Source organism: Paraburkholderia sp. A1RI-2L, assembly GCF_048957375.1.
Classification (GTDB): Bacteria; Pseudomonadota; Gammaproteobacteria; order Burkholderiales; family Burkholderiaceae; genus Paraburkholderia.
This window is the reverse complement of the sequence record NZ_JARBTA010000004.1, coordinates 800,275-856,174: the sequence shown is the minus strand read 5'-3', so window position 1 is coordinate 856,174 and position 55,900 is coordinate 800,275. Positions and strand designations below refer to the sequence as shown.

Sequence of the window (55,900 nt, the reverse complement as noted above, 5' to 3'; positions counted from 1 at the left end):
GCGATCGGCGGTGAAGAGCACCTTGCGGCCGAACTCCACGGCCACCGACGGCGCATAGCCCGCCAGCGAGGCGAGCAGCACGGCCTTCACGCATTGATACGGCTTGGACGCGGCGCGGCCCTTGGCATTGAGCAGATCGGCGAGGGGGCCAACGAAGCCATAGGCGAGCAGGATGCCGAGGAAGGTGCCCACCAGCGCCCCGGCGATCATCTCGCCGAGCACGGCGGGCGGCTTGCCGACCGAGCCCATCGTGTGCACGACGCCCATCACGGCGGCCACGATGCCGAACGCAGGCAGGCCGTCGGCCATTTTCTGGATCGCGTTGGGCGCGACCGAGACTTCGGCGTGATGCGTGTCGAGCTCCTCGTCCATCAGGTCCTGCATCTCGATGGGGTTCACGTTGCCGCTCGACATCATGCGCAGGTAGTCGACGATGAAGTCGAGCAGGTGATGGTCGGCCAGCACGCGGGCATATTTCTGGAAGATCGGGCTGTTTTCCGGTGCTTCGATGTCGGCTTCGAGCGCCATCATGCCGTCCCTGCGCGCCTTTTGCAGCAGCTCATAGAGCAGCGCGATGAGCTCCAGATACTGCGCCTTGGTATAGCCGCCGCCCTTGAAGCAGGTCGGCAGCGCCTTGAGCGTCTTGCCGAGCGTCGCGCGCGGGTTGCTCACCACGAAGGCGCCAATGGCCGCACCGAAAATGCATAGCAGTTCGAAGGGCTGCACGAGCGCGGGTAGATGACCGCCCACGCCCACGAAGCTCCCGATCACCGATCCGAGTACCAGGATCCAGCCGATTGCGACGAACATAATGTTTTCCTTTGCTCCCTGAAAGTCAAATGGCTCTGCGTCGCGCGGCATGAACGCTGGAGTGGCGAAGCGCGAATTTTGCTGCTTGCGAGCGTGATCTCATGATGGTTGCATTCACATGAATGCATGGCCATCTTTACGGCGGCGGCACGCATTGCTGAAGCCGGTCGAGGACATTTTTTTGCGGGGCTGGATCAATTCGCGGCTTCAAATAGATTTGGTATCCGAAACAATGGAAGAAAATTGCCGAAGCGCGCGACGCATGGGTGGGGAAAGCGTCGCCGCACCGCTCGCGCAGGGCGGGCTGAATCCGCACTTACCCGAAGCCCTTAGCCCGAAGCACGGAACTGGGGCCACAATCCGCCACGACCCGGCGGGCGCGCGGCGGTACAATCCGGGCTTCGCGTTCCGCCGGGCGCGCTTCCCGCACGCCGCGCACCGCACGGCAACGCATCGCAATGACCCCATCCACGCCGCCCCAACTCATGCAGACCACGCCAACGCAGACCACCGCCACGCCGCTCGACCGGCTCATGGAGCAAGTCCTCGCGTTCCGCGACGCGCGCGACTGGCAGCAGTTTCATACGCTGCGCAACCTGATCGTCTCGACGAGCATCGAGGCCGGCGAACTGCTGGAAACGATCCAGTGGAAGGACGACGCGCAGATTGCCGCGCTGATAGCCGACCCGCAGGGCCGTGCGCATCTCGAGCAGGAATGCGCCGATGTGTTTATCTACTTGTTGCTGGTCGCGCATACGGCCGGTTTCGATCTGGTGAAAGCGGCGGCCGACAAGGTGAGGCTGAACGAAACCCGCTATCCAGTCGACAAGGCGAAAGGCAATGCGAAAAAGCATAGCGAGCTTTAATGCGTGAATGGCGCACGGAACGAGGGCTCAAGCCTGCGCGCCCGCTTCGGTCTCCTGGCGCGGGCGCAACCCGCTCACCGCGGCAGTCAACCCGTGCCCGTCCGCATTGTTGCGCAGCACGAGCTGCAGGCCGTGACGCTGCGCGATGCGCATCGCAATCGAGAGGCCGAGCCCGCTGCCGGTGCCTTGCACATGGCTCGCGCGATAAAAGCGGTCGAGCACGCGCTCCAGATCCTCCTCCGGGATGCCGGGCCCGTTGTCGATGACCTCGAAGCCCAGCTGCTCGCCGGTGCGCGTGAGCACGAGATCGATCTTGCCGCCGCGCGGCGTATAGCGGATGGCGTTGTCGAGCAGATTGTTCAGCAGCGTGATGAGCCCGTGCGGGTCGGCGGCCACGTTGCAGGCATCGCCTTCGGTCACGGGCGCGCGCATTTCGAGGCCGAGGTCGATGTCCTTATCTTCGGCGAGCAGCGAGAAGTCGCCGATCGCCTGTTGGCCGAGCCGGCGCAGACTCACCACAGCGACGGGCAGCGCCGGCTGCGCGTCCTCGCGCGCGAGCGTGAGCAACTGCTGCACGAGTCGGATCAGGCGGTTCAGGCGGGTTTCGATGCGCCCGGTCGTGTGCGGCTCGCCGGTGAGCGTGCCGTCGCGCAGCGCCGCCTGCAACTGGAGCTTGAGCGCCGCGAGCGGCGAGCGCAGCTCGTGTGCGGCGTCGGCGATAAAGGTGCGCTGTGCCTGCGAAGCCGCGTTCAGGCGCTGCAGCAGGTCGTTGAGAGCCTCCACCAGCGGGCGCAGCTCGATGGGCACCGAGCCGTCCAGTCTGATCGGCTCCAGCACGTTGTACGAGCGCGCGGCCAGCAGGGTGGAGAGGGCGCCGACGGGCGCGAGGCCGCGCGCGACCACGAGCAGCACGAGCACGATGGCCACCGGCACGAACAGCGCGAGCGGCCAGAGCGTATGCAGTGCGAGGTGCAGCGCCAGCGTTTCGCGCACGGAAATCGGCTGGGCCACTTGCACGAAGCGCGCGGTTTGCTGCACGCCGAAGGTGCGCCAGTGTGTTTCCGCCCGCTCGATCGTATGGAATCCTTCCGGATTGCGCGGCAGCGGCGCGTCGTGCGAGGTGTGATAGACCGGCGTGCCGTTGGCGTCCCAGATCTCGATGAGGATGCGGTCGTCGGCGATGCCCTGCAGGTCGGGCGCCGCGTGCGCCGTATGACCTGCGGTGAGGTTCGACGGCAGCGAGAGCGCCACGGCGCGCAGTTCGTAATCGAACAGTTCGTTGGCTTCGTCGTGCGCAGTGTGAAAGATGCCGAAGCCCGCCACCGCCGAGCCGGCCGCGAACCCGCAAATCAGCCAGCCCAGCAGCCGGCGGCGGATCGATCTCATTCGCCCCTCTTGAGCCGATACCCCACGCCTCGCACCGTGACGATCTGGTCCGCGCCGATCTTGCGGCGCAGGCTGTGCACGTGCACTTCGATCGTGTTGCTGCCGACTTCCTCGCCCCAGCCGTAGAGCCGTTCTTCGAGCTCTGCCTTGGTGAACACGCGCGCGGGCTCCTCGATCAGCACGTGCAGCAACGCGAACTCGCGCGGCACGAGCGAGACCGGCTCGCCGCGCTGGGTCACCTCGTGCGCGGCCGGGTCGAGCGCGAGGTCGCCGTGCTCGTAGACCGGCTGCTTGCGGCCCGTGCGCCGCCGCAGCAGCGCACGGGCGCGCGCCGCGAGTTCGTCGAGATCGAAGGGCTTGACGAGGTAGTCGTCGGCGCCCGCGTCGAGTCCGCCCACGCGGTCGGTCACGCTGTCGCGCGCGGTGAGGATCAGGATCGGCGCGTCGCCGCCGCGCCGGCGGTAGGCGGCCAGCACGCTCACGCCGTCCTTCTTCGGCAGGCCCAGGTCGAGCAGCACGAGGTCGTAGACGTCGTTGGCGAGCGAGAGTTCGGCCTCGCGCCCGTCCTTTGCCCAGTCGACGGCATAGCCTTCGCGGCGCAGCGCGTCGAGCACGGGCTCGGCAATCATTTCGTCGTCTTCGACGAGCAAGAGACGCATCGTGTTGCTCCAGGTTGCTGCTTCGATCCGCAATTGTCGCTCAGTTTTAGTTGCACACATGGCACAGCCTCCACGTCTTCTGCTGCTTCAGCCGCTCCGGTGCCGTGTCGTGCGTGCCCGTGCCCAGCAGCACGAGCGACATCTGCCGATCAAGCACGAAAAACGCGTGCTCCCCGGTGCAGAGCAGGCGGCGCATTGTGAAGGGAAAACGCTTACGACATCCTTAAAGGGCGATCGGGCGCGCCATCATGCTGCGTAGGCAAAATGAAAGTCGCGTGCAATGGGCTATGCTTGTTGCTGGCGACCCACTCGCAGCGCGAAGCGGCTTCGGACGCCAGCCAAGACAGGAGAGGAGGCGATGTCCTACACGGAGACGATTGGTCCGCGCACGTATCGCTTCGCGGATCTCAAAACCTTGCTCGCCAAGGCGGGCCCGCTGCGCAGCGGCGACCAGCTCGCGGGCGTGGCGGCCGCAAGCGAGGAGGAGCGCGTGGCCGCGAAGATGGCGCTCGCCAACGTGCCGCTCAAGACCTTCCTGAATGAGGCCCTGGTGCCTTACGAAGAAGACGAAGTGACGCGACTGATCGTCGACACGCACGACGAGGATGCATTTGCGCCGGTCTCGCATCTGAGCGTGGGCGATTTTCGCAACTGGCTGCTCTCGCCCGCAGCGGACGCCGCGACGCTCGAACGCCTGGGGCCGGGTATCACACCGGAGATGGCCGCGGCGGTCTCGAAGCTCATGCGCAACCAGGACCTCATCGCGGTGGCGAAGAAGCGCCCGGTGGTCACGCGCTTTCGCAACACGGTGGGGTTGCCCGGGCGCATGTCGGTGCGCCTGCAACCGAATCATCCGACCGACGACGTGAAGGGCATTGCCGCCTCGATGCTCGATGGCCTCATGTACGGCTGCGGCGACGCGATGATCGGCATCAATCCGGCCAGCGACAGCCTCTCCGCCGTCGTGAAGCTGCTCGCGATGATCGATGAGTTCCGCGAGCGCTTTCGCGTGCCGACGCAGTCGTGCGTGCTCACGCATGTCACCAGCACGATCGCGGCGATCGAGCAGGGTGCGCCCGTCGACCTCGTGTTCCAGTCGATCGCGGGCACCGAGAAGGCCAACGCGAGTTTCGGCATCTCGCTCGGGCTGCTGGGCGAGGCCCGCGAGGCGGCTCTCGCGCTCAAGCGCGGCACCGTGGGCAACAATCTCATGTACTTCGAGACGGGGCAGGGCAGCGCGCTTTCCGCCAATGCGCATCATGGCGTCGATCAGCAGACCTGCGAAGTGCGCGCCTATGCCGTCGCGCGCCGCTTCGAGCCGTTCCTCGTAAACACGGTGGTGGGCTTCATCGGCCCGGAGTACCTCTACGACGGCAAGCAGATCATCCGCGCCGGGCTGGAAGACCACTTCTGCGGCAAGTTGTTAGGGGTGCCGATGGGTTGCGACATCTGCTATACGAACCACGCGCAGGCCGATCAGGACGACATGGACACGCTGATCACGCTGCTGGGTGCGGCAGGCATCAATTTCATCATGGGCGTTCCCGGCGCGGATGACGTGATGCTCAACTACCAGAGCACCTCGTTTCACGACGCGCTTTATGTGCGCGATGTGCTGGGCTTGCGGCGTGCGCCCGAGTTCGAGGAGTGGCTGGAGACGATGGAAATTGCCGACGCACACGGCGCGCTGCTGCCCGTCTCGGCGCGCGTGCCGCTGCTGGCGGGGGCGCAGGAATGGCTGGATAGCGCAATGGCAAACGGGAATGGAGCGAGCCAATGAGCGACGCCGTCGAAAAGAATCCATGGGCTGGCCTGAAGGTGTTCACGAACGCGCGCATCGCGCTGGGACGCGCGGGCAATGGCCTGCCGACCGCGCCGCTGCTCGCATTCGATCTGGCGCACGCGCAGGCGCGCGATGCTGTGCATCAGCCGCTCGATGTCGAGGCATTGCGGCGCGAACTCGAAGCGGCGGGTTTCGCGACGCTCGCCGTGGCAAGCGCCGCACCCGACCGCGAGCATTACCTGCGCCGCCCCGATCTCGGTCGGCGGCTCTCGGACGAGAGCCGCGCCGCGCTGGCCGAGGCGGGCAAGGCGAGCAACGCGGGCCCCGACATCGTGTTCGTGGTCGGCGATGGGCTCTCGGCGTTAGCCGCCGCAAAGCAGGCCTTGCCGCTGCTGCAAGCGGTGCGCGAGCGCTTGAACGCAGACGCTGCTGCGGGCCACGGCTGGCGTATTGGCCCGGTGGTGGTGGCGCGCCAGGCGCGCGTCGCGCTCGGCGACGAGATCGGCGAGTTGCTGGGCGCGAAGCTTGTGGCGATGCTCATCGGCGAGCGGCCGGGCCTGAGTTCGCCCGACAGCCTGGGCGTGTATCTCACCTGGGCGCCCAAGGTGGGCTGCCACGATGCCATGCGCAACTGCATTTCGAACGTGCGGCCCGAGGGCCTGCCCTACGATGGAGCTGCGCACAAGCTGCACTACCTGCTCACGCATGCACGGCGGCTCGGGCTAACTGGCGTGGGCCTCAAGGACGATAGCGACACGCCGCTGCCAGGGGCGCGAGACGCGGCGCGGATCGGGCCAACGTAGCCGGGAATGCTCAAGCCACCCATTCACCTGGCGTGGCTCGCGAGCGAATTCATTCGGATGACTGATGATTGGCCGGGCGCGCCACGAATTTGCCTGGACTCGTGCCCGTGAGCCGGCGAAACATGGCGATGAACGCCGACGAAGTCGCATAGCCGAGATCGAGCGCCACCGATTCCACGCTGCGCCCCGCTTGCAGCAGCGGCAACGCGCTCACGAGACGCAGGCGCGCGCGCCACTCGGTCAGCGACATCCCCAGTTCGCGCTGCGCGTGGCGCATCAGCGTGCGCTCGCTCATATGGAACGCGGCGGCGAGCTCGGCGAGCGGGCGGTTGTCGGCGGGATTGCCGTGGAAGACTTGCAGCACGGCGTTCAAGTCGGGGTTGTCCGCGTGCGGGAGATAGCTGCCGGTGGTGGCGCAAGTGGAGAGCAGGTCCACCAGCACGCGCAGCAAGCGGGCGCGCGCTGGCGACTCGCTGCCGTCGTGTCCGGCCGGCGGCAACGCGCGCAAATGGTCGAGCATGCTGCGCACGAGCGGCGAGACCATCATCGCGCAGGTGTGCGCAGGCATCGCGCTGCACAGCTCGCGGCTGATGTAGACCGAGCAGTGCACGGTCTCCGCATGATTGAAGCCGACGTGCTCGGTGCCTGGCGCAATCCACAGGCCCATGTGCGGCGGCGCGAGAAAGTATTCCTCGCCGGTTGTGACCTCGGTGATGCCGCTGAACGAGTAGACGAACTCGCCCCACGGATGCCGCATCGTCGGATAGCGCGCGTGCGACGGCAGGTGCTCGGTGCGGAAATAGACCGGCACGGGCAGCGTGTCGGCGAACGGCGGCGGGCTCACGTGCTGCGGCACGTTGCGCGCGCTCGTGGCGGCCGGAGGGCGGGATTTCGGCATGGTGGGAACGGAAGCGAGCGGGCGGGGATGGCGCACGAGGCCTGCGCGACTCCGCCGAAGTTTCTCGATGTTTGCGCGCAGTATTCTTTGCTACGCGTTGGGCAGCGTTCTACGCAAGGCCGCGAAAAACAGCTCCGATTGCAATCGCTCGCCCTGCACCTGGCTCGCGACCCGTTGCGCGAGGTCGGCGGCCACGGGCCGCAGCGCGCGCCCGGTCGAGCGTGCGAGCACCTGCGCCATGCATGCGCGCTCGAGGTAGTAGAGATCGTCGAACGCGTAATCGATGCGCTCGCCGCATACCACCACGCCATGGTTGCCGAGGAAGCCGATGTCCTTGCCGCCCAGCGCGTGCGCGATGCGCTCGCCTTCCTCGGGGCCGAGCGCGAGACCGTTGTATTCGCGATCCAGCGCGATGCGGCCGTGGTAGCGCATGGCGTTCTGCGAGAGCGCCGTGTCGAGCCCGCAGTCCTCGGTCAGTGTGAGCGCCGTGGCGTAGGGCATGTGAGTGTGCAGAACACAGATCTTGCCGGCGATGCGATGGATCGCGGCGTGGATGAACATGGCCGTTGGCTCCACTTCGTGCCGGCCCGCGACCACCGCGCCGGCCGCATCCACGATCGCGACGTCGTCGTCGCCGACCTCGCTCCACATCAGGCCGCGCGGGTTCAGCAGGAAGAGCCCGTCCTCGCCGGGAAGCGCGACGCTGAAGTGGTTGCAGACGCCTTCGCCGAGGCCGTAATGCGCGGCTGCGCGCAGTGCAAGCGCGAGATCGGCGCGCAGCTTCTTGACGCCTGGGTCGTGAAAAATGGCCGGAAACTCGTTCATCCGTCGATCTCCTGTTTCGGGCCGGGCGTTTTCAATCTTCGTGGCGCGTCGCTTGCGTGCCCGGCGGGCTCCAGTTTCCGGGCTTGCGGCGTTGATGTCCAGCCCAGCCGGGGAGATTGATTCGATCGAGCAGCCGGAGGCGCCTTCAGTGGACGCGCGTGGAAGCGTGCTGAACGTGAGCTTGCTTATGGCGCTGCTGATGGCGCTGGTTCAGCCACGACGCCACCACCACGAAAATCGCCAGCGCGCCCGTTGCCGCGGCTTCGGTCCGGTGATCCTCGCCCATCAGCATCACCACCAGCACGCCGCAGATGAACGCAATCACCACCCACGTCAGCCACGGAAAGCACCACATTTTCAGCTGCAGGTCATCCTTGACCATGTTCAGTTTTCCGCGCATCCGCAACTGCGAGACGGCGATGACGAGGTACACGAGCAGCGCGATGGCGCCCGACGTGGCCAGCAGGAAGCTGAAGACGCGCTCGGGCACGAGGTAGTTCGCGATCACCGTGAGAAAGCCGAACGCGGTGGAGGCGAGCACGGCGGCACGCGGCGTGCCCGCGTGGTCGGTCGTGCGCAGCAGGGCCGGCGCATCGCGGCGCACGGAGAGCGAAAAGAGCATGCGCGACGCGGTATAAAGCGCCGAGTTCAGGCAACTCGCCACGGCCAGCAGCACGACCATATCGATGATGGCCTTCGCGTGCGGCACGCCGATCAGTTCCATGGCGCGCTGATACGAGCCCTGCGAAGTCAGGCCAGGATCGGTCCACGGCACGATGGCCGTGACGACGAAGATCGAGCCGAAATAGAACAGCGAAATGCGCCAGATGACCGAGCGGGTGGCGCGCACGATCTGCTGCCGCGGGTTGCGCGATTCGGCGGCGGCGATGGTGACGATTTCCGTGCCCATGAACGAGAACATGGTGGTCAGCATCGCCGCGAGAACGGCGCCGATTCCGTTGGGCATGAAGCCGCCGTTTTCCACGAGCCGCGCGGCGCCCGACACGCCCGAATTCGGCAGCACGCCAAGGATGGCCGCGCCGCCGATGCAGAGAAACACGATGATGGCGACCACCTTGACCAGTGCGAACCAGAACTCGAATTCGCCGTAGTTCTTGACCGAGAGAAGATTCGTGACGGTCAGGATGAAGGTGATCCCGAGGGCGTAGACCCACGTTGCAATCGAGGGAAACCACGCGTTGAGGATGGTGGCGGCGGCCGTGGCTTCAATGGGGATGACCAGCACCCAGAACCACCAGTACAGCCAGCCGATCGTGAAGCCGGCCCAATGGCCGATGGCCTGGTCGGCATAAGTGGAGAACGAGCCGCTGTCGGGCTGCGCCGTGGCCATTTCGCCCAGCATTCTCATGACGAGCACGACCAGCACGCCCGTGAAAATATAGGCAAGCAGGGCGGCCGGGCCGGCCTCCGCGATCGCGTGGCCCGAGCCCACGAACAACCCCGCGCCGATCACGCCGCCGATCGACATCATCGTGACGTGCCGCTGCTTGAGTCCATTGCTTAATTTAGCGTCGTTCGATACCTGCATGTTGTCTCCAAAGTCAACCATCTGATTCCAATACGGCGCGTAGAGTCTCGTTTGCCGATGAATGGGCGTCAAGGGCCAATCCATGCGCGCTTGATAACGGCGTGATTCCGCATAAAGAATTTGCAGGAATCTCATTTTTCGCGGGGTTTGCGAGATGAACTTCGATGAAGTTCGATGCTATTTGATAGCGCGATGGTGCCGCGTGGGCCACGCATCCGCAGATGCGCAAATAAATTTGGAATCCAAATTATTTTGAAGGAGCTGTGCGCCGCACCGGTGCGCTCCGCCGTGCCTTACGCGTAGCGCGCGAGAAACATCTCGGTTGCCGCTTGCGCGATGCGCTGTTGTTCCTCTTCGGCCAGCGGGGGCTGTCCCATCGTCACTTGCGGCCAGAACGCGAACGCCTTCACGAGCGCATGCAACTGATGCGCAGCGAAAAGCGGGTCGTCAACATGCAGGCGGCCGTCGGCGGCTGCCGCGCGGATCCATGCGGTGACGTCTTCCTCGCGCTCGCCGATGCGCGCCACCATGTCCCGCGCGCGCTCGGGCGAGTGAATGCCCGTGCCGATCGCCACGCGCGCAAGCGCGAGGAACGAATCGTCGGCCATGAGGCGCAGCTTGCGCAGCAAGAGCGCCAGCAATTGCTCGTGCAGCGGCTCCGTGGCGCGATAGGCGAGCGGCATGCTGTCCTGGCTGGCGTCCCAGAGCCGATGCAAGATCGCCGCGAACAGTGCCTCCTTGCTCGGGAAATGGTTGTAAACCGTGCGTTTCGAGACGCTCGCCCGCGCAGCAATGCGGTCCATGCTGGTGGCGTCGTAGCCGGCCGCGAGAAATTCCTCGATGGCCGCCGCGAGAATGGCGGCGCGCTTGCGATCGGTCAGGCGCTGAGGGGAGGCGGTGGGATCCATGCCGGGATTTTACCGTTCATCCCCCTGTAGCCTGAATCCGTCAGCCGGTGAAATCTCTTTTTTGAAAGACTGGATCCAAAAATCCAGCTGGAGTAATCTCCTTGACATCGCACAACCGGACGCGGCGTCGTGCCGCACCGCACCATGCAAGCCACCAACGTTCGCAGCACTGCCGGTCCGGCGTTATCCGCCGAGGAAGAGGCCTATCGTTTCTTGCTGGAGGCGATCATCGAAGGCCGCTATGCGGCGGGCCAGCGCATCGTCGCGGAGACCGTGGCCGACGCGCTTTCGATGAGCCGCATGCCGGTGCGCGCCGCGCTGCGGCGCTTGCACAGCGAGGGGCTGGTGATCCAGCGTCCCAACCGTGGCGCGATCGTTCGCGGTCTTTCGGTCGAGGAGGTCCAGGACATCTTCGACATGCGCATCGCGCTCGAAGGACTCGCCATGCGCGTGGCCGCGCCGCGCTGCACCGAAGCGCACCTCGCGAAACTCGAACGCCTGCTGGAAGACATGGACGCCTGCGTGGGCGACACTGACACCTGGGTGCAGCGCCACTGCGCGTTTCACGAGTACCTGTGCGAAATCAGTGGCCGCACGCGTCTGTATCAGCAGATTCTCTCGCTCTACACGCTGATCGAAGGCCCCATGCGCCTGTGGATCGAGCAGGCGACGTTCAGGCGAAAGCGTGCGCGCGACGCGCATCAGATCCTGATCGACGCGTTGCGCACGCGCGACCCCGCGCAAGCCGAGCAGGCGCTGCGCGCCCACATCGAATCCACGGTGCCGCAGATCATCGCATTCCTCGAATCGCCGGCGTCGCGGGAATGATGCGCCGGTTTGCCCATTTGTCGTTGCGCCCCACTCGTTGTGCCTCACTCGTTGTGTCCCACACGTTGTGCCCACATTTAGCCAGGAGCCTCTCGATGTCAGCAAAAGAGTTCAAGCGTTTTCGTCTTGCCGCCTGCGCCGGCCTCGCGGTGCTGTCGCAGCTTGCCGGCGCGGCCACGGCGCACGCGGCCGATCTGGGCCTCGTGAAAAGCGGCACGCTGACGTACTGTTCGAGCATGGATGCGCCGCCGCTCGCGTCCTACGACGAGAATCAGCAGCCGCGCGGCTTCTCCGTCGATGTCGCGCACGATGTGGCGAAGCAACTCGGCAATCTCAAGGTCGAGTGGAAAGTGATGTCGTTCAGCGGGCAGATCCCCGCGCTGCAGGCGCGTCAATGCGATCTCGTGATCGGCCAGTTGTTCGACAAGCCCGAGCGGCGTCAGATCATCGACATCGTCGACTACATGTATTCGAGCCAGTCGATCATGGTGCCGCGCGGCAACCCGCGCCACGTGCGCTCGCTCGACGACCTTTCGGGCCTGAAGGTCGGCGTGCTCAACGGCACGACCATCAGCTCGCTGCTCGAAAAAGAAAATCAGAAGCTTGCCGCAGCAGGCAAGGCGCCCATGAATATCGTTGTCTATAGTTCGGATGCCGATGCATTTCAGGCATTCCGCCTGCAACAGGTCGATGCCTATGGCACCACCTCGGAGAGCGCCGCGCACTTCCGCCAGGCGTCGGGCGACATGTTCGAGGAAGCCGTGCCGGGCTTCAACCGCATCGCAACGGGCATTGGTGCGCGCAAGGGTGAGCCGCTTTCGCCGGCAGTGGCGAAGGTCGTGGCCGACCTCGTGAAGAGTGATCGCTACGGCAAGATGCTCGCGACCTGGAAGCTCGAGAACGACCGCTATTGAGCGCGGGGTGAAGCCATGAATTTCAGTTGGGAGATTTTCCGGAAATTCTTGCTGGAGCCCAGCCCCGCGTATCTGCACGGGCTATGGCTCACGTTCTCGATCAGCGCGTGCGCGGTCGTGCTCGGCGCGACGCTCGGGCTGATCGTCGCGCTCATGAGGCTTTCGTCGAGCCTGCCGGTGCAGTCGCTCGCGCGCGGCTACATCTGGGTCATGCGCGGCACGCCGCTGCTCATGCAGATCGTGTTTCTGTACACGGCGTTCGCCGCCGCGAACATCTTCCATTTTCACGATCTCGACTTCGGCATCGTCACGCTGCCGGGCAATATTCAGGCGGCGGTGCTCGCGCTCGGCATGAACTCGGCCGCTTATCAGGCGGAGATCATTCGCGCCGGGCTGAGCTCGGTTGATCGCGGGCAGTACGAAGCGTCGCGCTCGCTCGGCATGACCTCGGTGCTGCTCATGCGCCGGGTCGTGCTGCCGCAGGCGCTGCGCGTGATCGTGCCGCCGCTCGGCAACGAGTTCAACGTGATGCTGAAAAACACCACGCTCGTGAGCGTGATCGGCGTACCGGAATTGCTGCTTAGCACGCAGATGATCACCTCGGTGAACTTCCGCGTGTTCGAACTCTATCTCGTGCTCGGCATTTACTTCCTCGCGCTCACCACGCTCTGGGGCTTCGTGCAGCGGCGGCTGGAAGCGCACTTCGGCCGCGGCGAGGCGAAGCCGGCTGCGAACACGCGCCTGTTCGGCGCGCAAACGATGAAGCTGCTGCGGGGGCGATGACATGAGCGAAGCACGCGAAATCGTGATCGAGGCGTCGGACATCCACAAGTCCTTCGGCCCGACCAAGGTGCTCAACGGCATTTCGCTGAGCGTCGCGAAGGGGGAGGTGGTGGTGCTGATCGGCTCGTCGGGATCGGGCAAGACTACCTTCATCCGCTGTCTGAATTTGCTGGAGTCGTACGACAGCGGGCGCGTGCGCGTGAACGGCAAGCTGCTCGGCTTTGTTGAGCGCCCGAACGGCACGCTCGTGCGCGATTCGGCGCGTACGCTCGCGCGGCAACGCCGCGATATCGGCATGGTGTTTCAGCGCTTCAATCTGTTTCCGCACATGACTGCGCTGGAGAATGTGATCGAGGCGCCGATTCACGTGCTGAAAATGCCGCGTGAAGAAGCGCTCAGGCAGGCGAAGGCGCTGATCGCGCGCGTGGGACTCGCGGATCGCGCCGACCATTATCCGTCGCAGCTTTCCGGCGGTCAGCAGCAACGCATTGCCATCGCGCGTGCGCTCGCGATGCAGCCCAAGGTGCTGCTGTTCGACGAGCCGACTAGCGCGCTCGACCCGGAAACCGTGGGCGAGGTGTTGCAGGTCATGAAGGAACTCGCGGAAGACGGCATGACGATGGTGGTCGTCACTCACGAGATGGGCTTTGCCCGCGAGGTGGCCGACCGCGTGGTCGTGCTCGACCAGGGCGAGCTGATCGAGGAAGGTCCGCCCGAGCGCATTTTTACCGCGCCTTCGCACCCGCGCACGCAGACCTTCCTGCGGCGCACCTTGCGCACCGCCGCGCCCGCGTAATCCGTATCGAAGGCGGCAGGACCGCCTTTCATGACTCATCGTCAGGACACCAAAAAAGGAGAGTGCGCTGATGCGTAACTTCGAAACGCCGGGCCGTTCGCTCGTGATGGCCCGCAATGGCATGGCCGCGACTTCGCACCCGAGTGCCACGCTTACCGCCGTCCAGATGCTGGCCGCCGGCGGCAACGCCATGGACGCGGCGATTGCCGCGTGCGCAGTGCAATGCGTGGTCGAACCCGGTTCCACGGGTATCGGCGGGGACTGCTTCGCGCTCTATTCGCGCGGCGGCAGCGACGACGCGATTGCCTATGACGGCTCGGGCTGGGCGCCCGCCGCTGCGAGCGCGGAGCGTTTGCGCGCGATGGGCGTCACGACGATTGCGCGTCATTCGCCGCACGCGGTGACCGTGCCAGGCGCCGTGGATGCATGGACGACGCTCCATCGCGACCACGGCCGCCTGCCGTTGCGCGACGTGCTCGCGCCGGCCATCCGTTTCGCGGAAGAGGGCTACGCCGTCGCGCCGCGCACCGCGCGCGACTGGGCTGCCGAGGTTGAGACGCTCGCGCGCGACGCCGTGGCGGCCAAGACCATGCTCGTCGACGGCGCCGCGCTGCGCGCGGGCGAAACCCACCGGCAGCCGCGCCTGGCGAACACGCTGCGCGCGATTGCCGAGACGGGCCGCGACGCGTTCTATCGCGGCGCGGTGGCTGCCGATCTCGTTGTCAAGCTGCAGGAGCACGGCGGCTTGCACACGCTCGACGACTTCGCCGGATTCAGCGGTGAATACGTCACGCCGATTCGCACGAAGTTTCGCGGCTACGACGTGATCGAATGTCCGCCGGCGGGGCAGGGCATGATCGCGCTGCTGCTGCTAAGACTGCTCGACAAGTACGATGCCGAAGGCGGCCCGCTCGACCCCGATCGCCTGCATCGCGAGATCGAAGCGGCCAAGCTCGCCTATGCGGTGCGCGATGCGATGCTGGGCGACCCGCGCGAGCAGCCTGTCGACGTCGAGCACCTGCTATCCGACGACTACGTCGACGCACTGCGCAGCCGCATCGATCTCGAGAGCGTGCTGGACCCGGCCGCCGCGCTCATCTCGGTCGAGCACCGCGATACGGTCTATATCACCGTGGTCGATCGCGACCGCAACTGCGTGAGCTTCATCAATTCGTTGTTCTATCCATTCGGCAGCGGATTGATGGGCAAGGAATCGGGCGTGATGCTGCATAATCGCGGCATGGGATTTTCTGTCGAGCCGGGGCATCCGAACGCGATCGCCCCGCACAAACGCCCGCTGCATACCATCATCCCCGGCATGGTGGCGCGCGATGGCCGCGTGCAGATGAGCTTCGGCGTGATGGGCGGCCACTATCAGGCGATGGGCCACGCGCATTTTCTGTCGAAGGTGCTGCATTACGGCCTGGACATGCAGACGGCGATGGATTTGCCGCGCGTATTTCCGCGCCCGGGCACGGCAACGGTGGAAGTCGAATCGACGCTGCCCGAAGCCGCGCGCGCCGTGCTCGCGGATCGCGGCTTCGCGCTCGTGCCCAGCGCCGGACCGATTGGCGGCTCGCAGGCGATCTGCATCGATTGGGAGCGAGGCGTGCTGACGGGCGCGTCCGATCATCGAAAGGACGGATGCGCGCTCGGGTATTGAGGGCGTGACTGCGCGCCCTGATCGGGCATCGAATCGGGGTGGCCGTCACTCGTGTGAGCGCCGCCCCGCTTGCACCGCACGCGGGCAAATCAATGCCCGTGTGCTTCCCGGAATCCGGTGTCGTGCTCGATGTGCTGATCGGGGGCGTCGACGTGGAAGGCCGCCGAGACCACAAAGAGGATGCCGGCGAAAGCCCAGACCCATGTGCCCAGCGAGAAGCTGAGTAAATATGCGTGATGAGGCGGATACGCCTGGAGCGCCCAGGCAAGACACGCAACTGGCAACATCAGCAGACACAACGCCGACCGGTTCAGAAAAGCGGCGACTCGTGCATTCTTGCGCGTCTCAGCTTGCATGCCTGCCTCCGTAGGGAATGGCACTGAGAGATAGAGTGGCACGGCGGTCATTTCACGCAAACTTGGGAATATCCCTGGCACGCAGGGACAACGAGGTAACGAAGCGCAACATTGGTTTACGCCTCGGGCGGATTATGCAAGTATCGCGCGCACCGCGTAGCACGAATACGCTTGCTCTTCTTGCGAGGTACGGGATGGACTGGAGGTTCTGGAAGGCTGAGAAGCGCCACGAAGAGGCCGAGGCGCGCCATTGGCCCATCGATACGCATGAATCGATACGGCAGCTGCTGGGCATGTACCTGGGCGCCGGAACCCCGCCGTTCGCGAGCTGGGCTGCGCCCGGCATCGCATTCGCACCCAATGTCGAGGCGACGGCCCGAAACGCCGTCAAGGGCTACCAGCTCGCCCTCTGGTTCTGGCTGTTCGCCGGCAAGCACGGCGCCATCGCGGCGCGCATGGCCCGCGAAACGTTCTGCCTGCTCGCCGATGCGGCGCAGCCGGCTTCGGGCGACGCCATCGACGCGCTGCTCGACCTCGAAAGCCGCCTGGCGCGTTCCGTCGAGGCCATCTCCGCCGAGCAGCGCACCTTCAGCCAGGAAGGCCAGGCCGTGGAATTGCCGATGGAGTTCTTTCTGGCCACCGGCGCGCTGAGGCTCATGCCCGAGTCCCCTTATGCCGGCGATGCCGGCGCGCCGCTGCAAGGCAACGACTACAAACTGGCGGACTGCTTCCGCCATGCCACCGAGGAAGCCCTGGCGCTGTTCCGGCCGATGATCGAGGCAGTCGAATTCGACGCGAAATTGCTGCCGAACTGGAAATGGAGCGCCCGCCCGGGCGCCGCCGAACGGCATCTGCAGCGCCGCTACGGCAATCCGCTGTTCCCGCTGCACCGGCAAATGGTGACGGCCCACGACGTGCATGAAGCGCGCATCGCCGACAACCAGGCGCTCCAGGATATCCGCAACGAACTCAATGAAGTGCGCCACGCGTTCTTCGAAAAGCCGTCGCTGCCGTTGAACTGGCAGTCGTACCTCGAAAACTACCGGGAGCAGGTGGACCGGCTCGACGAGCGCCGCCTGGTGGCGGGGGGGCAGAATGCAGCGCTCGGCGACGCGGTCGCGGCGCTGCGCGCCGACATTCTGGCGACGTGGCGCGCCGAGATTCAGAAGAACCGCAACAGCCTCGCCGCGCTCGACCAGGACGAGGCGCGCAAAGCCGAGCGGCGCGCGCTGCTGTACGGCTGCGACTGGACCGGCCAGCTATTGAGTCACGGCTCGCTGATACCCGCCGATGAGGTGGTGCCCGCGCTGCTGAGCGAGTCGCCGGCCGAACTCGAGAAGGCGGTGGCCGGTCTGCAGGCGGAGCCGCGCTTGCACGAGACGCTTGCGCATTGCAGGGCGGCCGCGCATCGGCTCGTGGGCGAGCTTCGCGCGGCGGGTCATGGCTTTCCGGACCTGTCCGAAAAGCTGGCTATCCTCGACGGCAAGCGGGAGGTCGCGCCGCAGGAAGGCCTGCCGGGACCGCTGCCGGCCTGACGAGCGTGCCGTTCAGCTTTTCAGGCGGTAACCGGTCTTGAAGATCCACGCGGTGATCGCGAGGAACACCGCGAGAAACGCGGCCGTCATGGCGAGGCTCACGCTGACGTCGACATCAGCGAGCCCGTAGAAGCTCCAGCGAAAACCGCTGATGAGATAGACGATCGGGTTGAACAGCGTGACCACCTTCCACGCCGGCGGCAGCATATCGACGGAATAGAAGCTGCCGCCGAGGAAGGTCAGCGGCGTGATGATCAGCAGCGGCACGATTTGCAGCTTCTCGAAGTTGTCGGCCCAGATGCCGATGATGAAGCCGAGCAGGCTGAACGTCACTGCCGTCAGCAGCAGGAACAGCACCATCCAGAACGGGTGCTGGATCTGGATCGGCACGAACAGCGCTGCGGTGGCGAGGATGATGACGCCTAGCAGCACCGATTTGGTTGCGGCCGCACCGACATAGCTGATCACGATTTCCAGATACGACACCGGCGCGGACAGCAATTCGTAGATCGTGCCCGTGAAGCGCGGGAAGTAGATGCCGAACGACGCGTTCGAAATGCTCTGCGACAGCAGCGACAGCATGATGAGGCCCGGCACGATGAACGCGCCATAGCTGACGCCGTTCACCTCCTTGATGCGCGAGCCGATCGCGGATCCGAACACGATGAAGTAGAGCGAGGTCGAGATCACCGGCGCGACGATGCTTTGCATCAGCGTGCGCCGGGTGCGCGCCATTTCGAATCGGTAGATGGCGCGAATGGCGTGGAGATTCATCGGGTGCTCACCTGTGCTTTGTTGTTATCCGCAACGGTCGAGTCCACGACGGCCGGATTTGTCGAGGTCGCGGGGTCTTTGTGGACGAGACTCACGAAGATCTCCTCCAGCGAACTCTGGCTGGTTTGCAGGTCCGTGAAGCCGATGCCGGCCTCGCTCAGGTTCTTGAGCAGCGTGATGATGTCGTTGCGTTCGTGCTCGGCGTCGTAGGTATAGATGAGCGCGTTGCCGCCTTCGGCCAGTTCCAGTCCCCAGCTCGCAAGCGCCGCCGGAATGGCGCTCAGCGGCGTTTCGAGTTGCAACGTCAGCTGCTTGCGGCCGAGCTTGCGCATCAGCGCGTCCTTCTGTTCGACTAGCATGATTTCGCCGCGGTTGATGACGCCGATCCGGTCGGCCATTTCTTCGGCTTCGTCGATGTAGTGCGTCGTCAGGATGATCGTCACGCCGTTGGCCTTGAGCCCGCGCACGAGCTTCCACATGTCGCGGCGCAGCTCGACGTCCACGCCTGCGGTGGGCTCATCCAGAAACAGGACTTGCGGTTCGTGCGCGAGCGCCTTCGCGATCAGCACGCGGCGTTTCATGCCGCCCGACAACGTGATGATCTTGTTGTTCCGCTTCTCCCACAGCGACAGGTCGCGCAGCACGCGCTCGATATGCGCGGGGTTGGGCGGCTTGCCGAACAGGCCGCGGCTGAACGAGACCGTGGCCCAGACCGTTTCGAACGAATCGGTCGTGAGCTCCTGCGGCACGAGGCCGATCAGCGAGCGCGCGGCGCGGTAGTTGGCGACGATATCGTGACCGGCGACGCGCACACTCCCTTCACTCGCATTCACGATGCCGCAGACGATGCTGATGAGCGTCGTCTTGCCCGCACCGTTCGGCCCCAGCAGCGCGAAAATCTCGCCGCGCTGGATGCTCAGGTTGACGTGCTTGAGCGCGCGGAATCCCGACGCATAGGTTTTCGAGAGATTCTCGATGGAGAGGATCGTTTGCATGTGCGTGACATTACCAGAAAGCCTGGGCGCTCGCCGGACCCGGGGGCGCGTGACGCGCGAACGCCCACAGCCCCGGCGATGGCGGTTCAACGCTCATGCGTGAAGGGCGTTGATGGTGCCGTGCTGGGCGACCTCATGGGCGTGCCCGATACGCCCCGGAACCGCAGCGCGCGTCGTTGCCACGCCGCGCATCGGGCGCCGTTCACTGCTGCGCTTGAGCCTTGATGCGCTCGAGTTCCAGACTGTCGACGATGATGCGAACCGCGTCGTGCCGCCAGTGCTCGATTTCGAACTCGACTATCTCGTCGTTCTGATCGTAGACGATGCTCGAAATCATCAGAATCTGGCTGCCTTCCGTCAGCATCAACGCCTGGGCGACCTCGCCCCACGCCGCAGTCGGATTGATCTCGAACCGCGAACGGCCATAGCGGATGCCGTAGCGCTGCTGGTACAGCGTCGTCAGCGACTGGCTCAAGTCGTGTTCGAATATCCCTGGAAACTTCTCTGGCTTGAGATAGTGCTTGGCCAGCATCACGACGCGGCCGTCCAGTTTGCGCAGCCGATGAATTTCGTGGACGCGCGACAGGGTCGGCAACTCGAGGTTATGGCAGATCGCCGGCATCGCCACGGTCGTGTGCGACAGCAGCACCCGCGTTTCGAGGCAGCGCTTCTGATCGGTGACGATCTGATGGAACGGCGAGCGATAAAGCGGGTTGTAAATCAGCCTCGGCGGCGCAACGAACCAGCCGCGCCGGTCCTCGCAATAAATCCGTCCTTCCGCTTCCATGGCCACAAGCGCTTCCTTCACCGTCGTGCGCGTGGTGCCGAACAGTTCCGAAAGCTCTCGCTCGGACGGCAGCTTCGCGCCCGGCAGCAGCAGCTTGCCGTCGATCTGCATTTCGATGGACTGCCTGATATGGGCCGCGAGAGTGGGGCTGCGCTCAGATTCTGCCAATTGGACTACTCCAAATTTTGGTGCAACGGTCGACATTTTATCTGAGGAAATCGCCCCGAGAGGCGATCGTCGAGGTAAGCGGACGGCGCGCGGAACGGGTCTGCCATGTGTTGCATAAAATTATTAAAATACAATGACATAAGGCGATTTTACGCGTCTTTGTCGGGCTTCCTCGCTGAGATTCGAAAAGCCATTGACACTGATATTACCACCGGATATGTTCTGCGCATGGCGAAACTGGACTGGACCAGATTGGAGGCGTCATGAAAGCGAAAACACTCGTGGGTGTCATTGGGGTCGTGGTCGGCGCCAGCGCGGCACAGGCCGGGGCGGAGGATTTGAACGCGCTCACGCAGGCAGCGAAGAAGGAGGGCGCGGTCTATAGCGTCGGCATGCCTGACGACTGGGCGAACTGGAAGGACACCTGGGCTCAACTGACGCATCAATATGGACTGGACCACCGCGATACCGATCTGAGTTCGGCGGAGGAAATTGCCAAGTTCGACGCGGAGAAAAGTAATGCGACAGCCGATATAGGCGACGTCGGCCAGAGCTTCTGCCCGCTCGCGGTGCAGCGGGGGGTGACGCAACCCTACAAGCCGGGCACCTGGAATGACATTCCGGACTGGGCGAAGAGCCAGGACGGCAACTGCATCGTCGATTACACGGGCACGATCGCGTTCATCACCAACACGCGGCTCGTGAAAAATCCGCCGAAGAGCTGGGCTGATCTGCTGTCCGGCAAGTACAAGGTGACGCTCGGCGCCGTTGGCGTGGCGGCACGCGCGAACAGCGCGGTTCTGGCCGCCGCGCTGGCGCAGGGGGGGAGCGAGAAAAACCTGATGCCGGGCCTCAAGCTGTTCGCCGAACTGGCGAAGCAGGGACGGCTGTCGCTCGTGGACCCGAGTCTGGCCAATCTGGAAAAGGGCGAAACCGAGGTCGGCATTCTTTGGGACTTCACGGCGCTTAGCTACCGCGACAAGATCGACCCTTCACGCTTCACGGTCTACATTCCTTCGGACGGTTCGGTGACAACCGGCTATACGCTCATCATCAACAAGTACGCGAAGCATCCGAATGCCGCGAAGCTGGTTCGCGAATATGTGCTGAGCGACGCGGGGCAATTGAATCTCGCGCGCGGTTATGCGCGTCCGATTCGCACGTCCGTGAAATTCCCGCCCGACGTGCAGGCGAAACTGCTTCCCGCGAGCGAGTACAAGTCGGTGAAGCCGATTCAGGATTTTGCCGCGTGGAATGAGTCGGTCAAAAAGCTGCCGCGCCAGTGGCAGGACGTGGTGATGGTGAACATGCAGTAACGCAAGCGCGCCGCCGGCCGGCGCCCGGAACATGTGTTCGGGCGCCGGTCCGCTCGAACGCTCGCTTGTCCAGCTTCGTGAACCGGAGTTTCCTTTGTGATGAAAACCCCCTCGCTCTTTGTTGCCGCCGGGCATGCCGAACGCGCACGCGCGCGCATTCGATGGCGGTCAGGGTTAGCCGCGATCTGGCTGATTCCATTTGCCGTCGTGTTCACGCTGTTTTGTGTCGCGCCGATGGTCTGGGTGATCGCCAACAGCGTGCAATCCACGCAAGGCTTCACGTTCGCGAACTACGCGGAGATCCTGTCGTCGCCTTTTTATCGGCAGGCGTTCGGTAACAGCCTTCGCATATCGCTGTGGTCGAGCGCGATTGCCCTCGTGATCGCAGTTTTCGGCGCCGCGTCGTTGAGGCGCGTGCCGGGTAGACTGCAACGGCTGGTCGTGTCGGTCGCGAACATGACGAGCAACCTGACCGGCGTGCCGCTGGCGTTCGCCTTCATCATCCTCCTCGGCACCAACGGATCGCTGACGCTGCTCTTCGAGGCGTGGGGGCTGGCGAAGCACTTCGATCTCTATTCGATCAACGGACTGATTCTGATTTACACGTACTTCCAGATTCCGCTTGGCATCTTGCTGCTGTATCCGGCATTCGACGCGCTCGACGACGACTGGCAGGCCGCGGCGTCCCTGCTCGGCGCGAAACTCTGGCAATACTGGCGCCATGTCGGTCTGCCGGTGCTGGCGCCTGCGATCTTCGGCACGTTCATCCTGCTGTTCGCGAATGCGATCGGCGCGTATGCCAGCGCCTATGCGCTAACCCAGGGCAACTTCAATCTGATCACCGTGCGCATCGCGAGCCTCGTGGCGGGGGATTTGTTCCTCGATCCCAACATGGCGGCCGCGCTTTCGGTACTGCTGATGCTGCTCTTGCTGGTCGTGACCGTCGCCAACCAGTGGCTGTTGACCAGGAGGGCTCGTCATGCGCGCTGACATTTACCATCGCACCGTCGTCGGCGTGCTCGTGACGATCCTGGCCGCGCCGATACTCGCGACACTGCTGTATTCGTTGTCCGGGCACTGGGGCGCCACGATTTTGCCGGACGACCTCTCGCTGAGCTGGTATTGGCAGCTCTTGCATGACAAGGCGTTCATGGCTGCATTCGGCCGCTCGATGGCCGTGTGTCTCGGCGCGCTCGCGCTTAGCGCGTTGATCATCGTCCCCACGGCCTTCGTGATCTTTTACCGGTATCCGCGCCTGGACAAGGTGATGAGCGCGCTGATCCTGATTCCGTTCGCGGTGCCGCCGGTCGTGACGTCGGTTGGACTGCTCAATATCTACGCAGACGGGCCGGTCGCGATCAACGGCACGCCGTGGATCTTGCTCGGCTGCTATTTCACGATCGCCTTGCCGTTCATGTACCGCGCGCTGGCGAACAGCATGGCAAGCATGAACATCCGCGACCTGATGGATGCCGCTCATCTGCTTGGCGCGAGCACGTCGCTGGCCTTCGTGAGGGTCATTCTGCCGAACCTGAGCAAGGCGCTGATGGCTTCGTTGTTCCTGTCATTTGCGTTTTTGCTTGGCGATTTTGTCTTTGCCAATCTGCTCGCGGGCTCTCATTACGAAACGCTGCAGGTCTATCTGTACAACCAACGCCAGACGAGTGGCCACTTCACCAGCGCCATCGTCATGAGCTACTTTTTCACCGCGTTGATTCTGACCTGGCTTACCGCGCGGTTCAGCAAATAGGATGAGCACCATGAACTACGTCGAAGCGAACGGCTTGACCAAGCAATACGGCACGACGCCGGTCTTTCGCGATATCAGCTTCTCGTTGCGCAAAGGCGAATTCGTCACGCTGCTCGGGCCGAGCGGCTGCGGGAAGTCGACATTGTTGCGCAGCCTCGCGGGACTGACCGATGTGGACGAGGGCACTATCCGCGTCGACGGCGAGGACATCACGCGCGTCGCACCGCAAAAACGCGGGATTGGCATGGTGTTTCAAAGCTATGCGCTGTTTCCGAACATGACGGTTGCGCAAAACATCGAGTTCGGCCTCAAGCTCAAGAAGATGGCGGCGGACGAGCGCACGCGCAAGGTCGCGGATGCGATTCGTCTCGTCGCGCTGGGCGGCAAGGAGCATCAGTATCCGCACGAGCTCTCCGGCGGGCAGCGCCAGCGCGTCGCGCTCGCGCGTGCGCTGGTCGTCGAGCCGCGCATATTGCTGCTCGACGAACCGCTGTCCGCGCTCGACGCACGCATTCGCCGCTCGCTGCGCGAGCAAATTCGTGACATCCAGTCGCGTCTGGGCGTCACGACGATCTTCGTGACTCACGATCAGGAGGAAGCGCTGACGCTTTCCGATCGCATCTTCGTAATGGATCAGGGGCGCATCGTGCAGGAAGGGGAAGCGGAGACCATCTACACGCGACCGGCTTCGGAATTCGTCGCCCGCTTCATCGGCAACTACAACCTGCTCTCGCCGGGCGACGCGCAGGCGCTATTCGACCTGACGATCGATGGGCATCTGGCGATTCGGCCGGAGGCCATCCAGGTTGCCTCGCTCACGCAGGCCGTGGGCGAGAAGCGGCTTGCACCGCTCACGGGAACGGTCCGGCATCGCCAGTTGCTCGGCAACGTGATTCGCTATCAGGTGGAATCGTCCGGTGTGATGCTTCGTGTCGACCGGCTCAATCAGCGCGAGGATCAGCTCTTCGCGCCAGGCGCGCTCGTCGCACTGACGGTCGACCCGCAGCAGATGCGAGAGGTGCGCTGACATGGCGCTCGGCATTTTCGACATGGACGACACGCTCGTCGACGGCGACAGCGCGAACCTGTGGCTGCACTATCTCGTGGAGCGAGGCCGCGCTCCGCGCGAGATGCTGCCGCGCGAGGAGGCGCTGTTGCAGGCCTATCGCGAAGGCCGTGTCGACATGCGCGAGTACGTGCGTTTCGCGCTGGCTCCGATGCGAGGGCTGATGCAAGAAGTCGTTGCGGCCTGGATGGCGGAGTTCGTCGAAGGCGTCGTTTTGCCCCGTATCTTTCCGGAAGCATTGCGTCAGCTCGAATGGCATCGCGCACGGCGGGACCGGCTGCTCATCGTGTCGGCGACGGGTGAGCATCTCGTCAGCGCGATCGCGAATCGTCTCGGCGTGAAAGACTCGATCGGGATTCTCGTGGAAACGCGAAACGGGCGCTACACCGGCGATACCTATGGCGAGCTCAGCTATCGCGAAGGCAAGGTGTCCCGGTTGCGCGCCTGGCTGAACGCCGAGGGCGAAAGTCTCGACGGGAGTTACGGCTATAGCGATTCGTTCAACGATGTGTCGATGCTCGCGGCGGTCGATCATGGCCACGCGGTGAATCCGGATGCGACGTTGCGCGCAATCGCCGTGGAGCGCGGCTGGCGCGTGCTGCACTGGCCGCCGGCCGGCAGGCAATGGGCCGAGGTCGAAAAGTGAAAGTGTCGGGAGGGGTATTGCTGGCCGACATTGCGCTGGACCGCACGAGCGACGTTCCACTGCATCGGCAGCTCTATTTGCAGATTCGCAGGCAGGTTCTGAGTGGCCGGCTAACTGGCGGTACGCGCTTGCCTTCCACGCGCACATTGATTCGCGAACTCGGCGTGTCTCGCATTACGATCGTCAACGCGTTCGAGCAATTGGGCGCGGAAGGGTTTTTGACCTCGCGCATAGGCGCCGGCACCTATGTGGCCGACGAGTGGTGCGCGCAGCACCGGCCGCCGCTGTCGCCCGAACGGCCGCATCTTTCCGCGCGGGGCGCCGCGACCATCTCTGCGCGAGGCGACCTGTTCAGCCGTGCGCCGCGGTGGTGGTCGACGGACGAATCCGAATCGTTCATCTCCAGCCAGGGTGCGTTCGAAGAATTTCCCGTGCGGGTGTGGAAGCGCCTCCTGTCGCGCCACGGCTCGCGGCGCGACATCGATTTGCTCGGCTACGGCGATCCGCTCGGTTACCGGCCGTTGCGCGAAGCGATTGCCGATTACCTGAACGATGTCCGCGGGCTGGACTGCGAGGTCGATCAGATCGCCATTTCGTCGGGCGCCCAGCAGGCGTTCAACGTGCTCGCCATGTTGCTGCTCGATCCGGACGACGCGGTATGGGTCGAGGATCCCGGCCATATTGCGGCCCGCCTCGCGTTTCAGGCGCAAGGCTGCCGGCTGTGCGGCGTCGCGCTCGACGACCAGGGCGCCGACGTGTCGTTTGGCATCGCCCGCCACCCCCGCGCGCGTCTGGCGTTCGTCACGCCGTCGCGACAGCATCCGGTCGGCATGACAATGAGCTTGGGGCGACGCATGGAGTGGATCGACTGGGCACGCGATTCGCACAGCTGGATCATCGAGGATGATTGCGACAGTGAACTGCGTTACCGCGGGCCGCTCCTGCCGGCCCTGTTCGGCCTCGACCGGAACGAGCATGTCATTTATGTCGGAACGCTCAGCAAGGTGATGTTTCCTTCGCTGCGGCTCGGCTATGTCGTGTTGCCGAAAGATCTCGTCGCCCCGTTCGCCGCGGTGTGCACGGTGATCGGGCGCAGCCCGTCCACGCTCATGCAGGCGGTTGCGGCCGATTTCATCCGCGAAGGCCATCTGCAGACGCATATCCGGCACACGCGCGGGCTGTATCAAAGGCGGCAACATGCGCTGCTGACGGAGCTCGGGAGCCAGCTCGGGCATTGCCTGAGCGCCGCGCCGGTCGATGCCGGCATGCATGTGCTCGGCTGGCTGAACGCGGATGTCGACGATCAGCACGTTGCCCGTGCGCTCGCGCAACGCGGCGTCTACACGTATGCACTCGGGGAATACTGTCTGCAGCAGACACAGCGCCCCGCATTGCTCATCGGTTTTGCGGGCACGGCCGAAGCCAATATGCGACGGGCGGTGGCGCGCATGGCCGAGGCGTTGAAGCAACTGGGCCTGGCGTAACGGTGGTGCCCCGCGACGATGGGCAGCGGCTCAAAATGGACATACCGCAACGCCATTTAATGGCTATAACGATCGGTCCGCTGCGATGATTTAATGACGGCATTCTGGATGCGCCCCGCTTGTGCATCCTTCCTGAAGAGGAGTTCGAATGCCACTCATCCAGTCCCGATTCGCGACGCTGATCGGCCAGAACCTCGATGCCGAAGAATCCGCGCGGATTCCCGAGCTCACCCCGGCGCTGGCGCGCAAGCTGATCGAGCGTATCGACAGCGTGCGCCTGTTCGCGCACGCATACACCATGCTGGGCAATTTCACCTACGGCCGCTTTCATCCTTGCGATCTGCTGGATCACGCCTACCGACACGAGCTGGACGGCATCTGCATTCATTTGCTCGACGGCGAGGAGCGCAGCCTCGGGCGAATGTCCGATTCGCAATTGCGCGAGGTGGCGGCTCACGCGAGCCGGCTCGGCCTGGACGTGCATCTCGAGATCAGTAGCACCCAGCGTCCGGACGTCGACGAAGTCGTGCGCATCGCGCGGATCATGGCGGTCGAACACATTCGCGTGTATTCGCGTTACGAGGGCTTGCTGTCCGAGGTGATGAAGCGCGTGGAAGCCGACCTGCGCTACCTCGCGGAGCTCGCCGACCGCCACAGTCTGCATTTTTATTTCGAGCAGCACGAAGAACTGAAGAGCGCAGAGATCGTTGATCTGTTGCGCACGGTGGCGCACCCGCGCCTGCATGCACTATTCGATTTCGGCAACATGATCAACGCATGCGAATCGCCGATGAGCGCGTTGCGCGAGCTGGCGCCATACATCGGCCAGGTTCACATGAAGGGCGTGCGGATTCTGCAGGAGGGCGACGGCTTCGGCCATCGCGGCGTGTTGCAGGGCGGCGCGGACGATGATCTTCCCGGCGCGCGGATGCTGTACGAATTGCTGATGCTTGGCGAATCGAAGCCGCAAATCGTCGCCTTCGCGCTCGAACAGGAAAATCACTATTACGCACCGATGTTTCGCCAGAAGAGCGAAGCAGACGATCCGTTCATACCGTACCGGGAAATGAGCGAAACGGGCATCCCCGGCGGCCTCAGCAAGGAGGCGCTGCTCGAGCAGGAGCCGCGCTGGGCCTTCAATCAGATTCGCTACGTGCGGGCGCTGCTGCTGCGTTTGCGCGAGCTCGCCGAATTGCGCTTGCAGATGGCCGGGACGGCATCCGGCTGCTGATATAGAACGAACACATGGAGAAGACAATGAAGTCGATTGACAGGATGAAATGGATTAAGTTCGTAGTGCTTGTGATGGGCGGCGGGACAGTCTACAAGCTGGCGAACCTCAAGGATGCGTTTTATGTGCCAATGCAGCAGTACCTGGGATTGACCAACGCGCAGATCGGCGTGCTGTTGAGCGTCAACTCGTTGTTTGCGACCGCGCTGTTCGTACTTGGGGGCTACTTGTCCGATCGATTCCAGGCGCGTCGGACCATTTCGTTGGGGATGGCCGGTGCGGGCGTCATCGGCATTTATCTGAGCACGTTTCCGGGCTACAACCAGTTGCTCGTCCTGTTCGCGGCGCTGGCGGTCTGCTCCGACTGCCTGTTTTGGCCCGCGCTGCTCAAGGCGATTCGCAATCTCGGCAACAGCGATGAGCAAGGACGCATGTTCGGCTTCCTCGAAGGCGGCCGCGGAGTGATCGATACGCTGGTGGCATTTTCCGCGCTCGGACTGTTTGTCGTGATGGGTTCGGGCCCAGGCGGGTTCAAGGCGGCGATCTTGATGTATTCGGTGATCGACATCCTGGTTGGCGTGCTGACGTTCTTCCTGCTCAGCGGAGCCGACAAGCACGCGCCCTCCGAACGCAATGCTTCGCAAGCATCGGGGCTGGCGGCGTTGAAAATGGCGATACGTCTGCCGAAACTGTGGCTCGTCAGCCTGAACGTCTTTATGGTGTACGTGGTGTATTGCGGATTGACCTATTTCATTCCGTACCTCAAGTACGTGTACGGTTTGCCGGTCGGCCTCGTCGGCGCCTACGGCATTATCAATCAGTATGGCTTGAAGATCGTGGGCGGCCCGCTGGGCGGCTATCTCTCCGACAAGAAATTCGGCAGCGCGATCAGCTACATCCGTGCAGCATTTTTTGCGCTGATCCCGATGATGGCAGTGATTTTGTGTCTGCCCGGAAAACCCGATTACATGATCGCCGGGATGATTGCGACGCTGGGATTTTCACTGATCGTCTTCACGATGCGCGGCGTGTTCTGGGCGCCGATGGAGGAGGCCGGGATTCCCAATGAAATCAGCGGTGCCGCCTTCGGTGTTGCCTGCCTCATCGGTTATGCGCCGGGGATGTTTGCGTTCATGATCTACGGCGCGCTGCTGGATGCGTATCCTGGGGTGACGGGCTATCACTATGTGTTTGCTTCGATGGCCGCGATGGCGCTGATCGGCATCGTCGTGGCCAATGTGCTGGCGCGTGCCACGCGCACGGGCCGGGTTCCGCGCCCCGCAACGGCCGCGTAGCGAGAGCGGCGCACGCGCCTTCCCAACCTATCTGGCCTCCCTCCAGTTCGAAACCGTCATGCCGAAGTGCTTTCTGAACCAGAAAGCAAACGCGCTCGAACTGGAAAAACCGAGCAGATCCGCGAGTTCCGCGAGCGAGCGGTCGCTATCGCGGATCTGCCGCGAGGCGAGTTCGCAGCGAACGACCTGAAGCAGCGACGAAAAGCTCGTCTCCTCGGCGGCCAGGTGCCGATGCAGAGTCCGACGGTCCACGCCGAGATGCCTCGCCACCTGGTCGGCCGTGCATCGGCCGTTGGGTAACATCGCAACGATCACCTGACGAATAGTATGCGTGGTGCTTTCGTTGGCGCCCGACAGTGCCTGATCCAGAAAGCGCCGGGCATAGAGTGCCATCTGCGAATCGCCGCCGGGCCGATAGGCGGCCAGATCTTTTGCGTGGCACACGATGCCGTTGAAACTCGAATTGAATTCGACTGCCGATCTGAAGAAGGTCTTGTGGCATGTCGCGCCATCCGGTGGACGGTGCTCGAAGCAGACGCTGCGCGGCCGCCAGTTCGACCCGAGCAGTTCCTCCATGCTCCGATAAAGCACGCCGACCGCCATCTCGATGGACTGCCGCACCGAATTCTTGTCGCTCACCAGAATGTTTTCGCGAATCAAGACGGCATCGCCATGTTCTTCAATGCGGGTCAGCAGCGACGCATTAATCAGGCGCATGTAACGGCACAGGCTCTCGAGCGCATCCCGCACCGTGGGCGCTTCGCTCATGACCGCGCTGATCGGTCCCAGGTTGGACAGCCGGCGGCGCATGGCCAGTTGCAAGCCGAAATCTTCCACGCTCGCGGCTGCGGCGCTGTTTTCCAGCAGCTCGCGGACCGCATTGGTGCTGATGGGCGTATCGGGGTTCACGAGATCGCGGGCATTCAAGCCGACCTTGCGCAGCATGCGCGCGGGATCCAGCCCCACATGGCGGGCGAGATCGGTATAGCCGGTGAGGCTGGCGCTGCGGATCGTCAGCATGAATCGTTGCATGGCGGTGTCCCAATTTCGACATAGAATGTCCCAAATAATACATCATCGTCGATTTGCGGGCGATATCCTTCTACTCACTATCCATTAGATGCTTATCCAGGAGGCACGCCATGAATTTCCTCGACGGACACCTGTTTCCCGAAAACCAGCAGCCGCTGATCATTACGGCCGCGCCCTATGCGCCGTCGTGGTTGCCCTCGGACTTCCCTGAGGAAATTCCCGTCACGATGGAGGAGCAGATCCAGAAGGCGGTGGACTGCTACAACGCCGGCGCGACGGTGCTGCATCTGCACGTGCGCGAGCTGGACGGCAAGGGCAGCAAGCGTCTGTCGAAGTTCAACGAGCTGATTGCCGGCGTGCGCGCGCGCGTGCCGGAGATGATCATCCAGGTGGGCGGCTCCATCAGTTTCGCGCCGGAAACCGAGGGCGCGGCCGCCAAGTGGCTTTCGGACGACACGCGCCACATGCTGGCCGAGCTGGACCCCAAGCCCGACCAGGTGACGGTGACGATCAACACCTCGCAGATGAACATCCTGGAGCAATTCGATGCGCGTGACATCCAGGGGACCTCGATGGAAGACCCGGCGGTGTTCAATGCCTACAAGGAAATGACGGTGCCTGCGCAGCCCGGCTGGGCCGAGGAGCATATCCGGCGCCTTTCGGCCGCCGGCATTCAAAGCGCGTTCCAGTGCTACAACATCAACAGCTTCGAATCGGTGGAGCGACTGATGCGCCGCGGCATCTACAAGGGGCCGCTGGTGATGAACTGGGTCGCGATCGGCGGCGGCATGGATGCGCCCAACATCTACAGCCTGGCCAATTTCATGCGCGCGGTGCCCGATGGCGCGGTGGTGACGGTGGAAAGCTCCGTGCTCAATGTGCTGCCGGTGAACATGATGGGCATCGCGATGGGCCTGCACGTGCGCACGGGCACCGAGGACAATCTGTGGAATCAGTCGCGCACGGCCAAGATCGGCACGCCCGCGCAGATCGAGCAGCTGGTGCGCATTTCGCACGAGTTCGGCCGGCCGATCGCCACGGCCAAAGAGGCCCGCGAGATCTCCCGGATCGGCGTGTTCTACGACACGGTGGAAGAAACCCTGGAGGCCAACGGCTTCGCACCGAACCGCGCCGGCAGACAGCAAGGCCATCTGCGCAAGATCGCCTGATTGCGGACGCCCGGCATGCCGCGCCCGCGCGATGCAGCGCGTGAGCGCGCTGCTCACTGAGCGTCGCCTTCGCGTGGCTCTCCTCGAGGACGGAGAAGCCGCGCCCGCCGGCGTACACAGAGAAGCGACCCATTTTTAATCTTTATTTGCGAATAAATATTCATATTTAGACGCTGGTTGATATCAAAAAAGCGCGCTCAAATGGAGTCATTCGTCTCAACGGAGAACTCCATGGAACTCATGCTTGCCGACTCGCTTGCCACCTCGCATCCGTCGTCGTTTCGTCTGTCGCCACATCCGCACCATCACCGGATCGTTCACGTGAGCGCCGAGCGCGACGCGCTCGAACAGTTCCTGGAAGACGTCCGCGAGATCGATATCCAGAATCTCGAGTATGTGCCGTTCATGCGCTACCACCTGAGCGACCTGCTGATCAAGCGGTTCGGCAACGCGTTCGCGCGCACCCTGGTCGACCTCGTCAAGGACCGCAACCATGGCGGTTTCACGATCGGTCTTCAGGGCCTGTCGCAAGATAGTTCGGACTACGTCAAGTTTGGTACGGCCATCGGCCATCTCCTCGGGCCGAGCAATCACGACTCCATGTCGGGCACCTATTACGCGCGCTTCGTGGTCAGGCATACCGACGACAGCGACTCGTACCTGCGCCAGGCCTATCGTCTGTTCACGATGCACACCGACGGCACGTTCGTCACCGAAGCCACCGACTGGCTGCTGATGATGAAGTTCGCCGAGCAGAACGCGATCGGTGGCGAGTCGCGTTTCCTGCACCTCGATGACTGGGACGAGTGCGAGCGCTTCGTGAACCACAAGTTCGCGACACGGCCGTTCCTGTACAAAGCGCCCGGCTCCAAGAACGTGAGCGAGCGGGTCGAGCGCCCGGCATTTTTCCAGAGCGAATTCGGTTTGTCGCTGTCGTTCATCGACCAGTTCGTGCAGCCTGCGAATCGGGAAGAGGCCGCTTATCTGCATGACCTTTCGGCATCGATGGAAGCTTCGCGGGGCACGAAGGAAGTCGTCCTTCCGGCAGGGGACCTGGTTATCCTGAACAACTATTTCTATGTCCACGGCCGCGCGCCGTTCGAAAAGAACGAGGCGCTCTTTCGCGAACTGATGCGCCAGCGGGGCACGTTCGCGCAGTGATGCGGCGCGCGCCCGGTCCGGCAGGCCGCTTGCCCGGCCGGGCCGGGCGTCGAGCCGTTTGAAGTGTTCTTTTGAAGCGTTCTTTTGAAGCGTTTGAAGAAGCAGATTGTGGAGAGACAGATGGAAGATCACCTCGGCGCCGCGGACGTCCAGCCGCTTCCGCGTGCCGCGCAGAAGAGCCAGGCCGCGTATGGCGTGAAGCACGACGTTCCGGCGCGGCTTCGCAAGATCCTTTCATTGGCCGACTTCGAGGCGGCGGCGCGGGGGTTTTTGCCGCGCCCGCTGTACGGCTACATTTCCGGCGCCGCCGAGGACGAGCTGTCGCTCGCCGCGAACCGCAGCGCATTCGAGCGCCTGAAATTCCGGCCGAAGGTGCTGGTGGATGTCACGCGCCGGTCGCAGGCCGCCACGATCTTCGGCCGCACCTACGCGTCGCCGTTCGGAATTGCACCGGTTGGGATCAGCGCGATTTCCGCATATCGCGGCGATATCGCGCTGGCCCAGGCCGCGCAGGGCGAGCAGATTCCCGCAATCATGAGCGGCACCTCGCTGATCCCGATGGAGTCCGTCCATGCCGCCGCGCCGGGCACCTGGTTCCAGGCCTATCTTCCCGGCGACGCAGCGCGCCGCGACGCGCTGATCGAGCGGGTCCAGGCCGCGGGCTTCGCGACGCTCGTCGTCACGGTCGACATCCCCGTGTGGGCGAACCGCGAGAACAACGTTCGCACCGGATTTTCGCTGCCGCTGCGTCCGTCGCTGCGTCTCGCGATGGACGGCCTCGCGCGGCCCAGGTGGCTCTGCGGCACGTTCCTGCGGACCTTGATCCAGCATGGCATGCCTCACTTCGAAAACTCGTTCGCGACGCGCGGCGCGCCAATGCTGTCCGCGTCGGCGATTCGCGACACCACGGGCCGCGATCATCTGTCATGGGAGGACATCGCCCGGATCCGCGTGCGCTGGAGCGGCAACCTCGTGATCAAGGGCATCCTGCACGCCAACGACGCGCGACGCGCGGCGTCCATCGGCGCGGACGGCATCATCGTCTCGAACCATGGCGGACGTCAGCTCGATGGCGCGGTCGAGCCCTTGCAGGTGCTGCCGGAGATTTGCGAGGCCGTCGGCGACGATCTGGTCGTGATGATGGACAGCGGAGTCCGGCGTGGCGCGGATGTGCTGAAGGCGCTCGCGCTTGGCGCGCGGTTCGTGTTCGTCGGGCGCCCGTTCATGTATGCGGCGGCGGTGGGCGGCGAGGCGGGCGTGCGGCACGCGATTGGGCTCCTGCGCGACGAGGTGGACAGGAACATGGCGATGCTGGGGGCGCGTTCGGTCGAGGAGGTTACGAGTGACGTGCTTGCGTGAGGGTGTTGCTGGCAAGCGGAATGCGTGAGACTGTGGCATCCAGTAAACCCCGGGGATCGTGTCCCAACAAAGCAATCGATTGTCCCAGATAAGCAAGCGGGAAAGATAGCCGCCCCAGATACTCGTCGTCATGAATCGAAGCCGGACGCGCTGCTCAAGACCGCGCTCCGGCCTCGTCGACGACCGCTCCTGCTCGAGCCAGCAGCAGCCATTTCCTCTGGAGACGCATCATGAATTTCCTCGACGGCCATCTGTTCCCCGAGAACCAGCAACCCCTGATCATTACGGCCGCGCCTTATGCGCCGGGCTGGTTGCCCAGCGACTTTCCGGAGGACATTCCGGTCACGATGGAGGAACAGATCCAGAAGGCGGTGGACTGCTACAACGCGGGCGCGACGGTGCTGCACCTGCACGTGCGCGAACTGGACGGCAAGGGCAGCAAGCGTCTGTCGAAGTTCAATGAACTGATCGCCGGCGTGCGCAAGGCGGTGCCGGAGATGATCATCCAGGTGGGCGGCTCGATCTCGTTCGCCCCCGAAAACGAAGGGCAGGCCGCCAAGTGGCTCTCCGACGACACCCGCCACATGCTGGCCGAGCTCGATCCGGCGCCCGACCAGGTCACGGTGACGGTCAACACCTCGCAGATGAACGTCACCGATCAGGCCGAGGACGCCGACTTCCGGGGCACTTCGCGCGAGAACCCGACGCTCTTCAACGCCTACAAGGAAATGACGGTGCCCGCGCAGCCGGGCTGGGTGGAGGAGCATGTGCGCCGCCTGAGCGCGAGAGGCATCCAGAGCGCGTTCCAGTGCTACAACCTCAACAGCTTCGAGTCGGTGGAGCGGCTGATGCGCCGCGGCTTCTACAAAGGGCCGCTGGTGATGAACTGGGTGGCCATCGCGGGCGGCATGGATACGCCGAACGTCTACAGCCTCGCCAATTTTATCCGCGCAGTGCCCGATGGCGCGGTGGTGACGGTGGAGAGCAACGTGCGCAACGTGTTGCCGGTGAACATGATGGGCATCGCGATGGGCCTGCACGTGCGCTGCGGCACGGAAGACTGCCTGTGGAACCAGTCGCGCACCGAGAAGCAGAGCACCGTGAAGCAGATCGAACAGCTCGTGCGCATCTCGCGCGAGTTCGGCCGTCCCATTGCCACCGCAAAAGAGGCGCGCGAGATCAGCAAGATCGGCGTGTTCTACGACTCGGTGGAGGAATCGCTGCACGAAAACGGCTTTGCGCCTAACCGCAACGGCGGCAACCAGGGCTTCCTGCGCAAGACCGCCTGATCGCCGCGGTGCGGGTTTGGCAGAGCCAGTCAATCGGCCGGTGCGTTCCGGCTGGCCGATTGATTATCCGATTGCTTGTCTGCCGGGTTATCCGCTTGAAGGTCCGCTTGCTTGCGCCACTGCGAGACGCTGCAGCCGAACGCGGCGCGGAACCAGTGGCTGAAACTGCTGTGTGCGGAAAAGCCCAGCAGCACCGCGACCTCGCCGACCGGCAGGTCACTCTCGAGCAAGTGGCGCACCGCCAGTTCCCCGCGCATCTGGTTGAGCATCGCCGAGAACGTCAGCCCTTCGTCGCCGAGGTGGCGGTGCAGCGTGCGGCGGTCCACGTGCAGATGCCGCGCCACCAGTTGCGCCGTGCATCGTCCGCCCGGGAGCAACGCCAGGATCATTTCCCGGCAGGCTTCGCGCATGCCCTCGCCACGGCGCCGCAGCGCCGTTTCCAGATAGTCTCGAGCGAAGCGCGCGGCTCCCGGGTCCTCGCGCATGCGCGGCATCGACAGGTCGGCCGCCGCGCATACGAGACCGTTGAACGGCTGATTGAACTGGGGATTGCGGCCGAAGAAGACCCGGTAGGGCGTCATGTCGGCCGGCGGGCGATGTGTGAAGCAAACCTGCTGAGGACGCCACTGCGGGCCGATCAGTTCGCGCAGAATGCGCAGTTTCACGGCCACCGCGAGCTCCATTGCCTGGCGCGTGGAGAGTCCGGGTCTCGGCAGCAGCGCTTCGCGGATCACCACGGACTGGCCGGCCTCTTCGATGCGCGTGACCAGCGCGGCGCTCAGCAGCTTTTCGTAGCGGCACAAGGTATCGAGCGCCTGCCGCGGGGTGGGCTCGTCCTTGAGCACGAGCCAGATCGGGCCGAGGTTGGAGAGCGAGCGCCGCGCCGCGAGCCGCAGCGCGAAATCCTCCACGCCGGTCTCGCGTGCGGCGACCTCCAGCAGTTCGCGCACGGCGTGGCTGGGGATCAGCGCCTCGGGGTTGTCGAGCACGCGCGCCGAGATGCCCGCTGCGCGCAGGAACGCATACGGATCGCGCCCGAGCGACTCCACCAGTTCGATGTAGCCGTTCAGGCTGGCGCTGCGTATCAGCTTGTCGACGTGTTGCATGAAGGGGATCCGCGTGGCGGGGTGCCACGCGAAAGGCTATCAGAACGGCCGGTCGCCCATGATGGTCGCGCGTTCCATCCGGCGCGGCGCAGGCCAGTAGTCGCTCACCGCGTAGTGCTGTGTTGCGATGTTGTCCCAGATCGCGACGCTGCCCGGTTCCCATTTGAAGCGCACCTGGTACTCGGGAATGGCCGCCTGGCTGATCAGGTAGTTCAGCAGCAGGCTCGCGCCCGGCGTCTTGTCCTGCCCGAAACGCACGTTCCCGGGCGTATGGTAATTAATAAAGTGAGTCGAGAACGGGCCCACATAAAGGATTTTTTCGCCCGTTTCCGGGTGCGTGCGCACCACCGGGTGATCGACCAGCGGGTACTTGCGCACCAGCTCTTCGCGCTCCTCGGCGGTCATGACCGCGCCGAACGAATGCTCGATCCCGTGCTTGGCGCGCAAGCTTTCGATCTTTGCCTTGATGTCGTCGGGCAGATTCTTGTACGCCTCCACCATGTTCACCCAGATGGTGTCGCCGCCCACTTCCGGGCACGAAATGCAGCGCAGCACCGCGCCCTTGGGCGGCTTGGCCCGCCACGACGCATCGCTGTGGTAGGTGTTCTCGAAGTGATCCCGCTTCTCGCTCTTGTAGATCTCGATCAGGCCCGGGTAGCCCGGCACCGTGTTGGCAACCGGATGGTCTTCCAGATCGCCGAAGCGGCTCGCGAACGCGACATGGTCGGCGCGCGTAATGTCCTGGTCGCGGAAAAACAGCACCCGGTGCTTCAACAGCAATGCCTTGATGTCGGCAAACAGGGCATCGTCTTTCGCCACGTCGGCGATACTCACATCCCGGAGTTCGGCGCCAATCGAACAGGTGAGGGGTTTGATCTGCATGGTGACGTCTCCGTAGACATAGATATTGAAATTCTTGCGATTGTGGGCGCGATGCCAACGGCGCGCTTGACCGAACGCGCCACAATTTGACAAACGCGCACACCGCGTGGGCGTCGCGCACAGCCCGGCCATGCTGGCGGGCCAGGCGCGTAAGATGTCGCGCTGGAATCCGCATGAGAAAGCCCGAAATCCAGCCATGGACCTGAACCTGATCGGCCTGTTCGTCGAAATCGTGGAAGCGCGCAGCCTCAGCGCCGCGGCGCGAAAGCTCGGCATGACGCGTGCGAACGTGAGCCAGCGGCTGAAATTGCTGGAGCGCGAAACCGGCGCCCAACTGCTGCGCCGCTCGACGCGCAGCTTTGAACTGACGCAGGCGGGAAGCACGTTGTACGACAGCGGCCGGCGCATCGTGGAAGAACTGGGCACGGCCCGCGCGTCGATCGACAGCCTCGGCAAGACGCTGCGCGGCCGGGTGCGTATCAGCGTGCCAACCGGCTTCGGCAGGCTGTTCGCCGGCGCGAAGCTGCTCGAATTCGCGCGTGCGAACCCGGGCATTGCGCTGACGGTCACGTTCAACAACTGGATCGAGGATCTGATTGCGGCAGAAGTGGATGTCGCGCTCAGGATTACCTCGACGCCGCCGCTCGATTGCGTCGCGCGCAAGATCTGCTCGTTTGAATGGAGCCTGTGCGCGTCGGCCGATTATCTGCGCGAGCAGGGTCCGATCGAGCGCCCGGCCGACCTCGAACAGCACGCGCTCATCTGCGCGCCCTATGGCGGCCGGCGCGTGCCGATCGAACTCCTGCACCGCGAGAATGCCGCGGACACCCACACGATTACCGTCCCGCCCGCGCTGGAATCAACCGATTATCCGTTCCTTGCGGAGGCGGTGCGCGAGGGCATGGGGATCGGCGTGCTGCCGGACTATGTGATCCACCTGCAGGCGAACCGGGATTTGCTGCCGGTTCTGCAGTCCTATCGCGTCGTGGGTCGGCAAAGCACGCTGTACATCGTCACGTTGCCCAACCGCTATCCGTCGCCCGCGACGCAAGTGCTGATCGACTTCCTGCACGACCAGATTCTCGAGCTTGCCCAAAGCTGGAAATGACCAGTGTGGCCGGCGCAGCGACCTTGTCCTCCGTGGCGTCTCGCTGTCGATTCTCTCGCTGTCAATTCTCTGTTAACAGTCCGTCAATCGGCACTGTGATTGTCAAGCTATAACCGTCGCTCGACAATGTGCTGAAAGATCGATCAGTACATGGAGACGAGACGATGCGCCGCGTATTCAGAAACGCTGCTTCGTAGTCGCGGCGGCCGCCGCCGCCGAGCGTGGGCTGTGCTCACTCCGCCTGATTTTCCCATTCCAACTTTTACTCAGGATTCCTGCTCATGCGCGAAGCCGTCATTGTCTCCACTGCACGCACGCCGCTGACCAAGGCGCACCGCGGCGAATTCAACATCACGCCCGGCCCGGCGCTCGCGTCGTTCGCCGTGCGCTCCGCCGTGGAGCGCTCCGGCATCGATCCGGAATCGATCGAGGACGCCGTCCTCGGCTGCGGCTATCCCGAAGGCATCACCGGCCGCAACGTCGCGCGTCAGGCCGTGGTGCGGGCCGGCTTGCCGCTTTCGATTGCCGGCACGACCGTCAACCGCTTTTGCGCATCGGGTCTGCAGGCGGTGGCGATTGCCGCGGGCCGCATCGTCGTCGATGGCGCGCCGGCCATGATCGCGGGCGGCGTCGAAAGCATCTCGGGCATCAGCCGCGACCTGCATCGCGCGAGCGACCTGGACCCGTGGCTCGTCGAGCACAAGCCGGAGCTCTACATGGAAATGATCGACACCGCCGATATCGTCGCGCAGCGCTATGGGATCAGCCGGGAAGCGCAGGACCGCTTTTCGGTGGCGAGCCAGCACAAGACCGAAGCCGCACAACGCGCGGGCCGGTTCGCGGAGGAGATCGTGCCGGTCATCACGACGATGGCCGTCACCGACAAGCAAACCGGCGAAGTGAGCCAGCGCGAGGTGACGATCGATGTCGATACCTGCAATCGCCGGGGCACGACGTACGATGCGCTCGCGAAGTTGGCGCCCGTCAAGGGGCCGGAGAAGTTCGTCACGGCGGGCAACGCATCGCAGCTTTCGGACGGTGCTTCGGCATGCGTCATGATGGAAGCGAAGGAAGCCGAGCGCCGCAACGTCGCGCCGCTCGGCGCGTTCCGCGGCCTCGCGATGGCCGGCTGCGAGCCCGACGAGATGGGCATTGGCCCCGTGTTCGCGGTGCCCAAGCTGCTCGCGCGCCATGGCATCGCGATGGACGACATCGGCCTCTGGGAAATCAACGAGGCTTTCGCCTCGCAGGCGATCTACTGCCAGCAGCGCCTGGGCATTCCGGACGAACGCTTGAACGTGAACGGTGGAGCGATTGCCGTCGGTCATCCGTTCGGTATGACCGGCGCGCGTCTCGCGGGGCATGTGCTGCTCGAAGGACGTCGCCGGGGCGTGAAGTACGCGGTCGTCACGATGTGCATCTCCGGCGGAATGGGCGCCGCGGCCCTGTTCGAAATCTACTGAAAGACGCTCGCACGGTGCGCGCTGCTGCTGCCCTGAACCCTGACTCTCCGGACTTGCCATGTCGAATCTGAATTCATCGCTGCCGCTTGCGGGCGTGCGCGTTCTCGATCTTTCCCGCGTGCTGGCGGGTCCCTGGTGCGCGACGGTGCTGGGCGATCTCGGTGCCGAAGTCATCAAGATCGAACATCCGCGCCGCGGCGACGACACGCGCGACTGGGGGCTGCGGGTCGGTTCGACCCAGACGTCCTATTTCAACAGCGCGAACCGCAACAAGCGCTCGGTGACGGTCGACTTGCAGACGACCGAAGGCCAGCAGATCGTGCGCGATCTCGCGCGCCAAAGCGACGTCGTGATCCAGAACTTCAAGTTCGGCGGCGTGAAAAAGATGGGGCTCGGCTATGAGCAGCTGAAACAGGTGCGCGAGGACCTGATCTACTGCTCGATCTCCGGCTACGACCGCACGGGCCCGGAAGCCACGCGGCCCGGCTACGACCTCGTGGTGCAGGGCGAGGCCGGACTGATGGCGCTGAACGGCGAAGCCAGCCAGCCGCCGCTGAAGTTCGGCGTGGCGGCGGTCGATCTCTTCACCGGCATGTACTCGGCCCAGGCCATCCTCGCGTTGCTGTTCGAGCGCCAGCGCACCGGCAAGGGGCGCCACATCGAGATGGCGCTGTTCGATTGCGGCCTGATGATTACCTCGTACTACGGGCTCGAAGCGCTGATGAAGGGCGAAGACCCGCTGCGCGTCGGCAACGCCCATCCGTCTATCGTGCCGTATGGCGTGTTCGACGCGGAAGACGGGCCGCTCGTCATCACGGTCGGCAATAACAGGCAGTACGAGCGCTTCTGCCGCGAGGTGATCGAGCGCCCCGATCTCGTCGACGACGAGCGCTTCAGGACCAATCTCGGCCGGGCCGAGCACCGCGCGGCACTGCTGCCGGAAATCGATCGCGAACTGGGCCGGCGCAAGCGCCAGGATTTGCTGGAGCGCCTGAGAGGGGCCGGCATTCCGTGCGGCGAAGTGCTGGGCGTGCATGAGGCGCTGACGTCGAAGCGGGCGACCGACGCCGGGCTCGTGGCGACGCACGATCACCCGGAGGGCGGCCGCGCGAGCGTGCTGGCGCCGCCGTATCGCCTCGACGGCGCGCGTCCTCCGGTGCGGCGCGCGCCGCCGCAGCTCGGCGAAGGCACGGCAGACGTGCTGCATGCGCTGCTCGGGATCTCCGATGAGCGGATCGCGCAATTGAAGGCCGCTGGTGTGGTTTGACGAAGCGAGCCAAAGACCAAAAAGAAAGGAACGCTAATGAAGATGCAGGACATGGAGGCCGGGCAGAAGATCGCCGCTGCCGGACGAGCAAAGCTGCCGCTGTATCCGTGGGTCGTGTTTGCGCTGACCCTGGGCCTGGTGATGTCCGACTACATGTCGAGGCAGGTGCTCACGGCCGTGTTCCCGCTGATCAAGGCGGCGTGGCAGTTGTCGGACACGCAGCTCGGCTCGCTCAACAGCGTGGTGGCGCTGCTGGTGGGCACGCTCACGCTGCCGCTTTCACTGCTGGCCGCGCGCTGGGGGCATGTCAAGAGCATCTTCATCATGGCGGCCCTGTGGAGCCTCGCCACGCTGGGCTGCGCCGTCTCCACGAACTATGGCGAAATGCTCGCTGCGCGCGCGCTGGTCGGCATCGGCGAGGCGGCTTACGGTGCGGTGGCGCCCGCGCTCCTCTTGAGCGTCTTTCCCGTCTCCATGCGCGCCGTTCTCTTCGCGGCCTTCACGGCGGGCGCGTCGTTCGGCTCGGTGCTGGGGCTCGCGTGCGGCGGCGCGATCGCGGCCCATCTGGGATGGCCGTGGTCGTTTGCCTCGATGGGGATCTTCGGCATGGTGCTGGTGATCGTGTTGCGCGCCGTCGTGACCGAAGGGCGGGTATCGCGCTACCAGTCGGGGAACGCAGGTGGCGCACCGGCGGCATTGGGCGCGCGGGCGGCGTTGCGCAGCCTGATCGGCGGCATTGCATCGTCACGCTCGCTCGTTTGCGCGTATCTAGGCAGCGGCTTGCAGTTGTTCTGCACGGCGTCGCTATGGGCGTGGATGCCGAGCTATCTGAACCGCTACTACGGGATGGCAACGGGCCGCGCCGCGCTGACGGCAGCCGGGTTCGTGATGCTCTCGGGCGTCGGCATGATCGCATGCGGCCTGATCGCCGACCGGATCGGCAAAACGCGGCCGGCGCGCAAGTGGGACGCGGCGTTCCTCTATTGCCTCACGGTGTTCGCGCTGCTCGCAATTGCGTTCCGTCTCGCGCCGGGCGCACTGCAACTCGTGCTGATCGGCGTGGCGATGTTCATCACGTCGGGAACCAATGGCCCGGGTGGCGCCATGGTGGCGAATCTCACGCCGCGCGCCATTCACGCATCGGCTTTCGCGCTGCTGGCAATCACCTACAACCTGCTCGGCACCGCGCCGGGGCCGTACTTCACCGGCTTCTTCGCGGACCGCATCGGCTTGCATGGCGCCTTGCAGTACATGCCGTTCGTCAGCGTGATTTCGGCCACGGCATTTTTCATCGGCAAACGCAGCTATGCGCGCGATCTCGCGCGTGTCGATGCGCATTGAAATCTGCGCTGAACGCGCGCGCTCAGGCTGGCGCGTCGCCTGGGCGCGCGAGCGATGCGCTGGCGAAAGCGCGCACGGCGGGGGAGAGTTCCCGCCGCCGGCTCGCCAGCGCGAGGTGAACGGGATGTTCGAAATCGGCAATGGGCTTGTAGAAGAGGCCCGGCTGCGTGAAATGGGACATCGATTCGGGCACCACGGCGACGCCATAGCCGGCCGACGCGAGGCTGAGCCCAGAGATGAAGTCGCGCACGCGATAGTCGAGAAACGCCGAGAAACCGCCGGCGGCGCCCAATGCGGACAGCACCTCGCCGAATCCTTCGTCCTCGTCGAATTGAGGCGAAATGAAGCTCTGGTCCTTCAGGTCGCGCGCCATCAGCTTGCGGCGCGTCGCCAGCGGGTGCGTGTCGGCCATCGCAACCATGAGGCGCTCGGTATGGACGATCGTGGCCACGATGCCGGGCGGATATTGGCGCCTCGGCCGCGCGATGCCGATATCGATTTCGCCGCCATCGAGCGCTTCGAACTGGCGCGGCGTTTCCATGGGCACGACATCGACGCGCACGTTCGGATGCGATAGACGGAAGTCGCGCAGCATCGCGGAGAGCGCGCCGCTGGACACGCCCGACGCCACGTAGCCGATCCGCACGATGCCGGCCAGGCCGCGGGCCGCCAGTCGGCCGATCTGATCGGCGCGTTCGATATGCCGTAAGGCCGCCATGGCTTCGGCATGGAACAGCCGCCCGGCATCGGTGAGCGTGACGGGCTGGCGCTTGTTGCGGTTCAGCAGGCGCACGCCGAGGTCTTGCTCGAGACGCTGAATCTGGGCGCTCAGCGCCGATTGCGCGATGTCGAGGCGATCCGCCGCGCGCGCGAAATGCAATTCCTCGACCACGGCGGTGAAGTATCTGAGCTGGCGAGCGTCGATCATTTAATCTGGAAAGGCGTTTAAAGGTCTGTAACCGCTATCCAGATGCTATCAAAAATTCGCTGGCCTGACGCGGGCAGCCTCTTTTACACCGTGCAGTTTACTTATCCAGAAAATAAACTACACTGACGAGTCTACTTTGCGGAAACACTCCATGGCATCGATCCCTGATTTCCTTGACCGAACCTTCGGACTCGCCGCGGCGCGGCGCTCGCGCGTCGTCTCGGACGGCTCGCCGCAGCACGACGGCACGCGCTTTCGCAACGTGCGCCCGCGTCCGCAGGAAGGCTTTGCAAAGACGCTTGGCATCGCGTGGAACGTGTTGTTCAGGAAGCCGCGGGGCACGGCGCCGGCTGGCGTGCTGCCCGTCGACGCGCTGAGCCGGGCGGATCTCGATGCCGCGCCCGAGCGCAGCCTGTACCGGCTCGGCCATTCGACGCTGCTTTTGAAGTTGCGCGGCGAATACTGGCTCACCGACCCGGTGTTCGGCGAGCGCGCCTCGCCGTTCAAGCGCATGGGCCCGAAGCGCTTCCACGCGCCGCCCATCGCGCTTGCCGATTTGCCGCCGCTGCGCGGCGTGATTCTTTCGCACGATCATTACGACCACCTCGACCGCGAGACCGTGCTCGCGCTGGACGCTCGCACGGGCCTGTTTCTCACGCCGCTGGGCGTGGGCGAGCGGCTGATCGAGTGGGGTATCGACGCGGCCAAGGTGCGCCAGCTCGACTGGTGGCAAAGCGCGGAAGTGATGGGCATCACATTCACGGCCACGCCCGCGCAGCACTTCTCCGGGCGCAGCCTGTTCGACGGCGATAGCACGCTATGGGCCTCGTGGGTGATCGCCGATGCCGATCTGCGGGTGTTTTTCAGCGGCGATACGGGTTACTTCGACGGCTTTCGCGAGATTGGCGAGCGCCTCGGGCCGTTCGACGTCACGCTGATCGAGACCGGCGCTTACGATGCGCAGTGGCCCCATGTGCATATGCAGCCCGAGGAAACGGTGCAGGCGCACCTCGACTTGCGCGGCCGCTGGCTCGTGCCGATCCACAACGGCACCTTCGATCTGGCGATGCATCACTGGCAGGAGCCTTTCGAGCGCGTGACGGGCCTGTCGCTCGCGCGCGGCGTGGCGCTGGCCACGCCGCGCATGGGCGAGCGGCTCGATCTCTTGGAGCCGCGGCGCGGCGAGCGCTGGTGGAGAGAAGCGGCGAGCGAGGCGCAAGCAACGGGCGCACGCGCGCGTGGGTGGCGGTTGTGCAGGGAAGAGAGCGGGGCGGGGTCGTGAGGGGGGCTGTGCGGGGCGCGCAAGTTTTCTCCCGCGAGAAACAACGCCGCCGGCAAACGCCGGCGGCTTCATAAACACGACCTGGCAGACAGGTGGCCGAAAACGCTTCCCTACGCTCTGATCCCCGGCGACCTTGCCGGTGCGGTCGGCAGCGGATTCTGCGGCGCCACAGCAGGCGCCGGCACTCGCTGCGTCGGCTCCACGATCACCACAGGGTCCGGCATGGCCCACAACGGCACTGCAAAAACCACGTTCCGTGGCGCCGGCATCGCGAATCCATCAGCGAAGGCGGCATGCTGGAGCGCCATCATCTGCTGTTGCATGGCCATCATTTGCTGCTGCATCGCCACCATTTGCGCTTGGGCGGCCTGCATCTGCCGCAGCGCGGCGGGGGACGGCGCGCCGCCCGTGCTCGTCTGCATTTCGTAGCTGGAGCTGCCGCCGGGGCTGCGCCAGCTCCACGTACTGACCTTCATCGGGCCCATCGCCGTCTGGACGACGTGGGTTTCGGCCTTCACCGGCACCGCCTGGCCGTTGACGTTGACGAACATCGGCTGCGCGGCGTGCTGCCCGTCCATCGACGCGCCCCCCTCGCCGGCCAGCGCAAGCATCGGGGCGAGCGCCAGCGCCCCCAACGCCAAATACGAACGTAATCGCATTTTCGTACCTCCTTCGATCGATAGTGCTCGAATCAACACGAAAGACTCATGCAACTCCCCAAGGGAGTCGCCGAAAACTATGCGGACGCAGTCTTAAACGGGCATTAAACCGCCGGTTCCGCGAGCGCGCACTCGACCTGCGTCGCGCATCCTGACGAATTTCCACCAGAGGCTTTCAAAAGACAAAAGGCTTTGCTAATATCCCGGCCGATATGTAATGAGAATGAGTCGCATTTGTGTTCCGGAATATTCCGGCGCAGAAGGCTCTCCAACTCTGGCCGATATGAACAACCAACGAACCACGCGCCGTACGGGACGCAGGCTCCACCGCCCAGTGCGGATTGCCGCCTGGCTGACGTTTGCTGCCGCGGCCCAGTCCGCTTTCGCCCAATCCGCCGCGGACGGGGGCGCCGCCGGGCGGGCGCATGCCGCAAGCGGCGCGAACGTCGCGATACCTGATGGGGCCGCCCCACGCGTCGCGACACCCGATGGGGCAGCCGCAGGCGCCGCGCCGTCCGTCACCGAACAGTCGCTGCCTGCCGTGAAGGTGAGCGCCGCCGCCGTGGCCGACTCGCCGCTGCATCTGGACACGCCGGTGTCGAATGGCGCGCTCGGCACGCGCTCGCAGCTCGATACCCCGTTCTCGACCACGGTGGTCACGGGCGAAGATCTCGCCGACCGCCAGGTGAACAAGCTCGGCGACGTGTTCGCCGGCGATGCATCGGTCACCGACAACAGCAACGCCTATAGCGCGTGGGCCACCTACATCACGATTCGCGGCCTGCCGATCGACTGGCAGAACGGCTTTCGCATCGACGGCAATCCGTTCATTTCGTACGGCATCACCATGCCCTACGAGAATCTCGAGCGCGTCGAGCTGCTCAAGGGGCTCGGCGGTTTCATGTACGGCTTTGCGCAGCCGGGCGGAATGGTCAATTACGTCACAAAGAGGCCGGGCCAAGACCCGGTCACGAGCTTCGACCTCGGCTATCGCATGGACGGCGTGCTTACCCAGCACGTCGATTTGAGCCGCCGCTTCGGCCCCGACGGCAGGTTCGGCGCGCGCATCAACTACACGCACGAAGCTGGCAAGACTTACAACGCTGGCGACATCAACCGCAACTCGCTGGCGCTCGCTCTTGACGGGCAGCTCACGCGCGACCTGCAAGTCTATTTCAACGCGATCTATCAGCAAAGCCGTTCGAGCGGCCAGATGCCGGCCATCTACACGGGCAGCTACACGGCTTCGAGCCTGCCCGCGACGATCAGCGGCGGCACCAACTGGCTCGCGGGCACTGACCAGCATCTGAACACCAACCTGCAGCTCTACACGGCCGGCATCAAATACCAGATCGCGCCCGACTGGACCTTCAATACCTCGGCGAGCTATAGCAAGTCGGCGCGGGACCGCAACGAAAGCACGCTCACGCTGCTCGACCAGGCGGGCAACTACACCGATAGCCGCTGGAACGGCGACGAAGGCCACCAGGACATCTACTGGCAGGGCGCGTTCGAAGGCAAGGTGAAGACCGGGCCGCTCACGCATCATCTGGTGTTGGGCGCGGCGCTCCAGCATCAGACCAACGACTATGGCACAGCGGCGGGCACGGTCATCCGGACGCTCGGCGAGGGCAATCTCTACGAGCTCAATCCGTTCCGCTATTACTCGGGCAGCGGCCTGCAAAAATACCGCGCCAGCGAGATCAATCAGAAGTCGCTGTTCGTGAGCGACACCGTCGATCTGACCCGCCGCTGGTCGCTGCTCGCGGGCGTGCGCTACACGAATTACGATCAGGAGTCCTTCGCCGAATCGGGTGCGACGACCGCATCGTATGGGCAGAACGGCGTGATTACGCCGATCTTCGCGCTCATGTACGAGCTCGAACCGCAAACCACGCTCTACGCGAGCTATGTGGAATCGCTGGAGCCTGGGCAAGTTGTTTCGGATATCTATGCAAATGGCGGATCGGTGCTGAAGCCGCTGCGCTCGCGCCAGTACGAGATGGGCATCAAGAGCGAGCATGCGCGCTGGAGCGCGAACGCGGCGTTGTTCCGCATCGAGCGCGGCGCGAGTTACGCGAACGCCCAGAACGTGCTCACGCAGGACGGCAATTCGATCTACGAGGGCATCGAGGCGGGCGGCAGCGTGCGTCTCGGGCGTAGCTGGGAGGTGGCGGGCGATCTCATGCTGCTCGACACGTGGTATGCGAAGGGGCAGCAGTACAACGGCAATCGCGTGGCCGGCGCACCGCAGTTCGTCGCGGCGGCGCGCGTGAGCTACGACGTGCCATTCGCGCCGGGCCTGCGCCTGGGCGCCGACGCCAAGTACACGGGCAACACGGAAGTGCGTCCGGCCGGCAACCTGGAGACGGGCGGCTACATGATCGTGGACGTTGGGGCGAACTATATGACGCGCATCGGCGGCCACGACGTGACGCTGCGCGCGGCCATCGACAACCTCACGAACCGGCGGTACTGGATGTTCCAGTACGACAACTACATCGCGCCGGGCGACCCGCGCACGGTGAGCCTGAACGCGAAGATCGATTTTTGAGCGCCCATAATCAAAAACCGTGCCGTACCGTCAGCGTTGCGCCGGTGCTGCGCGAATGCAGGATTGCGAGGCGCGCGGTGCCCGAGAACACCCAGTCGTTGACGGTCAGCGACAGCCGCCGCTGAGGTTGCGCGCCGATCGACAACGTGGCGTTCGGGACTTCGGTGAGCGCGAGCGCGGGCGCGGTCGAACGGCCCATCTGGAGATACGCGGATGACTGCTGCGGCTGCGCCGCCCCTGGCGCCAGACTGGCGCTCTCGCCGCCGAGCCGGAAGTCATGGTCGATCTTCACGCTGTAGAAGTCCGGCAGCTGCGCGTCGAAGGGCGCGCGCTGCTCCGCCTGATACTGGAATTCATAGCGATGCAGCCAGGTTTGCGGCGCCGGAATGGAAGTCATGACTTCCATGGGCAGCGGCGCGATGCTGGCGACCGTCATCTCCTCGGGTGGCCCGGCGAGCGTGCCGTCCGCGAGCGCGTACCCGCTCAGCAGGAGGCACACCGCGCCAACAATCCTTTCGTTCAGGCACGTCATGGACATGCCTCCTTTGAAAGAACGAAAACGTCACGCCACCGGAATCGTTGCGTCCGGACCGACCGTCTTTATCGCCTGGCTTGTACTCCAACATTCTAGTCAGTCAGATGCGGCTTGCTATTCGGATGTATGCGGCAGCGCACAGTCGCAGTGCTGGCGGTCTGCCGCTATCGGTTGTCAGTTTTACGCTATATGACTTGATCCTGACGCGGGAATACTACGTCGACCAAGAACGAAACTCGGCGGTTCGGCAATGAGAAAGCATGTGGATGGCACGGCAATGGCCATCATGGTGACGCTGTGCCTGGTCTGGGGTTTTCAGCAGGTGGCCATCAAGGCGGTGGCCGGCGACATCGCGCCCATGATGCAAGTGAGCGTGCGCTCGGGCATCGCTGCCATGCTCGTGTGGCTGTATAACCGCTTCGTGACGCGTGAGCGCTGGGTGCCCGGCGTCGCGCTGCGCTCGGGACTCGCGGTGGGCGTGCTGTTCGCGCTCGAATTCCTGTTCGTTGCCGAGGCGCTGCGCTGGACCCACGCCTCGCACGTGGCCGTGCTGCTCTACACCGCGCCCATGTTCGCCGCGATCGGCCTGCATCTGAAGCTGCCCGATGAACGCCTCGCCGGTCTTCAATGGTGCGGCATCGGCCTTGCGTTCGCGGGCATCGCCGTCGCGTTTCTCGGGCCAACGCTGCTGGGCGGGGGCTCGAGAAACGCGACGGCAGGCCCCGACTGGCTGCTCGGCGACTTCATGGCGCTGTGCGGCGGCGCGGCGTGGGGCATGACCACGATCGTCGTGCGCACCACGCGCCTGAGCGAGGCGCCCCCCACCCAGACGCTCTTCTATCAGCTCGCGTGCGCCTTCCTGCTGTTGCCGGTCGCCTTCGCCACCGGCCAGACCACGCTTCACAGCGCGCCGCTCGCGCTCGCGAGCCTCGCGTTCCAGGCCGTCGCGGTGGCCTTCGTGAGCTACCTGACGTGGTTCTGGCTGCTGCGCCGCTATTTTGCGGCGCGGCTTGGCGTGCTCTCGTTCATGACGCCGCTGTTCGGCGTGGCGATGGGTGTGGTGCTGCTGCGCGAGCATGTCGATGCGGCGTTTCTCGCGGGCTCGGCGCTCGTGCTCACGGGCCTTTTGATCGTCAACGGCGAGGCGTGGCTGCGCCAGCTATTCGCACGCGGCGCCCGCGCCCAGGGCGGCGCGGGGGTTTGAGGGGCGCGGGCTGACTCGTCGCGGGCTGTATTGGGCAGGGCGTCAGGTGCGCTATGCCGAAATCGTCATTGCCATTGCGCCGTTCGAGCAAGACGGACACGCGGGCGAGACCTAGGATTGTCGCCATGAAAGCCCTCACCGTAATCGACTCCCATACCGGCGGCGAGCCTACGCGGCTCGTTACCGAAGGCGGCCCCGAGCTGGGCCGCGGCCCGCTCAAGGAGCGGCTCGAAATTTTCCGCCGCGACTTCGACCACATGCGCGCTGGCATCGTCAATGAGCCGCGCGGCTCGGACGTGATGGTCGGTGCGCTGCTCTGCGAACCGCACGATCCCAGCTGTTCGGCGGGCGTGATCTTCTTCAACAACGTGGGCTTTCTCGGCATGTGCGGGCACGGCACGATTGGCCTGGTCGTTTCGCTGGCGCATCTGGGGCGCATCGCGCCGGGCGTGCATCGCATCGAGACGCCCGTGGGTGTGGTCGAGGCCGAATTGCACACGGATCGCAGCGTGACGGTGCGCAATGTGCCCGCCTGGCGCTACCGCCAGGGCGTGCCGCTCGACGTGCCGGGCCTCGGCCGCATCCATGGCGACATCGCGTGGGGCGGCAACTGGTTCTTCCTCGTCTCCGATCACGGCCAGCAACTCGAGTTCGCTAATGTCGAATCGCTCACGGAAGTCTCGTGGGCCATCCGCCAGGCGCTCGAAGCCAATGGCATCACGGGCGAGGGGGGCGCGCAGATCGACCACATCGAGCTGTTCGCGCACTCCGATCAGGCCGGCATCGATAGCCGCAATTTCGTGCTGTGCCCCGGCAAGGCCTACGACCGCTCGCCGTGCGGCACCGGCACGAGCGCGAAGATTGCGTGCCTCGCCGCCGACGGCGTGCTCGCGCCGGGCGCGCACTGGCGCCAGGAGAGCATCGTGGGCAGCGTGTTCGAGGCGCAGTACGAAAACGCCGCGGATCTCGCGCCCGGCTACGTGCGTCCGAGCATTCGCGGCACGGCGCACATCAGCGCGGAAGCCAGGCTGATTTTCAGCGACGACGATCCCTTCGCGTGGGGCATTCGCGCGTGACGAAGCCGATGGGTTCCTGTCCCGATGTGATCGTGGTGGGCGCGGGTATCGTGGGCGCGGCGTGCGCGCACGAGCTTGCGCAGCAGGGCGCCGATGTGCTCGTGCTCGATCGCGCGGGCGTGGGCGGCGGCGTGACGGCTGCGGGCATGGGGCACCTCGTGGTGATGGACGATTCGCCCGCGGAGTTCGCGCTTTCCGCATGGTCGCGCGAGCTGTGGCTCGATCTCGCGCCGCGCCTCACTGTGCGCGAGGCGTTCGTGCGTTGCGGCACGCTGTGGGTCGCCGCCGACGATGAAGAATACGCACTCGCGCAAGCGCGCCAGCAGGCGCTCGCCAGTCAGGGCGTGGCGTGCTCGATGCTCGACGCGCAGCAGGTGCGCGAAGCGGAGCCCGCATTGCGCAAGGATTTGCAAGGCGGCATGGTGATTCCCGACGATGCCGTGGTCTACGCGCCGGCGGTTGCCGCCTGGCTGCTCGCGCAGCCGGTGAAAGGGCGCGTCGCGTGCCGGCTGGGCGCGAGTGTCGCGCGCGTGGACCGCGCGGGCGTGGTGCTGGCCGACGGCGAGACGCTTGCGGCCGGCGCGGTGCTGATCGCCAACGGCCTGCAAGCCGTCGATCTGCTGCCCGGCCTGCCGATGCAGGCAAAGAAGGGACATCTGCTTATCACGGACCGTTACCCGGGCACGGTGCGCCACCAGATTCTCGAACTCGGCTACATCAAGAGCGCGCACAACGCGACCGGCACCTCGGTGGCGTTCAACGTGCAGCCGCGTCCCACGGGGCAATTGCTGATCGGCTCGTCGCGCCAGTTCGACAGCCTCGATGCCGCCGTGGAGCCCGCCATCCTCGCGCGCATGCTGCGCCGCGCAGCCGAGTATTTGCCGGAGCTGCCGTCGCTCAACGCGATTCGCGCGTGGACGGGCTTCCGGCCCGCGACCCGCGACGGCCTGCCGCTCATCGGCCCGGCTGCGCAATTTTCCGGCGACACGCACTATCCCTCGACATGGCTCGCAACCGGGCACGAAGGCCTGGGCGTGACCACGGCGCTGGCTACCGCCAAACTGATCGCCGCGCAGATGCTCGGCATGCCGGAGATGTCGAGGATCGACGCCACGCCGTATTTGCCGGCACGCTTCGGTGCAAATGCCGCGACGCAGGCTGCAACGACAGGAGCCGCGCATGGCTGAGACGATCACGCTCAACGTCGATGGCCAACGCGTCAGCGTCGCACGAGGCAGTTCGGTCGTAGCGGCCGTGGCGCTTGCGGCGGGAATGCACAAGGGTTGCACGGGAGATGCAGCCGTGATTACGCGCCGCTCCGTGAGCGGTGCGCTGCGCGGGCCGCTGTGCGGCATGGGCGTATGCCAGGAGTGCCGCGTGACGATCGATGGCGTGCGGCATCGGCTCGCGTGCCAGACGCTCTGCGCGGAAGGCATGGAAGTGGTCACGGGGAGGGCTGCCGCATGAAGTTCGACATCCTGATTATCGGCGCGGGCCCGGCGGGATTGAACGCCGCGCGCGTGGCGGCGCATGCGGGCGCGCAGGTCGGCATCGTCGACGACAACGCGTTGCCCGGCGGCCAGATCTGGCGTCAGGGCCCCGCGCATCCGCCGGCGGGCCGCGCGCGCGAGGCTATCGAGGCGCTCGCGAAGCTTTCCAACGTCTCGCGCATGAGCGGCACGCGCGTCGTGCAGGCCACGGGCGCGCGGCAATTGCTGCTCGAAGATGCCGCGCGCGGCTTTACGGTCGACTACGGCAAGCTCATCGTGGCGACGGGCGCGCGCGAACGCTTCCTGCCGTATCCGGGCTGGACGCTGCCGGGCGTGACGGGTGCCGGCGGCCTCCAGGCGCTCGTGAAGGGCGGCATGCCGGTGCGCGGCGAACACATCGTGATCGCGGGGACCGGGCCGCTGTTGTGGGCCGCCGCCGTCACGGCGCGCGAGCATGGCGCACAGGTGGCGGCCATCGTCGAGCAGGCGCCGCCCGATGCCGTGCGCCAATTCGCGGCCGGGCTCGTGGCGACGCCCGCGAAGCTCGTGCAGGCGGCGCGCATGCGCTTCGATCTGCGCGCCACGCCGTACCTGTGCGGCGCGCATGTGGCGGCGGCGGGCGGCGAGACGCAACTCACGCACGTGCGCATTCGCAAGGGCCGCGAGGAGATCCGCATCGATTGCGAACGTCTCGCCTGCGCTTATGGACTGGTGCCGAATACGCTGGTGGGCGCGGCGCTCGGGTGCAGGATCGACGAAACGCAGGGCATGGCCGCGATTGCCGTGGATGACATGCAGACCACGTCGCAGCCCGATGTCTACGCGGCGGGCGAATGCACGGGCGTGGGCGGCATGGAGCTGGCAGCAGTGGAAGGCCGCATTGCGGCGCACGCGGCGCTTGGCGAAGTCGATCAGGCGCGGGCGCTGTTCGCGCAACGCGCGCGCTATCGGCGCTTTGCTGCGCGCATGCATGCGGCTTTCGCGCTCGATCCGCAATTGCGCACGCTTGCCGAACCCGACACGGCGCTGTGCCGCTGCGAAGACGTGCGCTACGGCGATGCCGCCCGGCATCGCTCATGGCGCGACGCCAAGCTGCAGACGCGCTGCGGCATGGGGCCTTGCCAGGGCAAGATCTGCGGCGAAGCGGCGGCCTTTTGCTTCGGCTGGCCGCGCACTGGACAGAACGGCCAGCGCCCGCCGTTTTCGCCGGCGCGCATCGGCACCTTGCTCGAAGTGAGCGGCGAGGCATAACGCCGGACCCCTGCGTCGGCACAGACAACGGGCGGCGCGAAACGTTCGCCGCCGATTTTTGTCGCGGATGCCCAAGCCCGCAAGGCAAGGGCATAATCGAGCGGGTCCCGACTCGATACGCCGCGCAATGTCCGCACTGGTTCTGCCCGCCGCCCTGGAAAACACGACGCTGCCGCAGATGGTGGCGCACTTCTCCCTGCTCGAACCACTCTTCGACGCCATGCCCGATGTGGTCTTCTTCGTGAAGGACCACGAGGCGCGCTATGTGATCGCCAACCTCACGCTTGCGGCGCGCTGCGGCTTCAAGGACAAGCGCGCGCTGCTCGGCAAAACCGCGGAGGAGGTCTTTCCAAGGCGCTTCGGCCGCATCTACACCGAACAGGACCAGGCCGTCGTGCGCCTGAACAGCCGGCTCATCGACCAGCTCGAACTGCATCTGTATCCGGGGCGCCAGCCCGGTTGGTGCCTGACCTCGAAGGTGCCGCTGCAGGACGCGCAAGGGCGCGTGCTGGGCGTGGCCGGCATCTCGCGCGACCTGCAGGCCGCGGAAGGCACGCATCCCGCGTATCAACGTCTTGCCGTCGCCGCGAAGTACATCCAGGACAACTATGCGCAGCCGCTCAAGCTCTCGCACCTGGCCACGCTCATCGACATGTCGGTTGCGCAGATCGAGCGCTATTTCCACAAGATCTTCCATCTGACGCCGCGCCAGATGCTGCTGAAGACGCGGCTGGACGCGGCCTCCGAACTGCTCGCCGGCGACCTCAGCATCACCGACGTGGCCACGCGCTGCGGCTATAACGATCACAGCGCGTTCACGCGGCAATTCAAGGCCACGGTGGGGCTCACGCCGAGCCAATACCGCGCGTTGCTGCATCCGCAAACCGGCGACGTCTGAGCGCGAAAGCCACGCCGGCGGCTTCGCGCGCGGATCTCCAGGGGTTGTCCCGGATAAAACGGCACAGGCAGGCGCCCGCGCGCCCGACTGTGCCGATTTCGTCTTTTTGAGTCGCGAAAGCTCTCAAGATTTACGCACGCCGGATAGCGATACTTCTCCCATCGCCACACCATGTTGGCGGACCCATTCACCGAAGGAGATTGTCACCGTGAGCCGTAACGCTATCCAATGGAGCGGGGTGTTTCCCGCCGTCAGCACCCAGTTCAAGCCGGACTTCTCGGTCGACATCGAAGCGACCCACCGGGTGGTGAGCAACCTCGTCAAGGACGGCGTGTCGGGCCTCGTGGTGTGCGGCACCGTGGGCGAGAACACTTCGCTGAACACCAGCGAGAAGCTGGCCGTAATCGAAGCCGCGCGCGATGCGGCGGGCGGCAAGGTGCCGGTGATCGCGGGCGTGGCCGAGTTCACCACCGAGTTCGCGCGCCAGACCGTGCGCGAAGCGCAGCGCGTGGGCGTGGACGGCGTGATGGTGATGCCGGCGCTCGTGTACTCTGCCAAGCCGCACGAGACGGCCGCGCACTTCCGCGCGGTCGCGTCGAGCACCGACCTGCCGGTGATGGTCTACAACAACCCGCCGATCTACAAGAACGACGTCACGCCCGATGTGCTGATCGCCATTCAGGATTGCGAGAACATCGTCTGCTTCAAGGACTCGTCGGGCGACACGAGCCGCTTCATCGACCTGCGCAATGCCGTGGGCGACCGCTTCGTGCTGTTCGCGGGCCTCGACGACGTGGTGGTCGAGAGCATCGCCGTGGGCGCCGAGGGCTGGGTCTCGGGCATGTCGAACGTGTTCCCGAAGGAAGGCGAGACGCTGTTCCGCCTCGCGAAGCAAAAGCGCTTCGACGAAGCGCTCGCGCTCTACCGCTGGTTCATGCCGCTGCTGCACCTCGATGCGCGCCCCGACCTCGTGCAGTGCATCAAGCTGTGCGAAGAGCTCGTGGGCCGCGGCAGCGCGCTCACGCGCGCGCCGCGCCTCGCGCTGGAAGGCGAAGCGCTCGCGCACGTGAAGGCCGTGATGGAGAAGGCGCTCGCGACCCGTCCGCAACTGCCTGACGTGGGACTCTGAAGCCTGGCGTTCTTGAACGCGATCTTTCCATTCGTTTTGAAATCGGGCCTTACTGGCCCGGTTTGCATTTTTGCAGGGGCATTATGACTATCACCGGCCAGTCGCTGATCGGCGCGGCAAGCGTGCCAGGCACGAACGGCGCATTTCACGGCATCGACGCCCGCACGGGCGAAGCGCTCGAACCCGCATTCGGCGGCGCGACCCAGCATGATCTGGAGCGCGCATGCGCGCTTGCGGAAGCCGCTTTCGACACGTACCGCGAGACGGATCTGGAAGCGCGCGCGGCTTTTCTCGAAACGATAGGAGAGCAGATCAATGCGATCGGCGATGCGCTGATCGAACGCTGCATGGCCGAAACCGGCTTGCCGCGCGCACGCCTCGAAGGCGAGCGCGGGCGCACGGTCACGCAGCTCCGGCTCTTTGCGGCGGTGCTGCGCAATGGCGATTGCGTCGATGCGCGCATCGATCCGGCGCAGCCCGAGCGCAAGCCCCTGCCGCGCGTGGACCTGCGGCTGCGCAATATCGCGCTGGGGCCCGTGGCGGTGTTCGGCGCATCGAATTTCCCGCTGGCGTTTTCGGTGGCGGGCGGCGATACGGCATCGGCGCTGGCGGCCGGCTGCCCCGTGATCGTGAAGGCGCATGGCGCGCATCCGGGCACGTCTGAACTCGTCGGGCGCGCGATCCAGCGCGCCGTGCAACGATGCGGTCTGCCCGAAGGCGTGTTCTCGATGCTGTTCGACAGTGGAATCGCCGTTGGCCAGGCGCTGGTCGCCGATCACCGCATCAAGGCGGTGGGCTTCACGGGATCGCGCGCAGCGGGCGTGGCGCTCATGAAGATTGCGA

52 protein-coding genes (2 of these 52 running past the window's edge) are annotated in these 55,900 nt (G+C 64.8%); 35 read left to right on the top strand and 17 right to left on the bottom strand.

Translation table 11 applies throughout. The annotated features are described in order from the left end of the window. Window positions 1–810, bottom strand: partial view of a flagellar motor stator protein MotA gene (gene motA / locus PWP93_RS32360; RefSeq protein ID WP_421028210.1) — the 5' portion only. The gene continues 57 nt to the left of window position 1, outside the view; only the first 810 of its 867 coding nucleotides appear in the window; its start codon is at window positions 808–810; its stop codon lies off the left edge, out of view. 458 nt (window positions 811–1,268) lie between these two features. On the opposite strand from motA, the gene PWP93_RS32355 reads away from it, so the two are divergent. Then, window positions 1,269–1,676 (top strand): nucleotide pyrophosphohydrolase, encoded by a 408-nt coding sequence (locus tag PWP93_RS32355; protein ID WP_421047634.1) that lies wholly within the window; start codon window positions 1,269–1,271, stop codon window positions 1,674–1,676. 27 nt (window positions 1,677–1,703) lie between these two features. Here PWP93_RS32355 and PWP93_RS32350 read toward each other — a convergent pair whose 3' ends face one another. Then, entirely contained in the window at window positions 1,704–3,062 is a 1,359-nt protein-coding gene (locus tag PWP93_RS32350; RefSeq protein WP_421047633.1) for an ATP-binding protein, read from the bottom strand. Next, entirely contained in the window at window positions 3,059–3,721 is a 663-nt protein-coding gene (locus PWP93_RS32345) for a response regulator (RefSeq protein WP_421047632.1), read from the bottom strand. Before PWP93_RS32345 ends, PWP93_RS32350 begins: the two co-directional genes overlap by 4 nt. Window positions 3,722–4,079: 358 nt before the next feature. Here PWP93_RS32345 and PWP93_RS32340 point away from each other — a divergent pair, with 358 nt between their 5' ends. Together PWP93_RS32340 and eutC are read left to right on the top strand one after the other, a co-directional pair. Next, complete coding sequence (locus tag PWP93_RS32340; protein WP_421047631.1) at window positions 4,080–5,501, top strand: ethanolamine ammonia-lyase subunit EutB; 1,422 nt, start codon at window positions 4,080–4,082, stop codon at window positions 5,499–5,501. Next, window positions 5,498–6,307: an ethanolamine ammonia-lyase subunit EutC gene (gene eutC / locus PWP93_RS32335; RefSeq protein WP_421047630.1), complete on the top strand. Its 810-nt coding sequence runs from the start codon at window positions 5,498–5,500 to the stop codon at window positions 6,305–6,307. The genes PWP93_RS32340 and eutC overlap by 4 nt, the downstream gene beginning before the upstream one ends. A gap of 49 nt (window positions 6,308–6,356) precedes the next feature. On the opposite strand, the gene PWP93_RS32330 is transcribed toward eutC, so the two are convergent. The 4 genes from PWP93_RS32330 to PWP93_RS32315 all read right to left on the bottom strand — a co-directional run bounded on the left by PWP93_RS32330 (window position 6,357) and on the right by PWP93_RS32315 (window position 10,487). Beyond that, on the bottom strand, window positions 6,357–7,205 hold the full coding sequence (locus tag PWP93_RS32330; protein WP_421047629.1) for an AraC family transcriptional regulator: 849 nt from the start codon (window positions 7,203–7,205) through the stop codon (window positions 6,357–6,359). Window positions 7,206–7,295: 90 nt separating this feature from the next. Continuing rightward, window positions 7,296–8,030, bottom strand: a complete 735-nt coding sequence (locus tag PWP93_RS32325) for an aldolase (protein ID WP_421047628.1) — start codon at window positions 8,028–8,030, stop codon at window positions 7,296–7,298. A gap of 145 nt (window positions 8,031–8,175) precedes the next feature. Beyond that, entirely contained in the window at window positions 8,176–9,579 is a 1,404-nt protein-coding gene (gabP, locus tag PWP93_RS32320; protein WP_421047627.1) for a GABA permease, read from the bottom strand. A gap of 293 nt (window positions 9,580–9,872) precedes the next feature. Beyond that, on the bottom strand, window positions 9,873–10,487 hold the full coding sequence (locus PWP93_RS32315; RefSeq protein ID WP_421047626.1) for a TetR/AcrR family transcriptional regulator: 615 nt from the start codon (window positions 10,485–10,487) through the stop codon (window positions 9,873–9,875). A 144-nt stretch (window positions 10,488–10,631) separates the two neighbouring features. Between PWP93_RS32315 and PWP93_RS32310 the strand changes: the two genes are divergently transcribed. The 5 genes from PWP93_RS32310 to ggt all read left to right on the top strand — a co-directional run bounded on the left by PWP93_RS32310 (window position 10,632) and on the right by ggt (window position 15,471). After that, a complete protein-coding gene (locus PWP93_RS32310) occupies window positions 10,632–11,315 on the top strand; it encodes a GntR family transcriptional regulator (RefSeq protein ID WP_421028199.1) in 684 nt (227 codons plus the stop codon). Between the two features lie 95 nt (window positions 11,316–11,410). Beyond that, complete coding sequence (locus PWP93_RS32305) at window positions 11,411–12,229, top strand: ABC transporter substrate-binding protein (RefSeq protein ID WP_421047625.1); 819 nt, start codon at window positions 11,411–11,413, stop codon at window positions 12,227–12,229. 15 nt (window positions 12,230–12,244) lie between these two features. Next, a complete protein-coding gene (locus tag PWP93_RS32300) occupies window positions 12,245–13,012 on the top strand; it encodes an amino acid ABC transporter permease (RefSeq protein ID WP_421047624.1) in 768 nt (255 codons plus the stop codon). Window position 13,013: 1 nt separating this feature from the next. After that, a complete protein-coding gene (locus tag PWP93_RS32295; protein WP_421028196.1) occupies window positions 13,014–13,808 on the top strand; it encodes an amino acid ABC transporter ATP-binding protein in 795 nt (264 codons plus the stop codon). Between the two features lie 70 nt (window positions 13,809–13,878). Next, window positions 13,879–15,471 (top strand): gamma-glutamyltransferase, encoded by a 1,593-nt coding sequence (gene ggt, locus PWP93_RS32290; RefSeq protein ID WP_421047623.1) that lies wholly within the window; start codon window positions 13,879–13,881, stop codon window positions 15,469–15,471. An 89-nt stretch (window positions 15,472–15,560) separates the two neighbouring features. Here the strand turns inward: ggt and PWP93_RS32285 are convergent, their stop codons facing one another. Beyond that, window positions 15,561–15,827 (bottom strand): hypothetical protein, encoded by a 267-nt coding sequence (locus tag PWP93_RS32285; protein WP_421028194.1) that lies wholly within the window; start codon window positions 15,825–15,827, stop codon window positions 15,561–15,563. A 194-nt stretch (window positions 15,828–16,021) separates the two neighbouring features. Between PWP93_RS32285 and PWP93_RS32280 the strand changes: the two genes are divergently transcribed. Beyond that, window positions 16,022–17,362: a tryptophan leader peptide gene (locus PWP93_RS32280; RefSeq protein ID WP_421047622.1), complete on the top strand. Its 1,341-nt coding sequence runs from the start codon at window positions 16,022–16,024 to the stop codon at window positions 17,360–17,362. A 12-nt stretch (window positions 17,363–17,374) separates the two neighbouring features. Here the strand turns inward: PWP93_RS32280 and PWP93_RS32275 are convergent, their stop codons facing one another. From PWP93_RS32275 to PWP93_RS32265, 3 genes are all read right to left on the bottom strand, one after another. After that, a complete protein-coding gene (locus PWP93_RS32275) occupies window positions 17,375–18,136 on the bottom strand; it encodes an ABC transporter permease (RefSeq protein ID WP_421028192.1) in 762 nt (253 codons plus the stop codon). After that, window positions 18,133–19,131, bottom strand: a complete 999-nt coding sequence (locus PWP93_RS32270; RefSeq protein ID WP_421047621.1) for an ABC transporter ATP-binding protein — start codon at window positions 19,129–19,131, stop codon at window positions 18,133–18,135. The genes PWP93_RS32275 and PWP93_RS32270 overlap by 4 nt, the downstream gene beginning before the upstream one ends. A gap of 202 nt (window positions 19,132–19,333) precedes the next feature. Beyond that, the gene (locus PWP93_RS32265; RefSeq protein WP_421047620.1) at window positions 19,334–20,086 is read right to left on the bottom strand and encodes a UTRA domain-containing protein; all 753 of its coding nucleotides are present in this window, start codon (window positions 20,084–20,086) and stop codon (window positions 19,334–19,336) included. 263 nt (window positions 20,087–20,349) lie between these two features. On the opposite strand from PWP93_RS32265, the gene PWP93_RS32260 reads away from it, so the two are divergent. The 8 genes from PWP93_RS32260 to PWP93_RS32225 all read left to right on the top strand — a co-directional run bounded on the left by PWP93_RS32260 (window position 20,350) and on the right by PWP93_RS32225 (window position 28,874). Beyond that, window positions 20,350–21,402 (top strand): ABC transporter substrate-binding protein, encoded by a 1,053-nt coding sequence (locus tag PWP93_RS32260; protein ID WP_421047619.1) that lies wholly within the window; start codon window positions 20,350–20,352, stop codon window positions 21,400–21,402. Window positions 21,403–21,501: 99 nt separating this feature from the next. Beyond that, window positions 21,502–22,392, top strand: coding sequence for an ABC transporter permease (locus tag PWP93_RS32255; RefSeq protein WP_421047618.1), 891 nt, complete (start codon window positions 21,502–21,504; stop codon window positions 22,390–22,392). Then, complete coding sequence (locus tag PWP93_RS32250; protein ID WP_421028187.1) at window positions 22,382–23,152, top strand: ABC transporter permease; 771 nt, start codon at window positions 22,382–22,384, stop codon at window positions 23,150–23,152. Before PWP93_RS32255 ends, PWP93_RS32250 begins: the two co-directional genes overlap by 11 nt. Window positions 23,153–23,162: 10 nt before the next feature. After that, on the top strand, window positions 23,163–24,179 hold the full coding sequence (locus PWP93_RS32245) for an ABC transporter ATP-binding protein (RefSeq protein ID WP_421047617.1): 1,017 nt from the start codon (window positions 23,163–23,165) through the stop codon (window positions 24,177–24,179). A 1-nt stretch (window position 24,180) separates the two neighbouring features. Then, window positions 24,181–24,864 carry an HAD family hydrolase gene (locus tag PWP93_RS32240; RefSeq protein WP_421047616.1) on the top strand — a complete coding sequence of 228 codons (684 nt, stop codon included), beginning with the start codon at window positions 24,181–24,183 and terminating at the stop codon, window positions 24,862–24,864. Then, on the top strand, window positions 24,861–26,348 hold the full coding sequence (locus tag PWP93_RS32235; RefSeq protein ID WP_421047615.1) for a PLP-dependent aminotransferase family protein: 1,488 nt from the start codon (window positions 24,861–24,863) through the stop codon (window positions 26,346–26,348). The genes PWP93_RS32240 and PWP93_RS32235 overlap by 4 nt, the downstream gene beginning before the upstream one ends. Before the next feature lie 148 nt (window positions 26,349–26,496). Further along, complete coding sequence (locus tag PWP93_RS32230) at window positions 26,497–27,579, top strand: sugar phosphate isomerase/epimerase family protein (RefSeq protein ID WP_421047614.1); 1,083 nt, start codon at window positions 26,497–26,499, stop codon at window positions 27,577–27,579. Window positions 27,580–27,605: 26 nt separating this feature from the next. Continuing rightward, window positions 27,606–28,874 carry an MFS transporter gene (locus tag PWP93_RS32225; RefSeq protein WP_421028182.1) on the top strand — a complete coding sequence of 423 codons (1,269 nt, stop codon included), beginning with the start codon at window positions 27,606–27,608 and terminating at the stop codon, window positions 28,872–28,874. Window positions 28,875–28,901: 27 nt separating this feature from the next. Here PWP93_RS32225 and PWP93_RS32220 read toward each other — a convergent pair whose 3' ends face one another. After that, complete coding sequence (locus tag PWP93_RS32220) at window positions 28,902–29,894, bottom strand: AraC family transcriptional regulator (RefSeq protein ID WP_421047613.1); 993 nt, start codon at window positions 29,892–29,894, stop codon at window positions 28,902–28,904. Window positions 29,895–30,016: 122 nt separating this feature from the next. On the opposite strand from PWP93_RS32220, the gene PWP93_RS32215 reads away from it, so the two are divergent. The 4 genes from PWP93_RS32215 to PWP93_RS32200 all read left to right on the top strand — a co-directional run bounded on the left by PWP93_RS32215 (window position 30,017) and on the right by PWP93_RS32200 (window position 34,884). Then, window positions 30,017–31,075: a 3-keto-5-aminohexanoate cleavage protein gene (locus tag PWP93_RS32215; protein ID WP_421028180.1), complete on the top strand. Its 1,059-nt coding sequence runs from the start codon at window positions 30,017–30,019 to the stop codon at window positions 31,073–31,075. A 231-nt stretch (window positions 31,076–31,306) separates the two neighbouring features. Continuing rightward, window positions 31,307–32,236, top strand: coding sequence for a glutarate dioxygenase GlaH (gene glaH, locus PWP93_RS32210; protein WP_421047612.1), 930 nt, complete (start codon window positions 31,307–31,309; stop codon window positions 32,234–32,236). Window positions 32,237–32,356: 120 nt separating this feature from the next. Then, entirely contained in the window at window positions 32,357–33,595 is a 1,239-nt protein-coding gene (locus PWP93_RS32205; protein ID WP_421047611.1) for an alpha-hydroxy acid oxidase, read from the top strand. Window positions 33,596–33,825: 230 nt separating this feature from the next. Further along, complete coding sequence (locus PWP93_RS32200; protein WP_421047610.1) at window positions 33,826–34,884, top strand: 3-keto-5-aminohexanoate cleavage protein; 1,059 nt, start codon at window positions 33,826–33,828, stop codon at window positions 34,882–34,884. A gap of 29 nt (window positions 34,885–34,913) precedes the next feature. Here PWP93_RS32200 and PWP93_RS32195 read toward each other — a convergent pair whose 3' ends face one another. After that, window positions 34,914–35,990, bottom strand: coding sequence for an AraC family transcriptional regulator (locus PWP93_RS32195; protein WP_421047609.1), 1,077 nt, complete (start codon window positions 35,988–35,990; stop codon window positions 34,914–34,916). Window positions 35,991–36,029: 39 nt separating this feature from the next. Continuing rightward, on the bottom strand, window positions 36,030–36,872 hold the full coding sequence (locus PWP93_RS32190) for a TauD/TfdA dioxygenase family protein (protein WP_421047608.1): 843 nt from the start codon (window positions 36,870–36,872) through the stop codon (window positions 36,030–36,032). 196 nt (window positions 36,873–37,068) lie between these two features. On the opposite strand from PWP93_RS32190, the gene PWP93_RS32185 reads away from it, so the two are divergent. The 4 genes from PWP93_RS32185 (at window position 37,069) to PWP93_RS32170 (ending at window position 42,051) form a co-directional block, all read left to right on the top strand. Then, on the top strand, window positions 37,069–37,980 hold the full coding sequence (locus tag PWP93_RS32185) for a LysR family transcriptional regulator (protein ID WP_421047607.1): 912 nt from the start codon (window positions 37,069–37,071) through the stop codon (window positions 37,978–37,980). Between the two features lie 281 nt (window positions 37,981–38,261). Then, window positions 38,262–39,443, top strand: a complete 1,182-nt coding sequence (locus PWP93_RS32180; protein WP_421047606.1) for an acetyl-CoA C-acyltransferase — start codon at window positions 38,262–38,264, stop codon at window positions 39,441–39,443. Window positions 39,444–39,501: 58 nt separating this feature from the next. Beyond that, window positions 39,502–40,710, top strand: a complete 1,209-nt coding sequence (locus tag PWP93_RS32175) for a CaiB/BaiF CoA transferase family protein (RefSeq protein ID WP_421047605.1) — start codon at window positions 39,502–39,504, stop codon at window positions 40,708–40,710. A 36-nt stretch (window positions 40,711–40,746) separates the two neighbouring features. Beyond that, entirely contained in the window at window positions 40,747–42,051 is a 1,305-nt protein-coding gene (locus PWP93_RS32170) for an MFS transporter (protein ID WP_421047604.1), read from the top strand. A gap of 22 nt (window positions 42,052–42,073) precedes the next feature. Here the strand turns inward: PWP93_RS32170 and PWP93_RS32165 are convergent, their stop codons facing one another. Then, window positions 42,074–42,979, bottom strand: a complete 906-nt coding sequence (locus tag PWP93_RS32165) for a LysR family transcriptional regulator (RefSeq protein WP_421047603.1) — start codon at window positions 42,977–42,979, stop codon at window positions 42,074–42,076. Window positions 42,980–43,130: 151 nt separating this feature from the next. Between PWP93_RS32165 and PWP93_RS32160 the strand changes: the two genes are divergently transcribed. After that, a complete protein-coding gene (locus PWP93_RS32160; RefSeq protein WP_421047602.1) occupies window positions 43,131–44,261 on the top strand; it encodes an MBL fold metallo-hydrolase in 1,131 nt (376 codons plus the stop codon). Between the two features lie 110 nt (window positions 44,262–44,371). On the opposite strand, the gene PWP93_RS32155 is transcribed toward PWP93_RS32160, so the two are convergent. Beyond that, on the bottom strand, window positions 44,372–44,920 hold the full coding sequence (locus PWP93_RS32155; protein ID WP_421047601.1) for a hypothetical protein: 549 nt from the start codon (window positions 44,918–44,920) through the stop codon (window positions 44,372–44,374). Between the two features lie 283 nt (window positions 44,921–45,203). Here PWP93_RS32155 and PWP93_RS32150 point away from each other — a divergent pair, with 283 nt between their 5' ends. Next, the gene (locus PWP93_RS32150; RefSeq protein WP_421047600.1) at window positions 45,204–47,474 is read left to right on the top strand and encodes a TonB-dependent siderophore receptor; all 2,271 of its coding nucleotides are present in this window, start codon (window positions 45,204–45,206) and stop codon (window positions 47,472–47,474) included. A gap of 10 nt (window positions 47,475–47,484) precedes the next feature. Here the strand turns inward: PWP93_RS32150 and PWP93_RS32145 are convergent, their stop codons facing one another. Then, complete coding sequence (locus tag PWP93_RS32145; protein ID WP_421047599.1) at window positions 47,485–48,006, bottom strand: hypothetical protein; 522 nt, start codon at window positions 48,004–48,006, stop codon at window positions 47,485–47,487. Window positions 48,007–48,259: 253 nt separating this feature from the next. On the opposite strand from PWP93_RS32145, the gene PWP93_RS32140 reads away from it, so the two are divergent. The 8 genes from PWP93_RS32140 to PWP93_RS32105 form a co-directional block, all read left to right on the top strand. Next, a complete protein-coding gene (locus PWP93_RS32140) occupies window positions 48,260–49,213 on the top strand; it encodes a DMT family transporter (protein WP_421047598.1) in 954 nt (317 codons plus the stop codon). Window positions 49,214–49,338: 125 nt separating this feature from the next. Further along, on the top strand, window positions 49,339–50,289 hold the full coding sequence (locus PWP93_RS32135; protein ID WP_421047597.1) for a 4-hydroxyproline epimerase: 951 nt from the start codon (window positions 49,339–49,341) through the stop codon (window positions 50,287–50,289). Between the two features lie 8 nt (window positions 50,290–50,297). After that, window positions 50,298–51,476 (top strand): NAD(P)/FAD-dependent oxidoreductase, encoded by a 1,179-nt coding sequence (locus tag PWP93_RS32130; RefSeq protein WP_421047728.1) that lies wholly within the window; start codon window positions 50,298–50,300, stop codon window positions 51,474–51,476. Next, window positions 51,469–51,756: a 2Fe-2S iron-sulfur cluster-binding protein gene (locus PWP93_RS32125; protein WP_421047596.1), complete on the top strand. Its 288-nt coding sequence runs from the start codon at window positions 51,469–51,471 to the stop codon at window positions 51,754–51,756. Before PWP93_RS32130 ends, PWP93_RS32125 begins: the two co-directional genes overlap by 8 nt. Next, window positions 51,753–53,030 (top strand): FAD-dependent oxidoreductase, encoded by a 1,278-nt coding sequence (locus PWP93_RS32120; RefSeq protein WP_421047595.1) that lies wholly within the window; start codon window positions 51,753–51,755, stop codon window positions 53,028–53,030. The genes PWP93_RS32125 and PWP93_RS32120 overlap by 4 nt, the downstream gene beginning before the upstream one ends. 127 nt (window positions 53,031–53,157) lie before the next feature. Further along, complete coding sequence (locus PWP93_RS32115; protein ID WP_421047594.1) at window positions 53,158–53,928, top strand: helix-turn-helix domain-containing protein; 771 nt, start codon at window positions 53,158–53,160, stop codon at window positions 53,926–53,928. A gap of 208 nt (window positions 53,929–54,136) precedes the next feature. Then, entirely contained in the window at window positions 54,137–55,057 is a 921-nt protein-coding gene (locus PWP93_RS32110; RefSeq protein ID WP_175195211.1) for a dihydrodipicolinate synthase family protein, read from the top strand. Window positions 55,058–55,140: 83 nt separating this feature from the next. Next, a protein-coding gene (locus tag PWP93_RS32105) for an aldehyde dehydrogenase (NADP(+)) (protein ID WP_421047593.1) crosses the window boundary here: on the top strand, window positions 55,141–55,900 show its 5' end (the start). The gene runs 833 nt beyond the window's last position; 760 of the gene's 1,593 nt are visible here — the first part of the coding sequence; the start codon lies at window positions 55,141–55,143; its stop codon lies off the right edge, out of view.

Excerpts from the sequence above, each read along its gene's own strand:
- PWP93_RS32180 (WP_421047606.1), top strand. The coding sequence starts at position 38,262 with ATGCGCGAAGCCGTCATTGTCTCCACTGCACGCACGCCGCTGACCAAG.
- PWP93_RS32115 (WP_421047594.1), top strand. The coding sequence starts at position 53,158 with ATGTCCGCACTGGTTCTGCCCGCCGCCCTGGAAAACACGACGCTGCCG.
- PWP93_RS32340 (WP_421047631.1), top strand. The coding sequence starts at position 4,080 with ATGTCCTACACGGAGACGATTGGTCCGCGCACGTATCGCTTCGCGGAT.
- PWP93_RS32345 (WP_421047632.1), bottom strand. The coding sequence starts at position 3,721 with ATGCGTCTCTTGCTCGTCGAAGACGACGAAATGATTGCCGAGCCCGTG.
- PWP93_RS32325 (WP_421047628.1), bottom strand. The coding sequence starts at position 8,030 with ATGAACGAGTTTCCGGCCATTTTTCACGACCCAGGCGTCAAGAAGCTG.
- gabP (WP_421047627.1), bottom strand. The coding sequence starts at position 9,579 with ATGCAGGTATCGAACGACGCTAAATTAAGCAATGGACTCAAGCAGCGG.
- PWP93_RS32230 (WP_421047614.1), top strand. The coding sequence starts at position 26,497 with ATGCCACTCATCCAGTCCCGATTCGCGACGCTGATCGGCCAGAACCTC.
- PWP93_RS32255 (WP_421047618.1), top strand. The coding sequence starts at position 21,502 with ATGAAAACCCCCTCGCTCTTTGTTGCCGCCGGGCATGCCGAACGCGCA.
- PWP93_RS32330 (WP_421047629.1), bottom strand. The coding sequence starts at position 7,205 with ATGCCGAAATCCCGCCCTCCGGCCGCCACGAGCGCGCGCAACGTGCCG.
- PWP93_RS32260 (WP_421047619.1), top strand. The coding sequence starts at position 20,350 with ATGAAAGCGAAAACACTCGTGGGTGTCATTGGGGTCGTGGTCGGCGCC.
- PWP93_RS32280 (WP_421047622.1), top strand. The coding sequence starts at position 16,022 with ATGGACTGGAGGTTCTGGAAGGCTGAGAAGCGCCACGAAGAGGCCGAG.
- PWP93_RS32135 (WP_421047597.1), top strand. The coding sequence starts at position 49,339 with ATGAAAGCCCTCACCGTAATCGACTCCCATACCGGCGGCGAGCCTACG.
- ggt (WP_421047623.1), top strand. The coding sequence starts at position 13,879 with ATGCGTAACTTCGAAACGCCGGGCCGTTCGCTCGTGATGGCCCGCAAT.
- PWP93_RS32300 (WP_421047624.1), top strand. The coding sequence starts at position 12,245 with ATGAATTTCAGTTGGGAGATTTTCCGGAAATTCTTGCTGGAGCCCAGC.
- PWP93_RS32305 (WP_421047625.1), top strand. The coding sequence starts at position 11,411 with ATGTCAGCAAAAGAGTTCAAGCGTTTTCGTCTTGCCGCCTGCGCCGGC.
- PWP93_RS32200 (WP_421047610.1), top strand. The coding sequence starts at position 33,826 with ATGAATTTCCTCGACGGCCATCTGTTCCCCGAGAACCAGCAACCCCTG.
- PWP93_RS32125 (WP_421047596.1), top strand. The coding sequence starts at position 51,469 with ATGGCTGAGACGATCACGCTCAACGTCGATGGCCAACGCGTCAGCGTC.
- PWP93_RS32225 (WP_421028182.1), top strand. The coding sequence starts at position 27,606 with ATGAAGTCGATTGACAGGATGAAATGGATTAAGTTCGTAGTGCTTGTG.
- PWP93_RS32140 (WP_421047598.1), top strand. The coding sequence starts at position 48,260 with ATGAGAAAGCATGTGGATGGCACGGCAATGGCCATCATGGTGACGCTG.
- eutC (WP_421047630.1), top strand. The coding sequence starts at position 5,498 with ATGAGCGACGCCGTCGAAAAGAATCCATGGGCTGGCCTGAAGGTGTTC.
- PWP93_RS32220 (WP_421047613.1), bottom strand. The coding sequence starts at position 29,894 with ATGCTGACGATCCGCAGCGCCAGCCTCACCGGCTATACCGATCTCGCC.
- PWP93_RS32155 (WP_421047601.1), bottom strand. The coding sequence starts at position 44,920 with ATGCGATTACGTTCGTATTTGGCGTTGGGGGCGCTGGCGCTCGCCCCG.
- PWP93_RS32170 (WP_421047604.1), top strand. The coding sequence starts at position 40,747 with ATGAAGATGCAGGACATGGAGGCCGGGCAGAAGATCGCCGCTGCCGGA.
- PWP93_RS32270 (WP_421047621.1), bottom strand. The coding sequence starts at position 19,131 with ATGCAAACGATCCTCTCCATCGAGAATCTCTCGAAAACCTATGCGTCG.
- PWP93_RS32145 (WP_421047599.1), bottom strand. The coding sequence starts at position 48,006 with ATGACGTGCCTGAACGAAAGGATTGTTGGCGCGGTGTGCCTCCTGCTG.
- PWP93_RS32275 (WP_421028192.1), bottom strand. The coding sequence starts at position 18,136 with ATGAATCTCCACGCCATTCGCGCCATCTACCGATTCGAAATGGCGCGC.
- PWP93_RS32350 (WP_421047633.1), bottom strand. The coding sequence starts at position 3,062 with ATGAGATCGATCCGCCGCCGGCTGCTGGGCTGGCTGATTTGCGGGTTC.
- PWP93_RS32195 (WP_421047609.1), bottom strand. The coding sequence starts at position 35,990 with ATGCAACACGTCGACAAGCTGATACGCAGCGCCAGCCTGAACGGCTAC.
- PWP93_RS32160 (WP_421047602.1), top strand. The coding sequence starts at position 43,131 with ATGGCATCGATCCCTGATTTCCTTGACCGAACCTTCGGACTCGCCGCG.
- PWP93_RS32205 (WP_421047611.1), top strand. The coding sequence starts at position 32,357 with ATGGAAGATCACCTCGGCGCCGCGGACGTCCAGCCGCTTCCGCGTGCC.
- PWP93_RS32295 (WP_421028196.1), top strand. The coding sequence starts at position 13,014 with ATGAGCGAAGCACGCGAAATCGTGATCGAGGCGTCGGACATCCACAAG.
- PWP93_RS32250 (WP_421028187.1), top strand. The coding sequence starts at position 22,382 with ATGCGCGCTGACATTTACCATCGCACCGTCGTCGGCGTGCTCGTGACG.
- PWP93_RS32185 (WP_421047607.1), top strand. The coding sequence starts at position 37,069 with ATGGACCTGAACCTGATCGGCCTGTTCGTCGAAATCGTGGAAGCGCGC.
- PWP93_RS32150 (WP_421047600.1), top strand. The coding sequence starts at position 45,204 with ATGAACAACCAACGAACCACGCGCCGTACGGGACGCAGGCTCCACCGC.
- PWP93_RS32165 (WP_421047603.1), bottom strand. The coding sequence starts at position 42,979 with ATGATCGACGCTCGCCAGCTCAGATACTTCACCGCCGTGGTCGAGGAA.
- PWP93_RS32355 (WP_421047634.1), top strand. The coding sequence starts at position 1,269 with ATGACCCCATCCACGCCGCCCCAACTCATGCAGACCACGCCAACGCAG.
- PWP93_RS32310 (WP_421028199.1), top strand. The coding sequence starts at position 10,632 with ATGCAAGCCACCAACGTTCGCAGCACTGCCGGTCCGGCGTTATCCGCC.
- PWP93_RS32130 (WP_421047728.1), top strand. The coding sequence starts at position 50,298 with ATGGGTTCCTGTCCCGATGTGATCGTGGTGGGCGCGGGTATCGTGGGC.
- PWP93_RS32245 (WP_421047617.1), top strand. The coding sequence starts at position 23,163 with ATGAACTACGTCGAAGCGAACGGCTTGACCAAGCAATACGGCACGACG.
- PWP93_RS32240 (WP_421047616.1), top strand. The coding sequence starts at position 24,181 with ATGGCGCTCGGCATTTTCGACATGGACGACACGCTCGTCGACGGCGAC.
- PWP93_RS32175 (WP_421047605.1), top strand. The coding sequence starts at position 39,502 with ATGTCGAATCTGAATTCATCGCTGCCGCTTGCGGGCGTGCGCGTTCTC.
- PWP93_RS32120 (WP_421047595.1), top strand. The coding sequence starts at position 51,753 with ATGAAGTTCGACATCCTGATTATCGGCGCGGGCCCGGCGGGATTGAAC.
- PWP93_RS32215 (WP_421028180.1), top strand. The coding sequence starts at position 30,017 with ATGAATTTCCTCGACGGACACCTGTTTCCCGAAAACCAGCAGCCGCTG.
- glaH (WP_421047612.1), top strand. The coding sequence starts at position 31,307 with ATGGAACTCATGCTTGCCGACTCGCTTGCCACCTCGCATCCGTCGTCG.
- PWP93_RS32315 (WP_421047626.1), bottom strand. The coding sequence starts at position 10,487 with ATGGATCCCACCGCCTCCCCTCAGCGCCTGACCGATCGCAAGCGCGCC.
- PWP93_RS32285 (WP_421028194.1), bottom strand. The coding sequence starts at position 15,827 with ATGCAAGCTGAGACGCGCAAGAATGCACGAGTCGCCGCTTTTCTGAAC.
- PWP93_RS32190 (WP_421047608.1), bottom strand. The coding sequence starts at position 36,872 with ATGCAGATCAAACCCCTCACCTGTTCGATTGGCGCCGAACTCCGGGAT.